General features: G+C 64.6%; 47 protein-coding genes. 28 read left to right on the forward strand and 19 right to left on the reverse strand.

Features of this window, described 5'->3' with window-relative positions; all coding sequences use genetic code 11:
* Positions 1-729 precede the first annotated feature (729 nt).
* From ACIPK7_RS28950 to gatC, 5 genes are read right to left on the reverse strand one after another with little or no spacing between them, the layout of a single operon-like run.
* Positions 730-1,119, reverse strand: coding sequence for a carboxymuconolactone decarboxylase family protein (locus ACIPK7_RS28950; RefSeq protein WP_401091780.1), 390 nt, complete (start codon positions 1,117-1,119; stop codon positions 730-732).
* 10 nt (positions 1,120-1,129) lie between these two features.
* A complete protein-coding gene (locus tag ACIPK7_RS28955; protein WP_081517440.1) occupies positions 1,130-1,513 on the reverse strand; it encodes a septal ring lytic transglycosylase RlpA family protein in 384 nt (127 codons plus the stop codon).
* Between the two features lie 54 nt (positions 1,514-1,567).
* Complete coding sequence (gatB, locus tag ACIPK7_RS28960) at positions 1,568-3,013, reverse strand: Asp-tRNA(Asn)/Glu-tRNA(Gln) amidotransferase subunit GatB (protein WP_401091782.1); 1,446 nt, start codon at positions 3,011-3,013, stop codon at positions 1,568-1,570.
* Between the two features lie 11 nt (positions 3,014-3,024).
* Positions 3,025-4,479: an Asp-tRNA(Asn)/Glu-tRNA(Gln) amidotransferase subunit GatA gene (gene gatA, locus ACIPK7_RS28965; protein ID WP_401091784.1), complete on the reverse strand. Its 1,455-nt coding sequence runs from the start codon at positions 4,477-4,479 to the stop codon at positions 3,025-3,027.
* A gap of 19 nt (positions 4,480-4,498) precedes the next feature.
* Positions 4,499-4,786, reverse strand: a complete 288-nt coding sequence (gene gatC / locus ACIPK7_RS28970; RefSeq protein ID WP_401091786.1) for an Asp-tRNA(Asn)/Glu-tRNA(Gln) amidotransferase subunit GatC — start codon at positions 4,784-4,786, stop codon at positions 4,499-4,501.
* Positions 4,787-5,024: 238 nt separating this feature from the next.
* On the opposite strand from gatC, the gene mreB reads away from it, so the two are divergent.
* The 8 genes from mreB (at position 5,025) to tldD (ending at position 16,166) form a co-directional block, all read left to right on the forward strand.
* Complete coding sequence (gene mreB / locus ACIPK7_RS28975; protein ID WP_017518164.1) at positions 5,025-6,062, forward strand: rod shape-determining protein MreB; 1,038 nt, start codon at positions 5,025-5,027, stop codon at positions 6,060-6,062.
* A gap of 86 nt (positions 6,063-6,148) precedes the next feature.
* The gene (mreC, locus tag ACIPK7_RS28980; protein WP_401091817.1) at positions 6,149-7,189 is read left to right on the forward strand and encodes a rod shape-determining protein MreC; all 1,041 of its coding nucleotides are present in this window, start codon (positions 6,149-6,151) and stop codon (positions 7,187-7,189) included.
* The gene (gene mreD, locus ACIPK7_RS28985; RefSeq protein ID WP_138521224.1) at positions 7,189-7,677 is read left to right on the forward strand and encodes a rod shape-determining protein MreD; all 489 of its coding nucleotides are present in this window, start codon (positions 7,189-7,191) and stop codon (positions 7,675-7,677) included. The genes mreC and mreD overlap by 1 nt, the downstream gene beginning before the upstream one ends.
* A gap of 61 nt (positions 7,678-7,738) precedes the next feature.
* The gene (locus ACIPK7_RS28990) at positions 7,739-8,323 is read left to right on the forward strand and encodes a nucleoside triphosphate pyrophosphatase (protein WP_192431580.1); all 585 of its coding nucleotides are present in this window, start codon (positions 7,739-7,741) and stop codon (positions 8,321-8,323) included.
* Positions 8,324-8,370: 47 nt separating this feature from the next.
* Positions 8,371-9,828, forward strand: a complete 1,458-nt coding sequence (gene rng, locus ACIPK7_RS28995; RefSeq protein WP_088421210.1) for a ribonuclease G — start codon at positions 8,371-8,373, stop codon at positions 9,826-9,828.
* A gap of 158 nt (positions 9,829-9,986) precedes the next feature.
* Positions 9,987-13,805 carry a YhdP family protein gene (locus ACIPK7_RS29000; protein ID WP_401091789.1) on the forward strand — a complete coding sequence of 1,273 codons (3,819 nt, stop codon included), beginning with the start codon at positions 9,987-9,989 and terminating at the stop codon, positions 13,803-13,805.
* A gap of 67 nt (positions 13,806-13,872) precedes the next feature.
* Positions 13,873-14,721, forward strand: coding sequence for a carbon-nitrogen hydrolase family protein (locus ACIPK7_RS29005; RefSeq protein ID WP_401091791.1), 849 nt, complete (start codon positions 13,873-13,875; stop codon positions 14,719-14,721).
* A gap of 2 nt (positions 14,722-14,723) precedes the next feature.
* On the forward strand, positions 14,724-16,166 hold the full coding sequence (gene tldD / locus ACIPK7_RS29010; RefSeq protein ID WP_192431577.1) for a metalloprotease TldD: 1,443 nt from the start codon (positions 14,724-14,726) through the stop codon (positions 16,164-16,166).
* A 40-nt stretch (positions 16,167-16,206) separates the two neighbouring features.
* Here the strand turns inward: tldD and yjgA are convergent, their stop codons facing one another.
* The gene (yjgA, locus tag ACIPK7_RS29015) at positions 16,207-16,731 is read right to left on the reverse strand and encodes a ribosome biogenesis factor YjgA (RefSeq protein ID WP_239746551.1); all 525 of its coding nucleotides are present in this window, start codon (positions 16,729-16,731) and stop codon (positions 16,207-16,209) included.
* 117 nt (positions 16,732-16,848) lie between these two features.
* On the opposite strand from yjgA, the gene pmbA reads away from it, so the two are divergent.
* Positions 16,849-18,198, forward strand: coding sequence for a metalloprotease PmbA (gene pmbA, locus ACIPK7_RS29020; protein ID WP_401091793.1), 1,350 nt, complete (start codon positions 16,849-16,851; stop codon positions 18,196-18,198).
* 221 nt (positions 18,199-18,419) lie between these two features.
* Here pmbA and ACIPK7_RS29025 read toward each other — a convergent pair whose 3' ends face one another.
* The 10 genes from ACIPK7_RS29025 to ACIPK7_RS29070 all read right to left on the reverse strand — a co-directional run bounded on the left by ACIPK7_RS29025 (position 18,420) and on the right by ACIPK7_RS29070 (position 25,534).
* Positions 18,420-18,692: an HPr family phosphocarrier protein gene (locus ACIPK7_RS29025; RefSeq protein WP_081517453.1), complete on the reverse strand. Its 273-nt coding sequence runs from the start codon at positions 18,690-18,692 to the stop codon at positions 18,420-18,422.
* A gap of 34 nt (positions 18,693-18,726) precedes the next feature.
* Entirely contained in the window at positions 18,727-19,584 is an 858-nt protein-coding gene (rapZ, locus tag ACIPK7_RS29030) for an RNase adapter RapZ (protein WP_045209584.1), read from the reverse strand.
* Between the two features lie 2 nt (positions 19,585-19,586).
* Entirely contained in the window at positions 19,587-20,054 is a 468-nt protein-coding gene (gene ptsN / locus ACIPK7_RS29035; RefSeq protein ID WP_037009823.1) for a PTS IIA-like nitrogen regulatory protein PtsN, read from the reverse strand.
* Between the two features lie 9 nt (positions 20,055-20,063).
* Entirely contained in the window at positions 20,064-20,372 is a 309-nt protein-coding gene (hpf, locus tag ACIPK7_RS29040; protein ID WP_017518151.1) for a ribosome hibernation-promoting factor, HPF/YfiA family, read from the reverse strand.
* A 77-nt stretch (positions 20,373-20,449) separates the two neighbouring features.
* Complete coding sequence (locus ACIPK7_RS29045; RefSeq protein ID WP_082085788.1) at positions 20,450-21,952, reverse strand: RNA polymerase factor sigma-54; 1,503 nt, start codon at positions 21,950-21,952, stop codon at positions 20,450-20,452.
* A gap of 253 nt (positions 21,953-22,205) precedes the next feature.
* Positions 22,206-22,931 (reverse strand): LPS export ABC transporter ATP-binding protein, encoded by a 726-nt coding sequence (lptB, locus tag ACIPK7_RS29050; protein WP_081517456.1) that lies wholly within the window; start codon positions 22,929-22,931, stop codon positions 22,206-22,208.
* The gene (gene lptA / locus ACIPK7_RS29055) at positions 22,931-23,467 is read right to left on the reverse strand and encodes a lipopolysaccharide transport periplasmic protein LptA (protein WP_017518148.1); all 537 of its coding nucleotides are present in this window, start codon (positions 23,465-23,467) and stop codon (positions 22,931-22,933) included. The genes lptB and lptA overlap by 1 nt, the downstream gene beginning before the upstream one ends.
* A complete protein-coding gene (gene lptC / locus ACIPK7_RS29060; RefSeq protein WP_401091797.1) occupies positions 23,454-24,026 on the reverse strand; it encodes an LPS export ABC transporter periplasmic protein LptC in 573 nt (190 codons plus the stop codon). Before lptC ends, lptA begins: the two co-directional genes overlap by 14 nt.
* A gap of 8 nt (positions 24,027-24,034) precedes the next feature.
* Entirely contained in the window at positions 24,035-24,559 is a 525-nt protein-coding gene (locus ACIPK7_RS29065) for a KdsC family phosphatase (protein ID WP_401091799.1), read from the reverse strand.
* Positions 24,560-25,534 carry a KpsF/GutQ family sugar-phosphate isomerase gene (locus ACIPK7_RS29070; RefSeq protein ID WP_401091801.1) on the reverse strand — a complete coding sequence of 325 codons (975 nt, stop codon included), beginning with the start codon at positions 25,532-25,534 and terminating at the stop codon, positions 24,560-24,562.
* Positions 25,535-25,772: 238 nt separating this feature from the next.
* On the opposite strand from ACIPK7_RS29070, the gene ACIPK7_RS29075 reads away from it, so the two are divergent.
* The 10 genes from ACIPK7_RS29075 to hisC all read left to right on the forward strand — a co-directional run bounded on the left by ACIPK7_RS29075 (position 25,773) and on the right by hisC (position 33,608).
* Entirely contained in the window at positions 25,773-26,582 is an 810-nt protein-coding gene (locus tag ACIPK7_RS29075) for an ATP-binding cassette domain-containing protein (protein WP_192431569.1), read from the forward strand.
* Complete coding sequence (mlaE, locus tag ACIPK7_RS29080; protein WP_045209589.1) at positions 26,582-27,379, forward strand: lipid asymmetry maintenance ABC transporter permease subunit MlaE; 798 nt, start codon at positions 26,582-26,584, stop codon at positions 27,377-27,379. Before ACIPK7_RS29075 ends, mlaE begins: the two co-directional genes overlap by 1 nt.
* Positions 27,379-27,852, forward strand: a complete 474-nt coding sequence (gene mlaD, locus ACIPK7_RS29085; RefSeq protein WP_045209590.1) for an outer membrane lipid asymmetry maintenance protein MlaD — start codon at positions 27,379-27,381, stop codon at positions 27,850-27,852. The genes mlaE and mlaD overlap by 1 nt, the downstream gene beginning before the upstream one ends.
* A gap of 11 nt (positions 27,853-27,863) precedes the next feature.
* Positions 27,864-28,511, forward strand: coding sequence for an ABC transporter substrate-binding protein (locus ACIPK7_RS29090; RefSeq protein WP_401091804.1), 648 nt, complete (start codon positions 27,864-27,866; stop codon positions 28,509-28,511).
* Entirely contained in the window at positions 28,508-28,816 is a 309-nt protein-coding gene (locus tag ACIPK7_RS29095) for a lipid asymmetry maintenance protein MlaB (protein WP_192431567.1), read from the forward strand. The genes ACIPK7_RS29090 and ACIPK7_RS29095 overlap by 4 nt, the downstream gene beginning before the upstream one ends.
* Before the next feature lie 110 nt (positions 28,817-28,926).
* Entirely contained in the window at positions 28,927-29,166 is a 240-nt protein-coding gene (locus tag ACIPK7_RS29100) for a BolA family protein (protein ID WP_017518139.1), read from the forward strand.
* A gap of 19 nt (positions 29,167-29,185) precedes the next feature.
* Entirely contained in the window at positions 29,186-30,454 is a 1,269-nt protein-coding gene (murA, locus tag ACIPK7_RS29105; protein ID WP_138212288.1) for a UDP-N-acetylglucosamine 1-carboxyvinyltransferase, read from the forward strand.
* Between the two features lie 14 nt (positions 30,455-30,468).
* Positions 30,469-31,104: an ATP phosphoribosyltransferase gene (gene hisG / locus ACIPK7_RS29110; protein ID WP_017518137.1), complete on the forward strand. Its 636-nt coding sequence runs from the start codon at positions 30,469-30,471 to the stop codon at positions 31,102-31,104.
* Between the two features lie 122 nt (positions 31,105-31,226).
* A complete protein-coding gene (hisD, locus tag ACIPK7_RS29115; protein ID WP_401091807.1) occupies positions 31,227-32,549 on the forward strand; it encodes a histidinol dehydrogenase in 1,323 nt (440 codons plus the stop codon).
* Between the two features lie 3 nt (positions 32,550-32,552).
* Positions 32,553-33,608, forward strand: coding sequence for a histidinol-phosphate transaminase (gene hisC / locus ACIPK7_RS29120; protein ID WP_192431565.1), 1,056 nt, complete (start codon positions 32,553-32,555; stop codon positions 33,606-33,608).
* Positions 33,609-33,677: 69 nt separating this feature from the next.
* On the opposite strand, the gene algW is transcribed toward hisC, so the two are convergent.
* Complete coding sequence (algW, locus tag ACIPK7_RS29125; protein WP_192431564.1) at positions 33,678-34,826, reverse strand: Do family serine endopeptidase AlgW; 1,149 nt, start codon at positions 34,824-34,826, stop codon at positions 33,678-33,680.
* A gap of 113 nt (positions 34,827-34,939) precedes the next feature.
* On the opposite strand from algW, the gene ACIPK7_RS29130 reads away from it, so the two are divergent.
* Complete coding sequence (locus ACIPK7_RS29130) at positions 34,940-35,698, forward strand: Nif3-like dinuclear metal center hexameric protein (protein WP_081517466.1); 759 nt, start codon at positions 34,940-34,942, stop codon at positions 35,696-35,698.
* 55 nt (positions 35,699-35,753) lie between these two features.
* Here the strand turns inward: ACIPK7_RS29130 and mltB are convergent, their stop codons facing one another.
* Positions 35,754-36,851 carry a lytic murein transglycosylase B gene (gene mltB, locus ACIPK7_RS29135; protein WP_081517467.1) on the reverse strand — a complete coding sequence of 366 codons (1,098 nt, stop codon included), beginning with the start codon at positions 36,849-36,851 and terminating at the stop codon, positions 35,754-35,756.
* Between the two features lie 336 nt (positions 36,852-37,187).
* Between mltB and cysD the strand changes: the two genes are divergently transcribed.
* The 5 genes from cysD to ACIPK7_RS29160 all read left to right on the forward strand — a co-directional run bounded on the left by cysD (position 37,188) and on the right by ACIPK7_RS29160 (position 44,343).
* Positions 37,188-38,105: a sulfate adenylyltransferase subunit CysD gene (cysD, locus tag ACIPK7_RS29140; RefSeq protein WP_045209600.1), complete on the forward strand. Its 918-nt coding sequence runs from the start codon at positions 37,188-37,190 to the stop codon at positions 38,103-38,105.
* Positions 38,106-38,117: 12 nt separating this feature from the next.
* Positions 38,118-40,019, forward strand: coding sequence for a sulfate adenylyltransferase subunit CysN (gene cysN / locus ACIPK7_RS29145; protein WP_081517468.1), 1,902 nt, complete (start codon positions 38,118-38,120; stop codon positions 40,017-40,019).
* 251 nt (positions 40,020-40,270) lie between these two features.
* Complete coding sequence (locus tag ACIPK7_RS29150) at positions 40,271-40,807, forward strand: sigma-70 family RNA polymerase sigma factor (RefSeq protein WP_401091810.1); 537 nt, start codon at positions 40,271-40,273, stop codon at positions 40,805-40,807.
* Positions 40,804-41,784, forward strand: coding sequence for a FecR domain-containing protein (locus ACIPK7_RS29155; RefSeq protein WP_401091812.1), 981 nt, complete (start codon positions 40,804-40,806; stop codon positions 41,782-41,784). Before ACIPK7_RS29150 ends, ACIPK7_RS29155 begins: the two co-directional genes overlap by 4 nt.
* A 102-nt stretch (positions 41,785-41,886) precedes the next feature.
* Positions 41,887-44,343, forward strand: coding sequence for a TonB-dependent siderophore receptor (locus ACIPK7_RS29160; protein WP_401091814.1), 2,457 nt, complete (start codon positions 41,887-41,889; stop codon positions 44,341-44,343).
* Between the two features lie 60 nt (positions 44,344-44,403).
* Here ACIPK7_RS29160 and ACIPK7_RS29165 read toward each other — a convergent pair whose 3' ends face one another.
* Complete coding sequence (locus tag ACIPK7_RS29165; protein WP_045209602.1) at positions 44,404-44,844, reverse strand: YhcB family protein; 441 nt, start codon at positions 44,842-44,844, stop codon at positions 44,404-44,406.
* A 139-nt stretch (positions 44,845-44,983) separates the two neighbouring features.
* Here ACIPK7_RS29165 and ACIPK7_RS29170 point away from each other — a divergent pair, with 139 nt between their 5' ends.
* The 3 genes from ACIPK7_RS29170 (at position 44,984) to zapE (ending at position 48,200) form a co-directional block, all read left to right on the forward strand.
* Positions 44,984-45,610, forward strand: coding sequence for an alpha/beta hydrolase (locus ACIPK7_RS29170; RefSeq protein WP_151189480.1), 627 nt, complete (start codon positions 44,984-44,986; stop codon positions 45,608-45,610).
* 60 nt (positions 45,611-45,670) lie between these two features.
* On the forward strand, positions 45,671-47,011 hold the full coding sequence (locus ACIPK7_RS29175; protein ID WP_151189481.1) for a tryptophan--tRNA ligase: 1,341 nt from the start codon (positions 45,671-45,673) through the stop codon (positions 47,009-47,011).
* 94 nt (positions 47,012-47,105) lie between these two features.
* Positions 47,106-48,200 (forward strand): cell division protein ZapE, encoded by a 1,095-nt coding sequence (gene zapE, locus ACIPK7_RS29180; protein WP_081517474.1) that lies wholly within the window; start codon positions 47,106-47,108, stop codon positions 48,198-48,200.
* Positions 48,201-48,378 lie beyond the last annotated feature (178 nt).

Below are 48,378 nucleotides of genomic sequence, written 5' to 3' on the forward strand. Positions count from 1 at the left end.
CTGTGGTCATGAGCCAATCCTCGTAAACTGTTCGACGAGAGCACTCTGACTGCCCACGCTTGTGGTTCGAGGTTCACTCGTTCAACTGTTCGGGCCAGGTCAGAGGACGGCGGGAGGCAGCTTGGGCTCCTACTCGTGCGACCAACACCGCGGACCTGCAGCCTTGCCTCCCGTCGCTCTCACCTTCGAGCTTATCGAGCTTTGCAGACACAAGCGGACCCTGTCCGCGATGGCCTCCGGCGCGAGGCGAACCTTTCGCGGACAAGGTCCGCTCCTACAGGATCACGCCACGCTCGGTTTGTAGGGCGCATAACGCGCCAGCGTTATCCGCCGCCATGGAATCGGCGGATAACCCGTTCCGGGTTATGCGCCCTACGCACAAGCGCCCGCTCTGGCTCTTGAGGGGTTCCAGAGAAACATCCGCACGCTCCGGAGTGCCCCTTTCAGGAGGCCGAAGGTGATCGGAGTTTCAGGGGTTGAGCGACATGGATGTCGCGAGAGCCACGATGGGCCAGGGATGGCCCTTCGTGGCGGGCCCCTGAAACTCCGAAGAACCAAGGGTACTTTTCGCGGAGCGAAAAGCCGGATGTCAGGGGCGAGACCTTTGCCTACTTTGGGGCGTTTGCCAAAGTAGGTCGCCCGAGGGGGCGAAACACAATGTCCGCGCACACTCCGAAGCGGCGCAGACACTCCATCCTTCAAGCAACAATAAGTTTCGTGCCAGAAGGATCAGGCCTTCTGATCCGCCTGCCACGCGTCGATCACTTCCTGCGCCGCACGGAAGGCATCGATAGCCGCCGGAACACCGGCATAGACCGCGCAATGCAGCAGCGCCTCGCGAATCTCTTCCAACGTGCAGCCGTTGTTCAGCGCGCCGCGCACATGGCCTTTCAGCTCCTGCGGGCACTTGAGCGCGGTCAGCGCGGCCAGGGTGATGAGGCTGCGGGTCTTGAGCGGCAGGCCGTCGCGGTTCCACACGCCGCCCCAGGCGTGCTCGTTGACGAAGTCCTGCAGTGGCTGGGTGAACTCGGTGGCGTTGCCCAGGGCGCGGTCGACGAAGGCGTCGCCCATCACTTCGCGGCGGACCTGCTCGCCGGCCTTGCGGTTGTCGTTGCTCATTCTGGCTCCTTCAGAGACCTTCCAGGCGCACCGGCGCGGTGCCGGAGCGCAGCATGTTGAGTTGTTCGGCAGCGGCCTTGGAGACATCGATGATCCGCCCACGGCCAAATGGTCCGCGGTCGTTGATGCGCACCACGACGCTGCGCCCGTTATCGAGGTTGGTCACTCGCACCCGCGTGCCGAAGGGCAGGGTGCGATGCGCGGCGGTCAGGGCGTTCTGGTTGAAGCGCTCGCCGCTGGCGGTGCGCTTGCCGTGGTGCGCCTTGCCGTAATAGGACGCGGTGCCTTCGGCGCGGTAGCCGCGTCCTGAGACTTCCGAGTCGCTGTCATATGACGTGGTACTACAGCCGGCCAGCAGGGCCAGGCAACCGATGAGGGCCATGGGTCGCAGCATCGAACCTCCGGACGAAAAAACGCCGGGCAAGCCCGGCGTCGTTGAAGTGTGGGCTCAGCCTTCGAGCTTCTTCTTCAGCAGTTCGTTCACTTGTGCCGGGTTGGCCTTGCCTTTGGCGGCCTTCATGGCCTGGCCGACGAAGAAGCCGAACATCTTGCCGCGCTTGGCTTCGTCGCTGGCGCGGTACTGTTCGACCTGCTCGGCGTTGGCTGCCAGCACGTCGTCCAGTAGCTTCTCGACGGCGCCCGAGTCGGTGTTCTGCACCAGGTCCTTGGCCTTGATGATCTCGTCGGGCGAGCCTTCACCTTCGGCCATGGCGGCGAACACGGTCTTGGCCGCCTTGCCGTTGATGGTGCCGTCCTTCAGGCGCAGGATCATGCCGCCCAGGTGCTCGGCGGAAACCGGCGACTGCTCGATGTCCAGGCCGTCCTTGTTGAGCAGGCTGGACAGCTCGCCCATCACCCAGTTGGCCGCCAGCTTGGCGTCGGCGCAGATGACCTGGACCTGTTCGAAGTAGTCGGCCATCTCACGGCTGGCGGACAGCACGCTGGCGTCGTAGGCGGACAGGCCGTACTGGCTCTCGAAGCGCTCGCGCTTCTGGTCCGGCAGCTCCGGCAGCTGGCCGCGCAGTTCTTCCAGGAAGGCGCGTTCGATCACCACCGGCAGCAGGTCCGGGCAGGGGAAGTAACGGTAGTCGTTGGCTTCTTCCTTGCTGCGCATGGAGCGCGTTTCGTCCTTGTTCGGGTCATACAGGCGGGTTTCCTGCACGACCTTACCGCCATCCTCGATCAGCTCGATCTGGCGCTGCACTTCGTGGTTGATCGCCTTCTCGATGAAGCGGAAGGAGTTCACGTTCTTGATCTCGGCACGGGTGCCGAACTCGGCCTGGCCCTTGGGGCGTACCGAGACGTTGCAGTCGCAACGCAGAGAGCCTTCGGCCATGTTGCCGTCGCAGATGCCCAGGTAGCGCACCAGCGCATGGATCGCCTTGACGTAGGCGACGGCTTCCTTGGCGCTGCGGATATCCGGCTCGGAGACGATCTCCAGCAGCGGAGTGCCGGCGCGGTTCAGGTCGATGCCGCTCATGCCGTGGAAGTCTTCGTGCAGGCTCTTGCCGGCGTCCTCTTCCAGGTGCGCGCGGGTGATCCCGACACGTTTGACGGTGCCGTCTTCCAGGGTGATGTCCAGATGGCCCTTGCCAACGATGGGGTGATCCATCTGGCTGGTCTGGTAGCCCTTGGGCAGGTCCGGGTAGAAGTAGTTCTTCCGGGCGAAGACGTTGCGCTCTGCGATTTCGGCGTTGATCGCCAGGCCGAACTGACAGGCCATGCGCACGGCTTCCTGGTTCAGCACCGGCAGGGTGCCGGGCATGGCCAGGTCGACCAGGCTGGCCTGGGTGTTCGGGGCGGCGCCGAAGGTGGTGGCGCTACCGGAGAAGATCTTCGATTGGGTGGAGAGCTGTGCGTGGATTTCCAGCCCGATCACGGTTTCCCATTGCATGTGTGTCGTCCTCAGAATCCAGCCGGTGCTTGTTTGTGCCAGTCAGTGACCAGTTGGTACTGGTGCGCGACGTTGAGCAGGCGGCCTTCCTGGAAGTACGGCGCGAGCAGCTGGACACCCACCGGCAGGCCGTCGACGAAGCCCGCCGGCATGGACAGGCCCGGAATGCCGGCGAGGTTGGCGGTGATGGTGTAGATGTCTTCCAGGTACTGGGCGACCGGGTCGTTGTTCTTCTCGCCGAGTTTCCAGGCCGGGTTCGGCGTGGTCGGGCCGAGGATTACGTCGACTTCGGCGAAGGCGCTGGTGAAATCGTTCTTGATCAGACGGCGAATTTTCTGAGCCTTCAGGTAATACGCGTCGTAGTAACCGGCGGAAAGCGCGTAGGTGCCGACCATGATGCGGTTCTTCACTTCAGCGCCGAAACCTTCGGCACGGGAGCGCTTGTACAGGTCCTGGAGGTCTTTCGGGTTCTCGCAGCGGTAGCCGTAGCGAACGCCGTCGAAGCGCGAGAGGTTGGAGCTCGCTTCTGCGGGCGCGATCACATAATAGGCAGGGATCGCGTGCTGCATGTTCGGCAGGGAGATCTCCTTGACCACCGTGCCGAGCTGCTTGAGCTGCTCGACCACCTTCATCACCGCGTCGGCGATGCGGCTGTCCAGGCCGGCGCCGAAGTATTCCTTCGGCAGGCCGATGCGCAGGCCGGTCAGCGGCTTGGCCAGGGCGGCCAGGTAGTTGTCCACCGGCTGGTCGACGCAGGTGGAGTCCTTCGGATCGAAGCCGGCCATGGCGCCGAGCATCAGCGCGCAGTCCTCGGCGGTGCGGGCCAGCGGGCCACCCTGATCGAGGCTGGAGGCATAGGCGATCATGCCCCAGCGCGATACGCGGCCGTAGGTTGGCTTGATGCCGGTGAGGTTGGTCAGTGCCGCCGGCTGGCGGATCGAGCCGCCGGTGTCGGTGCCGGTGGCGGCCGGGATCAGGCGCGCGGCCACGGCGGCGGCGGAGCCACCGGAGGAACCGCCCGGTACGCGGGAGGTGTCCCAGGGGTTCTTCACCGGGCCGTAGTGGCTGGATTCGTTGGCTGAGCCCATGGCGAATTCGTCCATGTTCAGCTTGCCCAGGCTCACTGTGCCGGCGTCCGCCAGGCGCTCGACGACGGTGGCGTCGTAGGGCGAGACGAAGGCGTCGAGAATCTTCGAGCCGCAGCTGGTGCGCACGCCCTGGGTGCAGAACAGGTCCTTGTGGGCGATCGGCGCGCCCAGCAGGGCACCGGTCTCGCCTTTGGCGCGCCGCTCGTCGGCCGCCTTGGCTTGGGCCAGGGCGATCTCTTCGGTGACGGTGATGAAGCTGTTCAGCTGCGGGTCGAGCTTCTGGATGCGCGCGAGCAGGGCAGTGGCCAGTTCCTGGGCGGAGAATTGCTTATCGGCGAGTCCGCGGGCGACTTCGGCGAGGGTCAATTGATGCAGCATATGTCCGTGTCCTTAGCGCTTACTCGATGACTTTCGGGACGAGGTAAAGACCGTCTTCCACGGCCGGCGCGATGGCCTGGTAGGCTTCACGGCGGTTCTCCTCGGTAACTGCGTCGGCGCGCAGGCGCTGCGTGGCTTCCAGCGGGTGGGCCAGGGGCGCCACGCCGTCGGTGTCGACCGCCTGCATGGCGTCGATCAGGCCGAGGATGTTGTTCAGGGTGTCCGTGGTGCGCGAAATGTCGGCTTCCTCCAGGCCCAGGCGGGCGAGGTGGGCGATCTTTTCCACGTCGGAGCGTTCAAGCGCCATCGAGGTCTCCAGCTAGAGCGGCCCGGTTCGAACTGGACCTGGCCGGAAGGAATTGGGGGGCAGGGAACAGAACCCGCGGCAGACGGTCGAAGGCCGCTGGGACGGGCCCGCGAGCCCGAAAAACGAGGAATCTAGCATAAATTGCCGCCTTGCCCAAAACCCCCGTCATTGTTAGAGTTTGCCGCACTTTTTTACCCGCGCATTTTTCACCCACGCTCCACCTACGGGTTTCTTTCCAATGTTCAAAAAACTGCGTGGCATGTTCTCCAGTGATCTGTCGATCGACCTGGGCACTGCCAATACCCTTATTTATGTGCGCGAGCGCGGCATCGTCCTGAACGAACCGTCCGTGGTCGCCATTCGTAGCCACGGCAGCCAGAAGAGCGTGGTAGCGGTCGGTACCGAAGCCAAGCGCATGCTCGGCCGCACCCCGGGCAACATTGCCGCCATTCGTCCGATGAAGGACGGCGTGATCGCCGACTTCAGCGTCTGCGAGAAGATGCTGCAGTACTTCATCAACAAGGTTCACGAGAACAGCTTCCTGCAGCCCAGCCCGCGCGTGCTGATCTGCGTGCCGTGCAAGTCCACCCAGGTGGAGCGCCGCGCCATCCGTGAATCGGCTCTGGGCGCCGGTGCCCGTGAGGTCTACCTCATCGAGGAACCGATGGCCGCAGCCATCGGCGCCGGCCTGCCGGTGGAAGAGGCCCGTGGTTCCATGGTCGTCGATATCGGCGGCGGCACCACCGAGATCGCGCTGATCTCCCTCAACGGTGTGGTCTACGCCGAATCCGTCCGCGTCGGCGGCGACCGCTTCGACGAAGCCATCGTCACCTACGTGCGCCGCAACTACGGCAGCCTGATCGGCGAATCCACCGCGGAGCGCATCAAGCAGGAAATCGGTACCGCCTTCCCGGGTGGCGAAGTCCGCGAAGTCGACGTCCGTGGCCGCAACCTGGCCGAAGGCGTACCGCGCAGCTTCACCCTGAATTCCAACGAAGTGCTCGAAGCGCTGCAGGAATCCCTGGCGACCATCGTCCAGGCGGTCAAGAGCGCCCTGGAGCAGTCCCCGCCGGAACTGGCTTCGGACATCGCCGAGCGTGGCCTGGTGCTGACCGGTGGCGGCGCGCTGCTGCGCGACCTGGACAAGCTGCTGGCCCAGGAAACCGGCCTGCCGGTGATCGTCGCCGAAGACCCGCTGACCTGCGTCGCCCGTGGCGGCGGCAAGGCGCTGGAAATGATGGACCGTCATTCGATGGACCTGCTGTCCACCGAGTAAGTTGGACGTGGAGGTTGGTTGACGTTTCGCCCACGCTGGTGAAACTTCAACCGACCTTGCACAGCTAGGAGCCGGTCATCAAACCGATATTCTCCAAAGGGCCCTCGCTGGGCGCGCGCCTTCTGGTGCTCGCTGTCCTGTCGGTCGCCTTGATGGTGGTCGATGCCCGCTTCGATTATCTGAAACCGGTACGCAGCCAGATGGGCCTCGTGCTGAGTCCTTTCTATGGCATCGCCGATTTTCCCGTTCGTGCTTGGGAAGGCGTGCGCGACCAGTTCACCAGCCGCAGCGAGCTGCTGGCCGAGAACGAGCGCCTTAAGGCCGAGCAGTTGCTGATGCAGCGCCGCCTGCAGAAGCTGGCCACCCTCACCGAACAGAACGTACGCCTGCGCGAGCTGCTCAATTCCTCCGCCCTGGTCGACGACAAGGTGCTGGTGGGTGAGCTGATCGGCGTCGACCCGAACCCCTTCACCCAGCGCATCCTGATCGACAAGGGCGAGAAGGACGGTGTGTTCCAGGGCCAGCCGGTGCTCGACGCCAGCGGGCTGATGGGCCAGGTGGTCGAGGTCATGCCCTATACCGCGCGCGTGCTGCTGCTGACCGATACCACGCACAGCATTCCGGTGCAGGTGAACCGCAATGGTCTGCGCGCCATCGCCGTGGGCACCGGCAACCCGGAACGCCTGGAACTGCGCTACGTCGCCGATACCGCCGACATCAAGGAAGGCGACCTGCTGGTCAGCTCCGGCCTTGGCCAGCGTTTTCCGGCCGGCTATCCGGTGGCGGTGGTGAAGGAAGTGCTGCACGACACGGGCGGGCCTTTCGCCACTATCCGTGCCGTGCCGACCGCCAAGATGAACCGCAGCCGCTACGTGCTGCTGGTGTTCAGCGACAGTCGTACCCCCGAGCAGCGCGCTACCGATGCAGCCGAAGCCCAGGCCGAGGCCGACCGCAAGGCCGCCGAGTCCGGCTCGCCGGCACAGGCTGCACCGGGCGCCCCGGCAGCTCCGTCGCATGACGGCGTGCAGCCTGCCGCTCCCGCCACGCAGCCTGCCCATCCGGCCGGCGCCAATGGCGCAGCCCCGGCTGCACCGGCCTCGCACCCGGATGCAAGGACCCGTCACTGATGGCGGCCCAGGGTTCGAACAACGGCTGGGCCATCTGGCTCACCCTGCTGGCGGCGCTGCTGCTGTCGGTGGCGCCGATGCCCAGCTTCATGGAGATCGGCCGCCCGCTTTGGCTGGCGATGTTCCTCACCTACTGGGTGCTGTACCTGCCGCACAAGGTCGGCATGCTGACCGCCTGGGTGCTGGGCGTCGCCGAAGATGTGCTCTACGGTAGCCTGCTGGGGCAGAACGCGCTGATCCTCAGCCTGATCATTTGCCTGGTGCTGTCGCTGCATCAGCGCCTGCGTATGTTCCCCATCTGGCAGCAGTGCCTGGTGTTGCTGGTGGTCTTCGGTCTCGCACAATTGGTCCAGCTGTGGATCAGCGCCCTGACCGGCAACCGCCCACCGACCCTGGTGTTCCTCCTGCCGGCACTGGTCAGCGCTTTGCTCTGGCCCTGGGTCTACACACTGCTGCGGGCCCTGCGGCTGCGCCTGAACATCAACTGATCGCCCCCCTTGCGGGGGAATCGCCGGGCCCGCGTTGCGCGGGCCCGCTTCGGAGTCCCTGATGGCCCAGCTGTACCTCGCCTCCAGTTCGCCGCGTCGCCGCGAGCTGCTCACCCAGATTGGCCTGCCGTTCCACATAGTGCCCGCGTCCATCGATGAAACGCCCGAATCCGGCGAGCCGGCGCGTGCCTATGTCGAGCGCTTGGCGCGCGGCAAGGCGCTGGCCGGGCTGAACTTCCTCGCCCAGCGCGCCGACGTCTGCGTGCTCGGCGCCGATACCGCCGTGGTGCTGGACGGCCGTATCCTCGGCAAACCGGTGGATCGCGACGACGCCCTGGCCATGCTGCAGGCCTTGTCCGGCCGCGAGCACGAGGTGCTGACCGCTGTGGCGGTAGCTGATCGGGATCGCTGCGAGGCGCGCGTGGTCAGCAGCCGTGTGGTTTTCCGCGAGGTCTCCGCCGAGGAAGCCGAGCGCTATTGGGAAACCGGCGAGCCGCAGGATAAAGCCGGTGGCTATGCTATCCAGGGGCTTGCGGCGGTCTTCGTCAGCCGCGTCGAGGGCAGCTACAGCGCCGTGGTTGGCCTGCCTCTTTGCGAAACCTCGGCATTGCTGGCTGACTTCTCCATCTCCAGCTGGCAGTCTTGATCGGAAAGTAGCGCTGGCACGACTCCGGGCGCGATAAGGAAGGGCGCATGAGCGAAGAGATCCTGATCAATATCACGCCGATGGAATCGCGCGTGGCGGTGGTGGAGAACGGCGTCCTGCAGGAGGTCCATGTCGAGCGCACGCTGCGCCGCGGGATCGTCGGCAACATCTACAAGGGCAAGGTCGTGCGTGTGCTTCCCGGCATGCAGGCGGCCTTCGTCGACGTTGGCCTGGAGCGCGCGGCCTTCATCCACGCCGCGGAGATATCCACCCGCGAGGGCAGCGCCGTGGAGAGCATCGGCGCGCTGGTCCACGAAGGGCAGAGCCTGGTGGTGCAGGTCACCAAGGACCCCATCGGTACCAAGGGCGCGCGCCTCACCACGCACCTGTCGATCCCCTCGCGCTATCTGGTCTACATGCCGCGCACCAGTCATGTCGGCATTTCCCTGAAGATCGAGGACGAACACGAGCGCGAGCGACTCAAACAGGTGGTCGCCAAGTGCGTCGAGGCCGAAGGCATCGTCGAGCGCGGCGGGTTCATCCTGCGTACAGCCGCCGAGGGCGCTGGCGAGGACGAGATCCTCGCCGATATCCGCTACCTGCGTCGCCTGTGGGACCAGATCGACGCGCAGATCCAGACCGTCGGCGCGCCGACGATGATCTACGAAGACCTTTCCCTGGCCTTGCGCACCCTGCGCGACCTGGTGAATCCGCGCATCGAGAAAATCCGTGTCGACTCCCGGGAGAACTTCCAGAAGATCACGCAGTTCGTCGAAGAACTGATGCCGGAAATCGCCGACCGCCTGGAGCACTACCCAGGCGAGCGGCCGATCTTCGATCTCTACGGCGTCGAGGACGAGGTGCAGAAGGCGCTGGAGCGCAAGGTGCTGCTCAAGTCCGGCGGCTACCTGATCATCGACCCGACCGAGGCGATGACCACCATCGACGTGAACACCGGCGCCTTCGTCGGCCATCGCAACCTCGAAGAGACCATCTTCAAGACCAACCTCGAGGCGGCCACCGCCATCGCCCGCCAGCTGCGCCTGCGCAACCTGGGCGGGATCATCATCATCGACTTCATCGACATGGAAGACGAGGAGCACCGTCGCCAGGTCCTGCGGACCCTGGAGAAGCAGCTCGAACGCGACCATGCCAAGACCAACATCATCGGCATCACCGAACTGGGTCTGGTGCAGATGACCCGCAAGCGCACCCGCGAAAGCCTGGTGCAGGTTCTCTGCGAGCCCTGTCCGAGCTGCCAGGGGCGCGGCATGCTGAAAACGCCCGAGACCATCTGCTACGAGATTTTCCGCGAAATCCTCCGTGAGGCGCGCGCCTACCAGGCCGATTCCTACCTGGTGCTGGCGAACCAGAAGGTCGTGGACCGTCTGCTCGATGAGGAGTCGGGTAATGTCGCGGATCTGGAGCTGTTCATCGGTCGCCCTATCAAGTTCCAGGTCGAGGCCATGTATTCCCAGGAGCAGTACGACGTGGTCCTGCTTTGAGCGGCGGATCGCACAACGTGGGGTTCCGGCAGGAGGCCATCGTGCAATGGGAGTTTTTGGAGCTTTGCCTGACGCACACTGTCAGACCTGGTTCGACATTGCCTGGCTGGGAGGCCGCTCGATGACCCTACGCTCCACTTCACAGGCAGCCGACTGACATGGAACGCGCCGGTCGCCTGTTCGCCAGTTCCCTGCGCATCATCCTCGGCCTCCTGGCGCTGGGGCTGGTGCTGCTCGCGCTGTACGTCAGCCTCGGCCGGCAACTGGTGCCGCTGGTGGCGGAGTACCGCGACGACCTGGCGCAGAAGGCCAGCGAACAGCTGGGCCTGCCGGTCGCCGTCGGCGCGCTGGAGGGGCACTGGCATGCCTTCAGCCCGATCATCGTGGTGCGCGATATCCAGCTGGGCGAGGGTAACGACTCCCTGCGCCTGGAGCGCGTGCGCCTGATCCCGGACATCCTCGGCAGCGTGATGGCGCGCCAGCCGCGAATCGACAGCCTGGAGCTGGAAGGCCTGCACTTGACCCTGCGCGAAGACGAGTATGGCAAGTGGCATGCCGACGGTCTGCCCAGCCGCGGCGGTGATACCGATCCGCGCAAACTCATCGACCTGCTGCTGACCCCGCGTCGTCTGTCGCTGATGGACAGCCAACTGACCGTGCTGCCGCAACAGGCCAACCCGTTGTCGCTGACCTACGTCGGCATGACCTTGCGCAGCGGCAGCCGCCAGCGTCTCGAAGCACGCCTCAGCCTGCCCGGCGGCGAGCCGGTGGCGGCGCGTCTGGAAACCCGCCTGAACCGTGATGACTGGGCGAAGAGTTCAGCCGAGCTTTACCTCAGCCTGCCCCAGGCCGACTGGGCGAAGTGGCTGCCCGAACGCCTCACCGGCGCCTGGAAGCTGTCCCAGGCCAAGGCCGGCGGCGAGCTATGGGCGACCATCGACAAAGGCGTGCCGGTATCCGCGGCGGCGCGCCTGAACGCGCCGAAGATCGACGCGGCGCTGGGCGATCGCAAGCCAGTGAGCCTGAGTGACTTGGGCGTCAGCCTGTTCTTTGAGCGCAATGGCGACGATCTGAACCTGCGCGTCGCCGATCTGGCGGCGAACCTCGGCGATACCCGCTGGGGCGAAGTCGAGCTGGATCTGACTCGCCGGATGAAGGATGAGGAACACTGGCAACTGCGCGCCGACCGTCTCGACCTGGCCCCGCTGGGGCCAGCCATTACCGCCCTGGCACCGCTGCCGGACAAAGCCATCGAGTGGCTAGACGGCCTAAAGCCGCAGGGCGTACTGCACAACGTCAACTTCGATTACTGGCCGCAGCGTGAGGGTGCTGAGCGCGTTGCCTATGCCACTAACCTGGAGAAGGTCGGCGTCCGAGCCTTCCATGATGTGCCTGCGGTGGCCAATGTTGATGGCACCCTGCGCGGCAACCTGGAGGGAGGCACGCTGGATGCCAACGCCCAGGACTTCATGCTTCACCTGGCTACTCTCTTCCCGGAGCCTTGGCATTATCGCACTGCGCACACGCGCATGTTCTTCAAGCTCAACGACGAAGCTTTCACCCTCGGCAGCCACCTGATGCAGGTGGAAGGCGAGGAGGGCACGATCGCCGGTGACATGCTGATCCGCCTGATGCGCGACCCGGCGCTGGAGGACTACATGGACCTACGTGTCGGCATGAGCAATGGCGATGCGCGCTACACCGGCAAGTACCTGCCGACCGTCATTCCGCAGATGAGCAAGGACCTTGCCGCCTGGCTGAAGGGTTCGATCAAGAGCGGTCGCATCGAGCAGGGCTATTTCCTCTGGCAGGGCTCGCTGCAGAAGGGCTCGGCGCCCGAAGCCCATGCCATGACCCTGTATTTCAAGGTCCACGACGGCGTGCTCGACTATCAACCCGGCTGGCCCGGCCTGAGCAAGGCCGAGGGCGAGGTGCGGGTCGAGGACACCGGCGTCAGCATCAACGCCAGCAGCGGGCAGATACTCAACAGCCAGGTGCGCGATGTGTCGGTGGAGATTCCCCATTCGGACCCGGGCGAAGTCGCCCACCTGCATGTGAATGGCGACATCGACAGCAACCTCGTCGATGGCCTGAAGATTCTCCAGGATTCGCCGATCGGTGCGACCCATACCTTCGCCGGCTGGGAAGGCTCCGGTGACCTGAACGGCCACCTCAACCTCGACATTCCCCTGGCCAAGGGCGAGGCGAGCAAGGCGCGGGTGATAGTCGACTTCGACACCGACAAGGCGAAGTTGAAGATCGCCAAGCCTGAGCTGAACCTCGAACAGGTCAAGGGGAAGTTCCGCTACGACACCGACAGCGGCCTGAGCGGGCAGAACATCGCGGCGCAGGTGCTGGGCGCCCGCGTCACCGGCAGTATTCGCGCCGAAGGCCGCAACGGCGTACCGCGCACGCGGGTACTGGTGGGCGGCCAGGTGCCGGTCAAGTCCCTGCTCGACTGGGGCAAGGTGCAGAAGCAGTTGCCGGTTGACGGGAGGATTCCCTTCCAGCTCAACCTCCTGCTCGACGGCAAGGACAGCCAGTTGCAGGTCGCTTCGAATCTGCAGGGCGTCACCATTGACCTTCCAGCGCCGCTGGGCAAGTCTGCGCAGGAAACTCGCGAGAGCGAGTGGCGCATGACCCTGGATGGCGCCGAGCGGCGCTACTGGGCCACCTACGGTGACCGCGCCAGCCTGGCTTATGCCGCGCCGGCGGAGCAGCCGCTGGCCGGCCGTGGCGTGCTGCGCCTGGGCGGCGACCCCGCCGTGCTGCCGAACTGGAGCGGTGTGCAGGTGCGCGGCAAGATCGACGAAGTCGACGCCGATGCCTGGATGGCCGTCGCCAAGAAATACTCCAATACTGGGGTTGAAGGTGCGGCTGGCCTGTTGCGCGGTGCAGACCTGCAGATCGGCCGTTTCAAGGGCTTCGGCCAGACCCTGGAGAACCTCACACTGGATGTGGCGCGCAGCGACAGCAGCTGGCAGGTCGGGCTGGTCAGCTCGCTGGTTTCGGGCAAGGTCACATTGCCCGACAGCAAGGTGAAGCCGATCCAGATTGCCCTGGACCGCATCGACCTGCCCAAGGGCGAGGCGATCGACTCCGAGAAGGCGGTGGTAGCGCCGGACCCGCTGGCGAAGATCGACCCGCGGACCCTGCCGCCGATGGACGTGAGCATTCGTCAGGTGCTGAAGGCGGGCAAACCGGTTGGTGCCTGGAGCTTCAACGTGCGCCCGACACCTACCGGCGTTGGCTTCAACGACGTAAATCTGGACCTGCGCGGCCTCTCGGTGAAGGGCAACCTGCGCTGGGACGGCATGGAGGCCAGCGCGCGCAGTACCTTCCAGGGCCAGCTCGAAGGCAAGAACCTGGGCGACGTGCTCAAAGCCTGGGACTTCGCCCCCAGCGTTACCAGCGAGCGTTTCCGCGTGGACATCAACGGCAACTGGCCAGGCTCCCCGGCGGCGCTGAACCTGCGGCGTTTCGGCGGCACCCTCGACGCAAGTCTGCGCAAAGGCCAGTTCGTCGAAGTGGAGGGCGGCGCCAATGCCCTGCGCGTATTCGGCCTGCTCAACTTCAACGCCATCAACCGCCGCCTGCGCCTGGACTTCTCCGACCTGCTCGGCAAGGGCCTGAGCTACGACCGCGTGAAGGGCGTGCTCACCGCCACCGACGGCGTCTACTTCACCCGCGAACCGCTGCGCCTGGACGGGCCGTCGAGCAACCTGGAACTCAACGGTACCTTGGACCTCGCCCATGACGAGATCGACGCCAAGCTGCTGGTGACCCTGCCGGTGACCAACAACCTGCCGCTGGCGGCGCTGATCGTTGGTGCGCCGGCCATTGGTGGTGCGCTGTTCGTGGTGGACAAGCTGCTGGGCGACAAAGTCGCGCGCTTCGCCAGCGTGCAGTACAGCGTGAAGGGCCCATGGCAGAGCCCCACCATCGCTTTCGAGAAACCTTTCGAAAAGCCTCATTGAGCCCCTCAATCGAGCAGAAAGGCCGGGCTTCAGTTAGCATGAAACCCAGACACCGACGGAGCTCAGCATGTCCCTTGCCGTCATCCAGATGGTCAGCCAGGACGATATCCTGGCCAATCTCGCCGCCGCCCGTCGCCTGCTCGAGCAGGCCGCCGAGGGTGGCGCACGCCTCGCCGTATTGCCGGAGAACTTCGCTGCCATGGGCTGCCGCGACCTCGCGGAGATCGGTCGCGCCGAAGCTCTGGGGCAAGGCCCGATCCTGCCCTGGTTGAAAAGTACTGCCCGCGACCTCAGGTTGTGGATAGTCGCCGGCACCCTGCCGCTGCCACCCGAAGGCCAGCCGGACGCCAAGGCCAATGCCTGTTCGCTACTGGTGGACGAGCGCGGTGAAGTGGCGGCGCGCTACGACAAGTTGCACCTGTTCGACGTGGATGTCGCCGACGCCCGTGGCCGCTATCGCGAGTCGGACGACTACGCCTTCGGCCGACGTGTGGTAGTGGAGGATACTCCGGTCGGGCGCCTGGGCATGACGGTCTGCTACGACCTGCGTTTCCCTGAGCTCTACACCGCGCTGCGCGAGGCGGGCGCGGAGCTGATCAGCGCCCCCGCGGCCTTCACAGCAGTGACCGGCGCCGCGCACTGGGAAATCCTCGTCCGCGCCCGCGCCATCGAGACCCAGTGCTACCTGCTGGCGGCCGGGCAGGGCGGCACCCACCCCAAGGGAAGGGAAACCTGGGGCCAGTCGGCCATCGTCGACCCCTGGGGGCGTATCCTCGCCGAACAGGCCAAGGGTGAGGCCGTGCTGCTGGCCGAGCGCGACAGCGAGGAACAGTCGGCGGTCCGGCACCGCATGCCGATTGCCCGGCACAGAAGATTTTTCCCGCCGGTCGAACCACGACCGGCGCGTACGGAGTGAATATGAGCGAACTGTTGTCATCCGTCAGTCAGCACCTGCTGGCCCCCGGTGGTCTGGATATCGACCAGCTCTCGCCGATCCTGCACGAGCTGAGCGGTCCCGGCATCGACGCCGCCGATCTGTACTTCCAGAGCCAGGTTTCCGAGTCCTGGATGCTCGAAGACGGGATCGTCAAGGAAGGCAGCTTCCACATGGACCAGGGCGTCGGTGTGCGTGCGCAGTCCGGCGAGAAGACCGGCTTCGCCTACAGCAACGCGATCAACCATGAAGCGCTGATCCAGGCCGCCCGCGCTGCCCGCTCGATCTCCCGTGCCGGGCAGAACGGCAAGGTGCAGGCGTTCCAGGCCGTGCTACCGACCCGCCTGTACGCCGGCGAGAATCCGCTGGATGTGATGAGCCGTGCCGAGAAGGTCGAGCTGCTGCAGAAGATCGACGCCGCCACCCGTGCCCTCGATCCGCGTATCCAGCAGGTTACCGTCAGCCTCGCCGGCGTCTGGGACCAGGTACTGATCGCCGCGGCGGACGGCTCGCTGGCCGCGGATATCCGCCCGCTGGTGCGCTTCAATGTCAGCGTCATCGTCGAGCAGAACGGCCGCCGCGAGCGTGGCGGCCATGGCGGCGGCGGGCGTACCGATTACAAGTACTTCCTGCAGGAAGACCGCGCCATGAGCTACGCCCGCGAGGCACTGCGCCAGGCCCTGGTCAACCTCGAAGCGGTGCCCGCGCCGGCCGGCAGCCTGCCGGTGGTGATGGGCGCAGGCTGGTCCGGCGTGCTGCTGCACGAAGCCGTGGGCCACGGCCTGGAAGGCGACTTCAACCGCAAGGGCAGCTCGAACTACAGCGGGCGCATCGGCGAGAAGGTCGCTTCCAGCCTGTGCACCATCGTCGATGATGGCACCATTGCCGGTCGTCGTGGTTCGCTGTCGGTGGACGACGAAGGCACGCCGACGAACTGCAACGTGCTGATCGAGAACGGCATCCTCAAGGGCTATATGCAGGACAAGCTCAACGCCCGCCTGATGGGAGTGGCGCGCACCGGCAACGGTCGCCGCGAGTCCTACGCGCACCTGCCGATGCCGCGCATGACCAACACCTACATGCTGGCCGGGCAGAGCGATCCGCAGGAAATCATCGCCAGCGTCGAACGCGGTATCTACTGCGCGAACCTGGGCGGCGGCCAGGTAGATATCACCAGCGGCAAGTTCGTCTTCGCAACCAGTGAGGCCTACCTGATCGAGAACGGCAAGATCACCCGCCCGGTGAAGGGCGCGACCCTGATCGGCAACGGTCCGGAAGTGATGAGCCGGGTGTCCATGGTCGGCAACGACCTGGCGCTGGACAGCGGCGTGGGCACGTGCGGCAAGGACGGCCAGTCCGTGCCGGTCGGTGTCGGCCAGCCGACCCTGAAGATCGACGCGATCACCGTTGGCGGCACGGGCGCCTGAGGCCGTTGCCGGTGGGGCTGGAAGGGAAGGGCGCGGCTGCTCAGCGCAGGCCGCGTTTCATTTCGTCCAGCTCGCGGATGTACTTGAAGATCTTCCGTGCTGCGGCAGGAGGCTTGTTGTGAGCGGCCTCGTGCTGGGCATGGCGGATCAGCTGGAGCAGATGCTGACGGTCGCTTTCCGGGTATTCGCCGAAGAAGGCCGACAGCGCCGCGTCACCGCCGGTGATCAGGTGGTCGCGCCAGCGCTCCAGAGCGTGGAAGCGCTCGTTGTACTGACGGGTCGAGGTATCTACCTGCTCCAGCAGGGCGAGGATGGCCTCGACGTCCTGGTCGCGCATCAGCTTGCCGATGAACTGCCGGTGGCGTTTCTTGGCGGCGTTGGCCTTGTGCTTGGGAGCTTCTTCCAGTGCGCGGCGCAGCGGATCGGTGAGCGGCATGCGGTCGAGCATGTCGGCCTTGAGCGTGGTCAGGCGCTCGCCGAGTTCCTGCAGCGCGTGCATTTCGCGTTTTACTTGCGACTTGCTCTTCTCATCGAAGGACGAGTCGTCATCGTGAATTTCAGCCATGGCGGGGGTCTCGTTGAAAACGCCGCCATGATAACGAGTCAGGGGCCGCTTGTCCGGCCCGCGCCGGTCGCCGCCGCTTGATGGCGAGGGCCGGATCATGAACAGGAGAGGCATTCAATGAGCGAACACAACCCGGCAGTGAGCCCGGAGGTCCTTCCCGAACTGCGTGAGCAGGTCGAGCGGATCATCGCCGAGGCCACCCGGCAGGGCGCCAGCGCCTGCGAGGTGGCGGTGTCGGTGGAGCAGGGGCTGTCGACCTCGGTGCGCCAGGGCGAAGTCGAGACCGTCGAGTTCAACCGCGACCAGGGCTTTGGCATCACCCTCTACGTCGGCCAGCGCAAGGGCTCCGCGAGCACATCGGCCACCGGCGCGGATGCTATTCGCGAGACCGTGGCGGCGGCGCTGGCGATTGCCAAGCACGCTTCCGAAGACGATTGTGCCGGCCTGGCGGACCCGGCGCTGATGGCGCGCGACCTGCCGGACCTGGACCTGTACCACGGCTGGTCGATCACCCCCGACCAGGCCATCGAGCGCGCGCTGGCCTGCGAGGCCGCTGCGTTCGCTACCGACAAGCGCGTCACCAAGGCCGACGGCACCACGCTGAATACCCACCAGGGCTGCCGCGTCTACGGCAACAGCCACGGCTTCGTCGGCGGCTACGCCAGCACCCGCCACAGCCTGAGCTGCGTGATGATCGCCGAGCTGGAAGGGCAGATGCAGCGCGACTACTGGTACGACGTGAACCGCCGCGGTGAGTTGCTGGCCACTCCCGAATCCATCGGCCGTCGCGCCGCCGAACGCGCCGCCAGCCGTCTCGGCGCGCGCCCGGTGCCGACCGCCGAAGTGCCGGTGCTGTTCTCCCCGGAAGTCGCGGTCGGCCTGTTCGGCCATTTCCTCGGTGCCATCTCCGGCGGCAGCCTGTACCGCAAGTCGTCGTTCCTCGAGGGCGCACTGGGCCAGCGGCTGTTCCCGGAATGGCTGACCCTGGACGAACGCCCGCTGCTGCACGGCGCGCTGGGCAGTGCCTCGTTCGACAACGATGGTCTGGCGACTTACGCCAAGCCCTTCGTCGAGGGTGGCGAACTGGTGTCATACGTGCTCGGCACCTACTCTGGGCGCAAGCTGGGCATGCCCAGCACGGCCAACTCGGGGGGCGTGCACAATCTGTTCGTCAGCCATGGCGACGAGGACCAGGCCGCCCTGATCCGCCGTATGGGGCGTGGCCTTCTGGTTACCGAGCTGATGGGGCAGGGTGTCAACCTGGTGACCGGCGACTATTCCCGTGGTGCTGGCGGGTACTGGGTAGAGAACGGCGAAATCCAGTTCCCGGTGCAGGAAGTCACCATCGCCGCAAACCTGCGCGACCTGTTCCGCAGCATCGTCGCCATTGGCAACGATGTGGAGTACCGCGGCAACCTGCACACCGGCTCCGTGCTCATCGAAAAGATGATGGTCGCCGGCAACTGAGCCTGCACGCCGCGGCTAGTCTGGCCGCGGCTTCCAGATTTTCTCGCTTCACGTCTTCGAGCTGGCGCGCTGGCCAGAGCTATCGCCAAGGGCTATATGGACGGGAGTCTTCCGAGAAGTGGCGGCGCGAGCACGCGGCTCAGGCCGTGCAGGGCTGAACCGCGGAGCTGCTGGATAAGAGGGGAGGGCTCGATGTGTAGCGGGGCTGATAGCCCGGCGCGTCACTCGCCTTCATCGAAGTAGTTGTTGATCAGGTCGACCAACGCTTTGATCGCTTCGTCTTCCTGCTCACCCTCGGCGGCAAGGTGCAGATTGGTGCCCTTGCCGGCGGCCAGCATCATCACGGCCATGATGCTTTTGCCGTCCACTGTACTCTCCGGATTGCGACCCACGCGAACCTGGCAAGGGAATCGCCCTGCGACGCCGACGAATTTGGCCGCCGCGCGGGCGTGCAGGCCAAGCTTGTTGATGATGGTGACTTCGAGGGCGGGCATCGCGAGGGGCTGTCCTTTTGTTGTCTGTCGCTGCTTAGCTCAGGTCGCGGTGGCGAATCTGTACGTTGGTGAGGGTTTCCTTGAGGGCCTGACCAATACGCTCGGCAATGTAAGTCGAGCGGTGCTGGCCACCGGTGCAGCCGATGGCGATGGTCACGTAGGCCCGGTTGCTCGCGGCGAAGCGCGGCAGCCATTTGTTCAGGTAGGCGAGGATGTCTTGGTACATCTCTTCGACGTCCGGTTGCGCCGCCAGGTACTCCTGGACTTCCGTTTCCAGCCCGGTGTGCTCGCGCAGTTCGGGCTTCCAGTACGGATTGGGCAGGCAGCGCACGTCGAATACCAAGTCGGCGTCCACCGGCATGCCACGCTTGAAGCCGAAGGATTCGACCAGGAAGGCGGTACCCAGTTCGGGCTTGTTCAGCAGGCGCAGCTTGAGCACATCGCGCAGCTGGTAGAGGTTCAGGTTGGTGGTGTTGAGCTTGAGATCGGCCAGGTCGGCGATCGGCGCCAGCAGGTTCGACTCGTCGCTGATGGCCTCGGCCAGGGAGCGGGTGTCGGTGGTCAGCGGGTGGCGTCGGCGAGTCTCGGAGAAGCGCTTGAGCAGCGTCTCATCATCGGCATCGAGGTACAGCACGTCGCACTGGATGTGCTTGTCGCGGGCTTCCTGCAGCAGCTCGGGGAAGCGCTGCAGTTGGCTGGGCAGGTTGCGCGCGTCGATAGACACGGCGACCTGCGGGTGCAGCAGCTCGGTGTGCAGCAGTGCGCGCTGGGCCAGGTCCGGGAGGAGACTGGCCGGCAGGTTGTCGATGCAGTAGAAACCGTTGTCCTCGAGCACGTTGAGCGCGGTGCTCTTGCCCGAGCCGGATCTCCCACTGATGATGATCAGGCGCATGATCAGTGCCCGTTGTTCTGAAAGTCCACGACGATCCGGTACAGGTCCTCGCCGTTGGCGGCGTGACGCAGGCGGTCGCGGACGTCGGAGCGGTCGAGCATGGAGGCGATCTGCCGCAGCAGTTCCAGGTGCTCCTCGGTGGCTGCTTCCGGCACCAGCAGCACGAACACCAGGTCGACCGGCGCGCCGTCGAGGGCGTCGAAGTCTACCGGGTGATCCAGGTGCAGGATGGCGCTGATGGGCGACTGGCAGCCGGGGAGGCGGCAATGCGGAATGGCGATGCCATTGCCGAAGCCGGTGGAGCCCAGGCGTTCCCGGGCCACCAGGCTGTCGAAGATGTCTTGGGAATCAAAACCCGGCAGCTCGCGAGCCACCAGGTTGGCGATTTGTTCGAGGACACGTTTCTTGCTGCCGCCCGGCACGTTCACGAGGGAACGGCCGGGGGTCAGGATTTGCTCAAGTCGGATCATAGGGAGGGGTTAACGGACACCAACACCTTGCTGGCGTTCGAGGTATTTTTCCTTGTGCTTGATCAGTTGGCGGTCGAGCTTGTCGGTGAGCAGGTCGATGGCCGCGTACATGTCTTCATGTTCGGCGCAGGCCACCACTTCGCCACCGGCGATGTGGAGGGTGGCTTCAATTTTCTGCTTCAGCTTCTCGACCTCCATGATGACCTGAACATTGGTGATCTTGTCGAAGTGGCGCTCCAGTCGGCCAAGTTTCTCGCCGACATAGTCGCGCAGGGCGTCGGTCACATCCAGTTGATGTCCACTGATGTTGACTTGCATACCGCTTTCTCCTTGTTGCCGTGTGTAAGAGGCAGGTTAGGGTGCCTGCCGCCGGAACACTTTGGCGTGGATCAACGTCACACCAGTCGCTTGCGTTCGCTCGAGGGAGAGATTCCTAGGGACTCCCGGTACTTGGCGACGGTACGACGTGCCACTTGAATGCCCTGTGCCTCCAGTAAACCAGCGATCTTGCTGTCACTCAATGGCTTTTTCGGACTTTCCGCCGCGACCAGTTTCTTGATGATGGCGCGAATCGCGGTGGACGAGCACTCGCCGCCTTCGGAGGTGCTGACGTGGCTGGAGAAGAAGTACTTCAGCTCGAAGATGCCACGGGGCGTGTGCATGAATTTCTGCGTGGTGACACGGGAGATGGTCGATTCGTGCATTCCCACCGCCTCGGCGATATCGTGCAGGACCAGTGGCTTCATCGCTTCCTCGCCGTATTCGAGGAAGCCGCGCTGGTGCTCGACGATCTGGGTCGCCACCTTCATCAGCGTCTCGTTGCGGCTCTGCAGGCTCTTGATGAACCAGCGCGCTTCCTGCAGTTGGTTACGCATGAAGGTGTTGTCGGCGCTGGAGTCGGCACGGCGCACGAGGCCCGCATACTGCGAGTTCACGCGCAGGCGCGGCACCGCTTCCTGGTTCAGCTCCACCAGCCAGCGGTCGTTGTTCTTCCGAACGATGACATCCGGGACGACGTATTCGGCTTCGCCGGATTCGATCTGGGAACCTGGGCGCGGGTGGAGCGACTGGATCAGTTCGATGGTCTCGCGCAGCTCGTCTTCCTTGAGCTTCATACGCCGCATCAGCTGGCTGTAGTCACGGCTGCCGAGCAGATCCAGGTGGTCGCTGACCAGGCGGATGGCTTCGGCCAGCAGGTAGGTCTTGGTCGGCATCTGGCGCAGCTGCAGGAGCAGGCATTCGCGCAGGTTGCGCGCGCCGACGCCGGCGGGTTCGAGCTGCTGCACCCGGCGCAGGACGACTTCCACTTCATCCATCTCCACGCCCAGTTCCGGGTCGATGGAGGCGAGGATGTCGTCGAGGGACTCGTCGAGGTAACCGTCATCCGTGATGCCGTCGATGATGCTCAGGGCGATCAGGCGGTCGGTATCGGACATCGGCAGGAGGTTGAGCTGCCACAGCAGATGGCTCTGCAGGCTTTCGCCGGCGGAAGTGCGGGAGGTGAAGTCCCACTCGTCGTCATCGTTGCTGGGCAGGCTGCTGGCGCTGGTCTGGTAGATGTCTTCCCAGGCGGTATCGACCGGCAGCTCGTTGGGGATGCGCTCGGCCCACTGGTCCTCGTCGAGGCTGTCGACGCTGGGTGTGGTGCTTTCCTGGAAGTTGTCCTGGGAGCTGCTGCTGGTGCCGTTGGCGCCGGATTCGGCACCGTCCGCCATGGGATCGCTGTTATCGAAATCCTCGCCTTCTTCCTGGCGCTCCAGCATCGGGTTGGACTCCAGGGCTTCCTGGATTTCCTGTTGGAGGTCCAGCGTGGAAAGCTGGAGCAGTCGGATGGCCTGTTGCAGCTGCGGAGTCATCGTCAGCTGCTGGCCCATCTTGAGGACTAGCGATGGTTTCATGGCTGGAACTAGGCACCTTGTTCGCTGGCGCGAAGCGCGCCATATCCACGACTACGGACACCGGGGTGCCGCGAGGAAGCAAATTATATGCCTGAGTTTGGACGCTTTGCCTAGGGGCTGTCGACCTTTCGTTACAACCCGGTTGCGCCAGGGTAGACCAGGCAGCCGGGTGCGTCGCGGAGCGGCCGACGAGCCGCGCCACGCTTGGAGGGGAGATGGATCTGCCGCGCCCAGGCAGGGCGCGGCGCAGGGGTCAGAGACGGAACTCGTGGCCCAGGTAGACTTCCTTCACCAGGTCGTTGGCGAGGATGCTCTCGGCACTGCCTTCGGCGATCAGCTGACCGTCGTTGACGATGTACGCCGTTTCGCAGATATCCAGGGTCTCGCGGACGTTGTGGTCGGTGATCAGTACGCCGATGCCCTTGGCCTTGAGGTGGTGGATGATCTGCTTGATGTCGCCCACGGAGATGGGGTCGACGCCGGCGAAGGGCTCGTCGAGCAGGATGAACTTTGGCGAACTGGCCAGCGCGCGGGCGATTTCCACGCGGCGACGCTCACCACCGGACAGGCTCATGCCGAGGTTGTCGCGGATGTGGTGGATGTGGAACTCCTCGAGCAGGCCTTCCAGGGCCTCTTGGCGGCCGGCGCGATCGAGGTCCGTGCGGGTCTCGAGGATCGCACCGATGTTGTCCGCCACCGACAGCTTGCGGAAGATCGAGGCTTCCTGCGGCAGGTAGCCGATGCCGGCGCGGGCGCGGCCGTGCATGGGCAGGTGGGTGACATCCTGCTCGTCGATGCGCACGACGCCCTGATCGGCGCGAACCAGGCCGACGATCATGTAGAAGCAGGTGGTCTTGCCCGCTCCGTTGGGGCCGAGCAGGCCGACGATCTGCCCGCTCTCGATGCTCATGCTGACGTCGCGGACGACTTGCCGGCTCTTGTAGCTCTTGGCGAGGTGCTGGGCGGTTAGCGTAGCCATTACTGCGCTTGATCCTGCTTTTTCTTGGGCTGGATGACCATGTCGATACGCGGGCGCGGCGTGGTCACCTGGGAGCCGGTGGCGCGGCCTGCGTTGACGATCTGGCGCTGGGTGTCATAGACGATCTTCTCGCCTTCGAAGGTGTTGCCTTCCTGGATCACCTTGGCCTGGTCGATCAGCACGACGCGGTTCTGCGAGACGAAGTACTGGATGGTCAGGCCGTAGGCCTGGGTGATCTGCTTGTCCGGCGCCGGCTTCTGTTCGAAGTAGGCGGGCTTGCCGACCGAGGTGACGACCTCGATCTCGCCGTCCTTGTTCTGTTTGAGCGTAACGGTGTTGCCAGTCAGCTTCATGCTGCCCTGGGTTACCACCACGTCGCCGCGATACACGGCCACGCCCTGCTTGTCATCCAGTTCGGCGCTGTCGGCCTGGACGCGGATCGGCTGTTCCCGGTCGGTAGGAAGAGCCCAGGCGGCAGAGCTGCCGATAGCGGCGGCGAGGCTGAAAAGAAGGGGGAGGGTGTTAACGAGCCTCATGCTGACCTCTTACGTTGGACAGCAGGAGCATCCGGCTGTCTTTCAGATACGCTTTCATGCCAACTGCCGTAGTCACACCGTTGGGTTCGGTGATCTTCACGGGCTGGTCAGTCTGCGCATAGTCCTTGTCTGGGAACACCGTCATGCGCGAGGTGTTGAGCAGGAGCGTGCGCTGCTGCGCGTCGGTGCGCGCAACGCGCACGTCGTCGATCAGCTCGACCTGCTTGCCTTCGGGGGCTACTTCGGCGCGAACGCTCTGGACGTGCCACGGCTGAGGCTCATTCTCCCGGTGGAAGTAGAGGTCGGGCGTGGTAACCAGGGTTACGTCGCTTGCTTTCAGGTGTTCGAGTTTGTCGGCGGTCATCTCGTAGGCGAGGGAGCCGTCGACGCGGTACTGAATGCTCTTGGCATTCACCACGTAGAAATCGATGGCATCGCTGGTCTGCGACTTGAGTTGCCGCTCATTGAAGTCCAGGCGCACGTTCCAGTAATAGCCGAGGGCGATCAACCCGATGGCGATCAAGGCGAACAACAGCTTCTGTTGGAATGTCTTGGGCATGTTCGGCTCTAGAGATACGCGTTCTGGGCAGCTTCGAGGTTGCCCTGGGCGCGCAGGATCAGTTCGCAGAACTCGCGGGCGGCGCCTTCGCCGCCTCGGGCCTGGGTCACGCCATCGGCATGCTGGCGGACGAAGGCGTCGCCGCTGGCGACTGCCATGCCGAGGCCTGCACGGCGAATGGCTGGCAGATCGGGCAGATCGTCGCCCAGATAGGCCACGTCTTCATAGCCTAGACCCAGTTCGGCGAGCAACTCGTCGAGGGCGACCAGCTTGTCCTCGCGACCCTGGAACAGGTGGTTGATGCCCAGGTTCTTCGCCCGCCGCTCGACCACCGGGCTCGAGCGGCCGGTGATGATGGCGGTACGCACGCCGGAGTTCATCAGCATCTTGATGCCCTGGCCGTCCAGGGTGTTGAAGGTCTTGAACTCGCCGCCATCGGGCAGGAAGTAAAGCTTGCCGTCGGTGAGCACGCCGTCGACGTCGAACACCGCCAGGCGGACGGCTTTCGCGCGTTGCAGCAGGTCTGCGGTCATTCAGATGACTCCTGCGCGGGTCAGGTCGTGGACGTGCAGGACGCCGACCGGGTGGTCCTTGTCGTCGACCACCACCAGTACGTTGATCTTGTGGTCGTCCATGATTTTCAGGGCTTCGGCAGCGAGCATGTCCGGGCGGGCGGTCTTGCCGTGCACGGTCATCACCTGGTCGATGGTCGCCTGGCGGAAGTCCAGCCCCTTGTCCAGGGTGCGGCGCAGGTCGCCGTCGGTGAAGACCCCGGCCAAGCGGCCGTCTTCGCCGAGCACGATGGTCATGCCCAGGCCCTTGCGGGTCATTTCCAGCAGGGCGCCGCTGAGCGAAGTGCCGGGGGAAACCTGCGGCAATGCTTCACCCACGTGCATGATGTTTTCCACTTTCAGCAACAATCGACGGCCCAGTGCGCCACCCGGATGCGAGAACGCGAAGTCTTCGGCGGTGAAGCCGCGTGCCTCCAGCAGGGCGATGGCAAGCGCGTCGCCGATCACCAGGGAAACCGTGGTGGAGGAGGTCGGCGCCAGGTTCAGCGAGCAGGCTTCATGCTCGACGCTGGCGTCCAGGTTGACCTCGGCGGCCTTGGCCAGCGGCGATTCGGGGTTGCCGGTCATGCTGATCAGGGTGATGCCCAGGCGCTTGATCAGCGGCAGCAGGGTGATGATTTCGGCGGTGGAGCCGGAGTTGGACAGGGCCAGGACGACGTCGTCCTTGGTGATCATGCCCATGTCGCCGTGGCTGGCCTCGGCCGGGTGCACGAAGAAGGACGGGGTGCCGGTGCTGGCCAGGGTGGCGGCAATCTTGCGGGCGATGTGCCCGGATTTGCCCATGCCGACCACGACCACGCGGCCCTTGCAGGCCAGCAGCAGTTCGCAGGCCTGGGAAAAATCGGCGCCGATGCGCGGCAGCAGAGCGTCCACCGAGTCACGCTCTAGGCGAATTGTGCGTTGTGCCGACTGGATGAAATCGTGTTTCTGGCTCATGTTCGAAAGGCGCGGGGCAAAATGAAGTGCGAGATTATAACGGGAAAGCGGCAAAGGCTTCATCACTGGTATCTCAATGTTGAACGCATTTTGCTGAACTGTGCCTTAACAGTGGCTTAGCAGCCCTTGGGGCGTGGCTTCGCGGGGTGTTATAGTTCGCGGCCGTTCGGCCTGCCGCGCCGTGTTTCTGTCGTGTGACAGACGGGGCAACGGACAGCGCCGTGATGAAAGGAGTTCTATGAGCACCAATGACCAATACGCGGTCGAGCTGAAGGGCCTGAGCTTCAAGCGTGGCACGCGTAAGATTTTCGATAACGTGGACATCCGCATTCCACGCGGCAAGGTCACCGGGATCATGGGACCGTCGGGTTGTGGCAAGACCACCCTGTTGCGACTGATCGCCGCCCAGCTGCGTCCGGCGAGCGGTGAAGTGTGGGTCAATGGTCAGAACCTCCCCACGCTGGGACGCAGTGATCTGTTCGACATGCGCAAGCAGTTCGGCGTGTTGTTCCAGAGCGGCGCGCTGTTCACCGACCTCGATGTCTTCGAGAACGTGGCCTTCCCGCTGCGCGTGCACACCGAGCTGCCCGAGGACATGATCCGCGACATCGTGCTGATGAAGTTGCAGGCCGTGGGCTTGCGCGGGGCGGTCGATCTGATGCCCGATGAGCTGTCCGGCGGCATGAAGCGCCGCGTGGCGCTGGCCCGCGCCATCGCGCTGGACCCTCAGATCCTGATGTACGACGAACCGTTCGTGGGCCAGGACCCGATCGCCATGGGCGTGCTGGTGCGCCTGATCCGCCTGCTCAATGATGCCCTGGGAATCACCAGCATCGTGGTGTCCCACGACCTTGCGGAAACCGCGAGTATCGCCGACTACATCTACATCGTCGGCGACGGCCGCGTGCTCGGTCACGGAACGCCGGCCGACCTGCAGGGTCTCGATGATCCGCGGGTTCGTCAGTTCATGAAGGGCATCCCGGATGGTCCGGTGCCATTCCACTATCCTGCTCGCGATTACCGCGCCGACCTGCTGGGAGAACGTTGATGCGCAAGACTTCACCGCTCGAGCGAGTTCGCCTGCTCGGGCGCGCGGGCCTCGATGTCCTCGAATCGCTGGGGCGTTCGACCCTGTTCCTGGTGCACGCCATCTTCGGTCGTCGCGTGCACAGCGGCGCCTTCCAGCTGCTGATCAAGCAGCTGTATTCGGTTGGCGTGCTGTCGCTGGCGATCATTGTCGTCTCCGGCCTGTTCATCGGCATGGTGCTGGCCCTGCAGGGCTACAACATATTGGCCAGCTATGGCTCCGAGCAGGCGGTCGGCCAGATGGTCGCGCTGACGCTGCTGCGTGAACTGGGGCCTGTGGTGACCGGTCTGTTGTTCGCCGGGCGCGCGGGTTCTGCGCTGACCGCGGAGATCGGCAATATGAAATCCACTGAGCAGCTGTCTAGCCTGGAAATGATCGGCGTCGATCCGCTCAAGTACATTATCGCTCCGCGTCTGTGGGCGGGCTTCATCTCGATGCCGCTGCTGGCAGCTATCTTCAGTGTCGTCGGCATCTGGGGCGGAGCCTTGGTCGCCGTGGACTGGCTGGGTGTGTATGACGGTTCGTACTGGTCGAACATGCAGAACAGCGTGCAGTTCACCAAGGACATTCTCAATGGCGTGATCAAGAGCGTGGTGTTCGCCTTCGTCGTGACCTGGATCGCCGTGTTCCAGGGGTATGACTGCGAACCGACCTCCGAAGGGATCAGCCGCGCCACCACCCGTACCGTTGTGTATGCCTCCCTGGCCGTGCTGGGGCTGGACTTCATCCTGACCGCCTTGATGTTTGGAGACTTCTGATGCAAACCCGCACCCTGGAAATCGGTGTAGGCCTGTTCATTCTGGCCGGCCTGCTGGCCCTGCTGCTGCTGGCCCTGCGTGTCAGTGGACTGACCATCGGCAATTCGGGCGATACCTACAAGTTGTATGCCTATTTCGACAACATCGCCGGCGTCACCGTGCGTGGCAAAGTCACCATGGCAGGCGTCACCATCGGCAAGGTCACTGCGGTGGATCTGGACCATGACAGCTATCGTGGTCGTGTGACCATGGAGATCAATCGCCAGGTCAACAACCTGCCGGATGACTCCACCGCTTCCATCCTGACCGCCGGCCTGCTGGGCGAGAAGTACATCGGCATCAGCGTCGGTGGCGATGAAGAGCTGCTGAAGGAAGGCGATACCATCAAGGACACCCAGTCGGCACTCGTGCTGGAAGACCTGATCGGCAAGTTCCTGCTGAATTCGGTCAACAAAGACGACTCGAAGAAATGAGGATTCACTCCATGTTGAAAACCTTGCGCCGTGGCTTCCTGGTTCTGCTCGCGATCCTGCCGCTGTTCGCCCAGGCCGAGCAGACCGCCCAGCAGGTCGTGCAGCAGACCGTCGACAGTCTGCTGTCGGACCTGAGGACCAACAAGGCCAGCTACAAGGCCAATCCCCAGGCGTTCTACGACACCCTGAACCGCATTCTCGGCCCGGTCGTGGATTCCGAGGGCATCGCCAAGGGCGTGATGACCGTCAAGTACTCCCGTCAGGCGACTCCGGAGCAGGTCAAGCGCTTCGAGGAAACCTTCAAGAACAGCCTGTTCCAGTTCTATGGCAACGCGCTGCTGGAGTACGACAACCAGGACATCCGCGTGCTGAACAGCGGCAAACAGGATCAGGACCGCGCTTCGGTGAACATGGAAGTGGTCGGTGGCAACGGTGCCGTCTATCCGGTCCAGTACACCATGGTCAACCAGGGCGGCACCTGGCGCCTGCGTAACGTGATCATCAATGGCATCAACATCGGCAAGCTGTTCCGCGACCAGTTCGCCGATTCCATGCAGAAGAACCGCAACGACCTGGAAGCCACCATCGCCGGCTGGGGCCAGGTGGTCGCCAAAGCCAAGGACGCTGCCAAGGGCCATCCGGAAGGCGGCGCAGAATGAGTCAGGGCAGTATCACGGAGCGTAGCGAGGGCGAACTGTCCCTTGCTGGCGTGCTGGACTACAGCACCGGCCCGGCGCTGCGTCAGCAGGGCGCCCGGTTGATCGCTTCCAGCAAGGCCGGCGCGCTGCGTCTGGACTGCTCGGCGGTGGAGCACTCCAGCAGCGTCGGATTGTCGCTGCTGCTGTCCTATACCCGTGATGCGCGCAAGGCCGGCAAGACGCTGCAGATATCCGGCCTGCCCAAGGACATGCAGGAAATCGCCAAAGTTGGCGAGCTCCTGGAGATCCTGCCGTTACAGCATTGAGACACTAAAAGGGCCCTCCGTCCGCGACTTCCCCTGCCGGGGTTCGCAGGCGGGGGGCTTTTTTGTATCATGGCCGACCCGCGCGCGTAGGGCGCCGAACGAGGTTGAGCATGCAGGCCGTAGAAGTCAAAAACTTCCTGGAATCGAAACTCCCAGGTACCCAGATCGAAGTGGAAGGCGAAGGCTGCAATTTCCAGCTGAACCTGATCAGCGACGAGCTCGCCGGCCTGAGCCCGGTCAAGCGCCAGCAACAGATCTATGCCCACCTGAACGAGTGGATCGCCTCCGGCGCCATCCATGCCGTCACCATGAAATTCTTCAGCCGCGCCGCCTGGGCCGAGCGTTCCTGAGCCCACGGGGAAAATAGCAATGGATAAACTGATCATTACCGGCGGCACTCGTCTCGATGGCGAGATCCGCATCTCCGGCGCGAAGAACTCGGCGCTGCCGATCCTTGCCGCGACCCTGCTGGCGGACACCCCGGTGACCGTCTGCAACCTGCCGCACCTGCACGACATCACCACCATGATCGAGCTGTTCGGTCGCATGGGCGTGCAGCCGATCATCGACGAGAAGCTCAACGTCGAAGTCGATGCCAGCACCATCAAGACCCTGGTGGCGCCGTACGAACTGGTCAAGACCATGCGTGCGTCGATCCTCGTACTCGGCCCGATGGTCGCCCGCTTCGGTGAAGCCGAAGTCGCGCTGCCCGGCGGCTGCGCCATCGGCTCGCGTCCGGTGGACCTGCACATCCGCGGCCTGGAAGCCATGGGCGCGCAGATCGATGTCGAAGGCGGCTACATCAAGGCGAAGGCTCCGGCCGGCGGCCTGAAGGGTGCGCACTTCTTCTTCGACACCGTGTCCGTGACCGGTACAGAGAACATCATGATGGCCGCGGCCCTGGCCAATGGCCGCTCCGTGCTGGAAAACGCCGCGCGCGAGCCCGAGGTCGTCGACCTGGCGAACTTCATCAACGCCATGGGCGGTGACGTGCAAGGCGCCGGTACCGACACCATCGTGATCAACGGTGTGAAAAGCCTGGGCGGCGGCGCCAAGTACAGCGTCATGCCCGACCGCATCGAGACCGGTACCTACCTGGTCGCCGCGGCGGCCACCGGTGGCCGCGTCAAGCTCAAGGACACCGATCCGACCATCCTCGAGGCCGTGCTGGCCAAGCTGGTCGAAGCCGGAGCGCACATCACCACCGGCAGCAACTGGATCGAGCTGGACATGAAGGGCAACCGGCCGAAGGCAGTGAACCTTCGTACCGCGCCGTACCCGGCATTCCCGACTGACATGCAGGCCCAGTTCATCTCCCTGAACGCCATCGCCGAAGGCACCGGCGCGGTCATCGAGACCGTGTTCGAGAACCGCTTCATGCACGTCTACGAGATGAACCGCATGGGCGCGCAGATCCTGGTCGAGGGCAACACCGCCATCGTCACCGGCGTTCCGCAGCTCAAGGGCGCACCGGTCATGGCGACCGACCTGCGCGCTTCCGCCAGCCTGGTGATCGCAGCCCTGGTGGCTGACGGCGATACCATGATCGACCGCATCTACCACATCGATCGTGGTTACGAGTGCATCGAAGAGAAACTGCAACTGCTCGGGGCGAAGATTCGCCGCGTGCCGGGCTAGGGCTGAGCCAGACAATGCTGACGATTGCCCTGTCCAAGGGCCGTATCCTCGACGACACCCTGCCGCTGCTCGCAGCGGCGGGCATCGTGCCGACCGAGAATCCGGACAAGAGCCGCAAGCTGATCATCCCCACCACCCTCGATGACGTGCGCCTGCTGATCGTGCGCGCCACCGACGTGCCGACCTATGTCGAGCACGGCGCTGCCGACCTCGGCGTCGCGGGCAAGGACGTGCTCATGGAGTACGGTGGCCAGGGCCTCTACGAGCCGCTGGACCTGAAGATCGCCAACTGCAAGCTGATGACCGCTGGTGCGGTCGGCGCGCCGGAGCCCAAGGGCCGCCTGCGCGTGGCCACCAAGTTCGTCAATGTCGCCAAGCGCTACTACGCCGAACAGGGCCGTCAGGTCGACGTGATCAAGCTTTACGGCTCCATGGAGCTGGCACCGCTGGTCGGCCTCGCCGACAAGATCATCGACGTGGTCGACACCGGCAACACACTGCGTGCGAACGGCCTGGAACCCCAGGAACTGATCGCGCACATCAGCTCGCGCCTGGTCGTGAACAAGGCCTCGATGAAGATGCAGCACGCGCGCATCCAGGCCCTGATCGACACCCTGCGCGAAGCAGTGGAGTCTCGACACCGGGCGTAATTCATACCGCGGCTTCGGTCGCGGCCGCCTATCCGTGTCATAGCCAAATTTTCTCGGGTGCCCGCACGGAAGGCTTGATAGTCTTGCGGCGCCCGAGATCATGCCAATTAAAGAGGCCAGCTATGACCGCACCCTTCGCTATCCGTCGACTCAACGCCGCCGATCCGGACTTCGCGCGTCATCTGGACCATCTGCTCTCCTGGGAAAGCGTGTCCGACGAGTCGGTGAACCAGCGCGTCCTGGACATCATTGCCGACGTGCGCAAGCGCGGTGATGCCGCCGTGGTCGAGTTCACCCAGCGCTTCGACGGTGTCGATGCCAAGACCATGGCCGACCTGATCCTGCCGCGCGAGCGTCTGGAACTGGCCCTGACCCGCATCACCCCAGCCCAGCGCGAAGCTCTGGAAACGGCTGCCGAACGTGTGCGCAGCTACCACGAGAAGCAGAAACAAGACTCCTGGCGCTACACCGAAGCCGACGGCACCGTGCTCGGCCAGCAGGTTACCCCGCTGGACCGCGCCGGCCTGTACGTGCCGGGCGGCAAGGCGTCCTATCCGTCTTCCGTGCTGATGAACGCCATTCCAGCCAAGGTCGCCGGCGTTAACGAAGTGGTGATGGTCGTTCCGACCCCGCGTGGCGAGATCAACGAGATTGTCCTGGCCGCCGCTTGCATCGCCGGGGTCGACCGCGTCTTCACCATCGGTGGCGCCCAGGCCGTGGCCGCGCTGGCCTACGGCACCGAGAGCGTGCCGCAGGTGGACAAGATCGTCGGTCCGGGCAACATCTATGTCGCCACCGCCAAGCGCCATGTATTCGGCCAGGTTGGCATCGACATGATCGCTGGCCCCTCCGAAATCCTCGTGGTCTGCGATGGCGGCACCGATCCGGACTGGATCGCCATGGACCTGTTCTCCCAGGCCGAGCACGACGAAGACGCCCAGTCGATCCTGGTCAGCCCGGACGAGGCCTTCCTCGACAAGGTTGCCGCCAGCATCGAGAAGCTGCTGCCGACCATGGAGCGCGCCGAGATCATCCGCACTTCGCTGACCAACCGCGGCGCGCTGATCCTCGTCGCGGACCAGGAGCAGGCCTGCCAGGTCGCCAATCGCATCGCCCCGGAGCACCTGGAGCTGTCGGTGGAAGACCCGGAAGGCTGGCTGCCCAAGATTCGTCACGCCGGCGCCATTTTCATGGGCCGTTACACCGCCGAGGCGCTGGGCGACTACTGCGCCGGGCCGAACCACGTGCTGCCGACTTCCGGCACCGCGCGCTTCTCCTCGCCGCTGGGCGTGTATGACTTCCAGAAGCGTTCCTCGATCATCTTCTGCTCCGCGCCGGGCGCTTCCGAACTGGGCAAGACCGCTTCGATCCTGGCCCGTGGCGAGTCGCTGACCGCACATGCGCGCAGCGCTGAGTTCCGTATCCTTGACGGCAAGAGTGAGTAATCGATGAGCAAATTCTGGAGTCCCTTCGTCAAGGAACTGGTGCCCTACGTTCCGGGCGAGCAGCCGAAGCTGGCCAAGCTGGTTAAGCTGAACACCAACGAGAACCCCTACGGCCCGTCGCCGAAGGTGGTCGCCGCGATCCAGGTCGAGCTGAACGATACGCTGCGCCTGTACCCGGACCCGAACGCCGACCGCCTGAAGCAGACCATCGCCGAGTACCACGGTGTGAAGACCTCCCAGGTCTTCGTCGGCAACGGTTCGGACGAAGTCCTGGCCCACGCCTTCCACGCGCTGTTCCAGCACGGCAAGCCGCTGCTGTTCCCCGACGTGACCTACAGCTTCTACCCGGTCTACTGCGGCCTCTACGGCATTGACTTCGAAGCGCTGCCGCTGGATGAGCAGTTCCAGATCCGCGTCGAGGATTACGCGCGCCCGAACGGCGGCATCATCTTCCCCAACCCCAACGCGCCCACTGGTTGCCTGCTGCCGCTCGAGGCCATCGAACGCCTGCTGCAAGCGAGCCCGGACAGCGTGGTGCTGGTGGACGAGGCCTACGTCGACTTCGGTGGCGAGACCGCGATTTCCCTGGTCAACCGCTACCCGAACCTGCTGGTGGCGCAGACCCTGTCCAAGTCGCGCTCGCTGGCGGGCCTGCGGGTCGGGTTCGCGGTGGGCCACGAGGACCTGATCGAAGCGCTCGAGCGGGTGAAGAACAGCTTCAACTCCTACCCGCTGGACCGCCTGGCGCTGGCTGGCGCGGCGGCGTCCTTCGAGGACCAGGCCTACTTCGAGCAGACCTGCAACGCAGTTATCCACAGCCGCGAGAAGCTGGTGGCCGAGCTGAACACCCTGGGCTTCGACGTGCTGCCGTCAGCGGCGAACTTCATCTTCGCCCGTCACCCGCAGCGCGACGGCGCCGAGCTGGCCGCGGCCCTGCGCGAGGAGGGCGTGATCGTGCGTCACTTCAAGCAGCAGCGGATCAACCAGTTCCTGCGCATCAGCATCGGCACCGAAGAGCAGAACCAGGCTCTGATCGATGTTCTGCGGCTTAAGCTGTGACGCTGTCGCTGCAAATGAAAACGGCGCCCTCGGGCGCCGTTTTTTATGGCTCTCGAAAAGCGAGCCGCATCAGTTGGCGTTAGGTGCGGGCGGCGGGCGCAGGCCGACTTCTGCGTTGAGCGTCACTGGTTTGCCGTTGCGCAGCACTTCGATGGTGATCTTCTCGCCCGGCTTGGTGCGCGCGACCTGGTTCATCGAGCGACGGCCATCGCTGGCGGCCTCGCCATCGATGTTCAGGATGATGTCGCCCGGCAGCAGTCCGCCCTTGGCGGCGGGGCCGTCGCGGTAGACGCCGGCGACGACGATGCCGGCCTTGTCCTTGAGGTCGAAGGACTCGGCCAGTTCCGGGGTCAGCGGCTGCACTTCGACGCCGAGCCAGCCGCGGATCACCTGGCCGTGCTCGATGATCGACTGCATGACTTCCAGGGCCAGCTTGGTCGGGATGGCGAAGCCGATGCCCTGGGAGCCGCCGGACTTTGAGAAGATCGCGGTGTTGATGCCGATCAGGTTGCCATTGGCGTCCACCAGCGCACCGCCGGAGTTGCCCGGGTTGATCGCCGCGTCGGTCTGGATGAAGTCTTCGTAGGTGTTCAGGCCCAGCTGGTTGCGGCCGGTGGCGCTGATGATGCCCATGGTGACGGTCTGGCCGACGCCGAAGGGGTTGCCGATGGCCAGGCAGACGTCGCCGGTGCGGATGCCGTCGGAACGCCCGAGCATGATCGAGGGCAGGTCCTTGAGGTCGATCTTCAGTACCGCGAGGTCGGTCTCGGGGTCGCTGCCGACCAGGCGGGCGATGGTCTCGCGGCCGTCGCGCAGGGCCACGACGATCTGGTCGGCGCCGGAGGTCACGTGGTTGTTGGTCAGCAGGTAGCCTTCGGGGCTCATGATCACCGCCGAACCCAGGCTCGACTCCATGCGCTTCTGCTGCGGCAGGTTATCGCCGAAGAAGCGCCGGAACAGCGGGTCGTCGAGCATCGAGTTGTTCGGCTTGCTGACCATCTTGGTGGTGTAGAGGTTGGCCACGGCCGGCGAGGAGCGTGTCACGGCGTCGGCGTAGCTGACCGGACCCTGCTGCAGGCGGCTGAGCAGCGGGGCCTGCTGCAGGTGCACTTCCTGCTGCGGAAGGCCGACCCATTGCGGGTTATGCTGGATGATCAGCAGCGCCAACAGGACGCCAACCAGCACGGGCCAGCCGAGGAAACGCAGGGCCTTCAGCATCGAAGAAAATCCTTGGGGTTGCTTGGCCGGGGGATGGCCGATAGGGTGGCGGCCATTATACGGGCGGCGAGCCAAGAAAATAGACGCTCGCAGCCGATGTTGGAGGAATTTCGATGGCAATCGCACTGAGCACGCTGGTCGAGGAAGCGGACCGTTTTCTCGACGCGGCGAAGATCCAGGATTACTGCCCCAACGGCCTGCAGGTCGAGGGCCGTCCGCAGGTGCGCCGTATCGTTTCCGGTGTCACCGCCAGCCAGGCGCTGCTGGATGCTGCCGTGGAAGCAGGCGCCGATGTGGTGCTGGTCCACCACGGCTATTTCTGGAAGGGCGAGGATGCCCGCGTGGTGGGCATGAAGCAGCGTCGCCTGAAGACCCTGCTGAACAACGACATCAGCCTGCTGGCCTATCACCTGCCACTGGATCTGCACGGCGAAGTGGGCAATAACGTGCAACTGGGTCGCCAGCTCGGCTTCGAGATCGAAGGGCCGCTGGAGCCAGGTAATCCGCGCTCCATCGTGCTGGTCGGCTCGCTCGCCGAACCCATGCTGCCGAGCGATCTGGCCCTGCATGTGCGCGACGTGCTGGGCCGCGAGCCGCTGTTGGTGGATGGCGGCCAGCCGATCCGCCGCATCGCCTGGTGTACCGGTGGCGCCCAGGGCTACATCGATCAGGCGATTGCCGCTGGCGTCGATGCCTACCTGACCGGCGAAGTCTCCGAGCAGACCGTGCACAGCGCGCGGGAGAACGGCATCAGCTTCATCGCCGCCGGCCACCACGCCACTGAGCGCTACGGCGTGCAGGCGCTGGGGGATTACCTGGCCAGGCGTTTCGCCATCGAGCACCTGTTCATCGATTGCCCGAACCCTGCCTGATGCTTCGGCGCCATGAAAAAAGCCGGCTCATCAAGCCGGCTTTTTTGTGCGCGCCTCAGCGATAGCCGTGGCGCTGGCGGTCGACCGCCTTGCCCAGCTCCCACACCGCCATGGCGTAGTGCGTGCTGTGGTTGTAGCGGGTGATCACGTAGAAGTTCGGCAGGCCGTACCAGTACTGGTAGGTGTTGCCCATGTCCAGGCGCAGCAGGCTGGCGCTCTGATGGTTACCCAGCGAGCCCTGCGGACGCAGCCCGGCGTTGGCCAGTACGCTGATGGGATACTGGGTCTTGAAGCCGTCTTCCAGCGAGCGCGCCTGGCCGATCGCCGGGATTGCCACCGCGTCCCCAGTCACCCAGCCGTGCTGCTTGAAGTAGTTGGCCACGCTGCCGATGGCATCCCGTGGGTTCCACAGGTCGCGGTGACCGTCGCCGTCGAAGTCCACCGCGTATTTTGTGAACGAGGAGGGCATGAACTGCCCGTAGCCCATGGCGCCGGCGTAGGAGCCGCGCATCTCCAGCGGATTGTCGCCTTCCTTGCGTGCCTGCAGGAGGAACTGCTCCAGCTCGCCGCTGAAGAACTCGGCGCGGCGCGGGTAGGAGAAGGAGAGGGTGGCCAGCGCGTCGATGATCCGCGTCTTGCCCATCACGCGGCCCCAGCGGGTTTCCACGCCGATGATGCCGACGATGATTTCCGGCGGCACGCCATAGGTGCGCGAGGCGCGCTGCAGGTCGGCTTCGTACTGGTCCCAGAACTGCACGCCCTTCTGCACGTTGTCCGGGGTGATGAACTTCTTCCGGTAGCGTAGCCACGCGCCATTCGGGCCGCTGGGCGGAGTGTAGGTCGGCGCCTGGCGGTCCATCAGGCGGATCACCCAGTCCAGCTCGCGGGTCTGGGCGAACAGGTCCTGAAGGTCCTGGCGGTTGAAGTTGTGCTGGCTCACCATGCGGTCGATGAAGCGCTGGGCACTGGCGTTGCCGGCGAAGTCGCCGCGCAGCGGGGTAATCGGCTGCACCGAGCCGAACGCCGGATGGGCGCTGGGCGTGATCAGGGTCGGCGTCTTCGGCTTCTGGGCCGGCTGCGGGGCGGGAGTCGGTTTGCTGCTGCACGCGGAGATGAGGACAAGCAGGGGCAGGGCGAAAGCGATGCGGCGCATGGGAAATCTTCTGGGACAGGAAAACGTGCCGCTATGCTAGCGCAGTGCCGGCCGGGCACAAGCCGGGAGAGCATCGTAGAAGTCGCTGACTCTGTTGCAGGAAAAGTCCCGAGGTTGTTTCCGAGATGGCATTTGGGCCTTTGCTGCGCCTCGTTCGAGCGCCTCGGGAGCGGACCTTCAGACACCGGTTGAAAGCGGTGTTCGCACTGAGCGCGTATGGCTATATCAGTATATTTTTTCGGTATAACCGGCCCGCCGGTTAGAGCCTTGCGCTGTGATAGAGTGCGCGCTCGTCTACGGCCCGCCGGCCGTCCATAAGCAATTCCGTGAGTAGCCATGGTCGACAAACTGACGCATCTGAAACAGCTGGAGGCCGAGAGCATCCACATCATCCGCGAGGTCGCCGCCGAGTTCGACAACCCGGTGATGCTGTACTCGATCGGCAAGGACAGCGCGGTGATGCTTCACCTCGCGCGCAAGGCCTTCTTCCCCGGCAAGCTGCCTTTCCCGGTGATGCATGTCGACACCCGCTGGAAATTCCAGGAGATGTACAGCTTCCGCACCAAGATGGTCGAGGAACTGGGCCTGGACCTGATCACCCACATCAACCCCGATGGCGTGGCTCAGGACATCAACCCGTTCACCCACGGCAGCGCCAAGCACACCGACATCATGAAGACCGAAGGCCTCAAGCAGGCCCTCGACAAGCACGGCTTCGATGCCGCCTTCGGTGGTGCCCGCCGCGACGAGGAGAAGTCTCGCGCCAAGGAGCGCGTCTACTCCTTCCGTGACAGCAAGCACCGCTGGGACCCGAAGAACCAGCGCCCGGAGCTGTGGAACGTCTACAACGGCAAGGTGAAGAAGGGCGAGTCGATCCGCGTCTTCCCGCTGTCGAACTGGACCGAGCTGGACATCTGGCAGTACATCTACCTGGAGCAGATCCCGATCGTGCCGCTGTACTTCGCCGCCGAGCGCGAAGTCATCGAGATGAACGGCTCGCTGATCATGATCGACGACGAGCGCATCCTCGAGCACCTCACGCCCGAGCAGAAGGCCAGCATCCAGAAGAAGATGGTGCGTTTCCGTACCCTGGGCTGCTACCCGCTGACCGGCGCGGTGGAGTCCACCGCTACTTCGCTGCCGGAAATCATCCAGGAAATGCTGCTGACGCGAACTTCCGAACGCCAGGGCCGGGTCATTGACCACGATGCCGCCGGTTCGATGGAAGAAAAGAAACGTCAGGGCTACTTCTAAGGTTCTCGCACCATGTCGCATCAATCCGATCTGATCAGCGAGGACATCCTCGCCTACCTGGCCCAGCACGAGCGCAAGGAACTCCTGCGCTTCCTCACCTGCGGCAACGTCGACGATGGCAAGAGCACCCTGATCGGGCGCCTGCTGCACGACTCCAAGATGATCTACGAGGACCACCTCGAGGCCATCACCCGCGACTCGAAGAAAGTCGGCACCACCGGCGATGACGTCGACCTGGCGCTGCTGGTCGACGGCCTGCAGGCCGAGCGCGAGCAGGGCATCACCATCGACGTGGCGTACCGCTACTTCAGCACTGCCAAGCGCAAGTTCATCATCGCCGACACCCCCGGCCATGAGCAGTACACCCGCAACATGGCCACCGGCGCGTCCACCTGCGACCTGGCCATCATCCTGATCGACGCCCGCTACGGCGTGCAGACCCAGACTCGCCGGCACAGCTTCATCGCCTCGCTGCTGGGCATCAAGCACATCGTCGTCGCCATCAACAAGATGGACCTCAAGGGCTTCGACCAGGGCGTCTTCGAGCAGATCAAGGCCGACTACCTGCAGTTCGCCGACAAGATCAACCTCAAGACCAACTCCCTGCACTTCGTGCCGATGTCGGCGCTGAAGGGCGACAACGTGGTCAACAAGTCCGAGCGCTCGCCGTGGTACACCGGCCAGTCGCTGATGGAAATCCTCGAGACCGTGGAAGTCGCGGGCGACCGCAACCTTGACGACATGCGCTTCCCGGTGCAGTACGTCAACCGTCCGAACCTGAACTTCCGCGGCTTCGCCGGCACCCTGGCGAGCGGCATCGTGCGCAAGGGCGACGAAGTCATCGCCCTGCCGTCGGGCAAGGGCAGCAAGGTCAAGTCCATCGTCACCTTTGAAGGTGAGCTGGAGCAGGCCGGACCGGGTCAGGCGATCACCCTGACCCTGGAAGACGAGATCGACGTCTCCCGCGGCGACATGCTGGTTCACGCCGACAACCGTCCGCAGGTAACCGACGGCTTCGACGCCATGCTGGTGTGGATGGCCGAAGAGCCGATGCTGCCGGGCAAGAAGTACGACATCAAGCGCGCCACCAGCTACGTGCCGGGCTCGATTCCGAGCATCAGCCACAAGGTGGATGTGAACACCCTGGAAGAGACCGCCGCCAGCGAACTCAAGCTCAACGAGATCGCCCGTGTGAAGGTCAGCCTGGATGCACCGATCGCGCTGGACGGCTACGACCAGAACCGCACCACCGGCGCCTTCATCGTCATCGACCGCCTGACCAACGGCACTGTCGGCGCCGGCATGATCATCGCTGCACCGCAGTCGAGCCACGGCACCGTCGCTCACCATGGTGCGAACGCCCACGTAGCTCGTGAGGAGCGCGCTGCACGCTTCGGCCAGCAGCCGGCTACCGTGCTGTTCAGCGGCCTCTCCGGCGCAGGCAAGAGCACCCTGGCCTACGCCCTGGAGCGCAAGCTGTTCGACATGGGCCGCGCGGTCTATGTGCTGGACGGCCAGAACCTGCGTCATGACCTGAACAAGGGCTTGCCGCAGGATCGCGCCGGTCGTACCGAGAACTGGCTGCGCACCGCTCATGTGGCCCGTCAGTTCAACGAAGCCGGACTGATCAGCCTGTGTGCCTTCGTAGCCCCGAGCTCCGAGGGTCGCGAGCGCGCCAAGTCGCTGATCGGTGCCGAGCGCCTGATCACCGTCTACGTCCAGGCTTCCCCGCAAGTCTGCCGTGAGCGTGATCCGCAGGGCCTGTACGCTGCCGGCCAGGACAACATCCCGGGCGAGTCCTTCCCGTTCGACGTGCCGCTGGATGCCGATCTGGTGATCGACACTCAGAGCCAGTCGGTGGAAGAGGGCGTCAAGGCAGTCCTCGACCTGCTCCGTCAGCGCGGCGCGATCTGATCGCCTCCGTGTTGTGAAAAAGCCCCGCTTCTGCGGGGCTTTTCTTTTGTTCTCTGTAGGAGCGAGCTTGCTCGCGAACCTCCTGAAACCATGCTGTCCAGGCAATGTTCGCGAGCAAGCTCGCTCCTGCACAAAGCCCCGAGACGACTCGCGAACGTTCACTGGCAGATGGCTATTGCCGCCGACCTGCATGCTGCTTAATAATGAGACTGATTATTATTTGCTAGATAGCAGGTGTGGCGGTGTCGCTATTGGGTCGTACACAACTCGCGGATCACGACATCCACCGCCTCTATGCTGATCACCATGGCTGGCTGCAGGGCTGGATTCGGCGCAAGACCGGCTGCTCGCAGCGCGCCGCCGACCTCGCCCAGGACACCTTCCTGCGTGTGCTCATGACGCGCGCCAAGGGCGTTGCGGTGTACCTCGACCAGCCGCGAACTTACCTCGCGACCATTGCCCGCGGCCTGGTGATCGACCAGTGGCGCCGCCAGCAGCTCGAGCTGGCGTGGCTGGAATCCCTGGCCGCGCAGCCCGAAGCGGTGCATTCGTCGCCCGAGCAACTGGCGCTGATCCTGGAAACCCTGCACCAGGTGGACGCGATGCTGCTGCGTCTGCCCGCCAGGGTGCGCCGGGCCTTTCTGCTGGCGCAGATCGATGGCTGGCCGTACCGCGAAATCGCCGGGGAGCTGGGGGTGTCCGAGCGCATGGTGAAGAAGTATCTCGCCCAGGCCTTCCTGCATTGTGCGTTACTGGAAGCCGAGCTGGACGGAGTGCTGGTGGAGTGAAAGGCCACGACGACAAACTCAGCCACGCGAGCCTGCAGCAGGCGGCGAACTGGTACGTGCTGCTGCAGGATGAAAATCCCAGCGCGCAACTCCACGCACAATGGCGCCAGTGGTTCGACCTGCACGCCGAGCACCAGGCCGCCTGGCATTACGTCGAGCGCATAGGCCAACGCTTCGCTCCTTTGCAGGGCGAGAGGCAACTGGCAGGGCGGGTGCTCAAGACCAGCGGCGAGCGTCAGCTTTCACGCCGCCAGGGGCTCAAGAGCCTGCTGGTGCTCAGTGGCGGCCTGTTGCTCGGCTGGGGCACCTGGCGCGGCACCGCCTTGCCAAGGCTGGTGCAGGGCTGGAGCGCGGACTACAGCACCACTACCGCCGAGACCCGCGAGGCGATCCTCGCCGATGGCACACACCTCTGGCTGGCGGCGATCAGCGCGGTAGACGCCGACTATGGCCCGGACCAGCGCCTGCTGCGCCTGCGCTTCGGCGAAGTCCTGGTGGACACCGCCAGGGACGCCGCGCAGCGGCCTTTCCTCGTCGACACCGAGCAGGGGCGCCTGCGCGCGCTGGGCACGCGCTTCGCGGTCAGGCAACTGGGCGACGCCACGCGCCTCAATGTCTACAGCGGCGCGGTGGAGATTCGTACGGCGGACAGCGGCGAGCGGCAGGTGCTGGAGGCCGGCCAGCGCGTCGACTTCACGCGCCTCGCCATCGGCGAGGTGTCGCCAGCACAGACGGCAGGGGAGTCCTGGGTACGCCATGTGCTCACCGCCGAGAACATGTCGCTGGGGCAACTGGTCGAGGAACTGGGGCGTTATCGCCACGGTTATCTGGGCTGTGATCCGGCAGTCGCGCAGTTGCCGGTGATGGGCGCCTTTCCGCTGGACGACAGTGACCAGGCGTTGCGCCTGTTGGCGGCGGCGTTGCCGGTGCAGGTCCGGCGTCTGACGCCCTGGTGGGTCAGCATCGAGTCAGCCTGAGGTATCGCGAAAAAACTTTCCGCAGCGGTTCCCTTTTCAGTTTCCCGTTCGGTCACTCCATGGAAACGCACTTTTACCCACTGCACCGAACCAGGGAATTCCATGTACTCGCCCACTTCCACCTCGCGCCGCTTCGCCCGGCGGCCGCTGGCGCTGGCCATCTCGTTGTCGTTCTGCAGCGTCGCTGCGCTGCCCCTGAGCTCGCCCGCCCAGGCGGCCTCTGGCACGGAGCAGGCCGCTCTGCGCGAATACCACGTCGCGCCGGGCGCCCTGGCGACCTCGCTCAACCAGTTCAGCAGCCAGGCTGGAATCTACCTGGTCGGCCACAACGATCTGACTGCCGGCAAGTCCTGCAAGGGCCTTGATGGTCGCTACAGCGTCGAGCGTGCCTTGGCGTTGCTGCTCGATGGCACGGGCCTGCAGGCGGTGCCGCAGGAGTCCGGTGGCTACGTGCTGCAACCGGACCCGAACGGCACCGTGCTGCAGATGGATTCGACCTCGATCATCGGCAGCGGTACGAGCGGTGAGCCAGCGGACGACAACGGCTACAACGCCAAGGTCAGCTCCACCGCGGGCAAGACCAGCACTCCTCTGGCGGAGACGCCGCGCTCGATCTCGGTGGTGACCCGCCAGCGCATGGAGGACCAGCAGTCGCAGACCCTTACCGATGTGCTGGGCTACGTACCGGGCATTTTTGCCCCGCCGTTCGCCGCCGGTGATGGTCTGGCCGGCGACCTGTTCTTCATTCGCGGCTTCAATGCCACCGACTGGGGCTACGGCCTGCTGCGCGACGGCCTGCGCGTGCAAGGCAACCGCTACGACACCACCAGCGAGCCCTATGGCCTGGAGCGTGTCGAGGTGTTTCGCGGCCCGACCTCGATCCTCTACGGCGAGAATGCACCCGGTGGCATCGTCAACCTGGTCAGCAAGCGCCCGACCGTCGATCCGCGCGGCGAGGTCCAGCTGACCTACGGCTCCCATGACCGCAAGCAGCTGGGCGTCGACGTCTCCGGCCCGCTGACCGACGAGGGCAATATCCTCGGTCGCGTGGTGATGCTCGGCCGCGACTCCGACACCCAGGTCGATCACCAGCCCGATGACCGTATCTACATTGCCCCGTCGATGACCTTCAACTTCGACGATGCGACCTCGCTGACGCTGCTCTCGACCTACCAGCGCGACCGCACGCTGATGGAGCTGGGCTACCCGGCAGCCGGCACCCTGCTGCACAACCCCAACGGCAAGATCGACAAGGACACCCTGTCCGGCAACCCGGACTGGGACAAGTTCGAACGCGAGGCCTGGACGCTGGGCTATGAGTTCAGCCATCAGTTCAACGACACCTGGCAGTTCCGCCAGAACTCGCGCTACATGCAGTCGCGCATCGACCGCCGCGAGATGTGGCCGGGCAACCTGAACAACGGCGGCTTCGGCACCAACGTCAACAACACCGCCTACGACCGCTACAACAAGTCGATGACCTACTCGCTGGACAACCAGTTCGAGGGGCATTTCCAGTCCGGCGAACTGGCCAATACCGTGCTGGTGGGGGCGAGCTTCGACCGTACCTCGTTCAACCAGGACTGGGACGCGGGCGCCGGCGGCTCGGTCAACGTGTTCGATCCGGTGTGGACGACCAAGCCGACGACGCCGATCCATGTGCAGGACGCGCTGCTGGAGCAGAAGATGTACGGCCTCTATGGCCAGCTGCAGACGCGCTATGACAACTGGATTGTCCTGCTCGGCGGGCGCCTCGACGAGGTCAACAGCCAATACCGCAACCGCGCCGGTACCACCAACGGCCTGGCCGACCTCGACTACTGGGACCATGACTTCACCTGGCAGGCTGGCCTGATGTACCAGTTCGACAATGGCCTGTCGCCCTATGTCAGCTACTCCACGGCCTTTGCACCGACCCAGCAGACGTCGAGCAAGTCCGGCACCCTCGACCCGACCACCAGCGAGCAGTACGAAGTCGGCGTGAAGTACGAGCCCAAGGGCTGGAACACCTCGATGACCGCCTCGGTCTATGACCTGCGCAAGACCGACGACGTGATCTACGACAGCACGGTCGGCGACTACCGGCAGGTGGGTGAAAGCCGTTCCAAGGGGCTGGAGCTGGAGGTCAACAGCGACATCACCGAGAACTTCAGCCTGACCGCTTCCTATACCTACACCGACTCGCGGATCACCAAGGATTCCCCCGGCTCGCTGCTGGAAGACCACCAGATGACCGGCGTGCCGCGCAACCAGGCCTCGGCCTGGGGCACCTACCGCTTCCTCGATGGCTATCTCAAAGGTCTGCGCGTGGGCGGCGGCGTACGGCACTTCGACAGCACATTCGCCTACACCCCGGCGTCGCTGTACGGCAAGCTGGATACCGGCGACGTGACCCTGGTGGACGCGCTCGTCGGCTACCAGCTCGACGAGCACTGGTCCGCCGAGGTGAACGCGAAGAACCTGCTGGACAAGGAATACGTCGCTGGCTGCAACAACGCCGGGCGCTGCTACTGGGGCGAGGAGCGCACCTTGCTGGGTAGCGTCACCTTCCGCTGGTAATCCTGGCCGCATGAATGAAAAAGCCCCGCATCGGCGGGGCTTTTTCTTTGGCGCGAGGTATCAGTACTTGCTCTTCAGCCCGTACGTCTCGTCCAGGGTGCCCGGGCCGTCGCCGGTCTTGGGCGCATAGTCGCGCGGCGCTTCGTTGTTTGCCGGCGGGGTCAGCCGCTCGCGGCGCTCGGGGTACTCGTCGGCGTGCAGGGCGGCCAGCAGGCGTTGCTTGGTCTGTTCGTCCAGGGCCAGGCGCTCGGCGCCTTCGGACAGGTGTTCCTGCACATCCTGATAGCTCTGGGTGAGCTTCTTCATCAGGCTGGCGGAGGTGCTGAAGTGGGTCACCACTTCGCGCTGGTAGCTATCGAAACGATCCTGCATGTCGTCTACCTGACGCTGCAGCTTGTTGGGCGCGGCGTTGGGCAGAAGGCGGGCGATCAGAAAGCCGATGCCGACCCCGACGATCAGGGCGAGTAGCGGCAGCAACCAGGTGGTGAGGGACTGTTCCACGCGAATCCTTCCTCTATAGACGGCTTTGCTTTACGTTAGCGGCTTGCACCTGTGCTTGTATACCGTGGCGAATGCTTCGCCGCCTGCGCAGGTATTGAGCTAGACGAGACGACCCGCCACGGGGTCACGGAGCTGTTGTTTGACCACCCGCGAAATCCCCCTGTTCCTCGACGGCCCCGACGGCCAGCTGGAAGCCCTGCACCTCGCCACGCCCGACGCCAGGGGCGTCGCGCTGATCTGTCATCCGCATCCGCTGTTCGCCGGCACCATGCAGAACAAGGTGGTCGCCACCCTGCAGCGCGCCGCACGGGATGCAGGATACGCCACCCTGCGTTTCAATTTTCGTGGCGTGGGTCAGAGCGCCGGCAGTTATGCCGAAGGCCGCGGCGAGATCGACGATGCGCTGGCCGCTGCGCGCTGGCTCGCCGAGCAGCATCCGGGGCTGCCGCTGACGCTGATGGGCTTCTCCTTCGGCTCCTGCGTGGCCGGCAACGCCGCCGAGCGCCTGGAAGAAGAGGGCGCTGACCTTGCGCAACTGTTCATGCTGGCGCCGCCGGTCGAGCGTTTCGACGTCGACCTGCCCGAGCGCTGCCCGCTCACGGTGATCCAGCCGGAGGCCGACGAAGTGGTCACTCCCGAGCGCGTGTATGCCTGGAGCGCCGAGCTGAGCAAACCCCACGAACTGATCCGCATCCCCGAGTGCAGCCATTTCTTCCACGGCAAGCTGATCGAGCTCAAGGACCTGATACAGGCCCGGCTCGCCTAGGTTGGCCAGCCGCGTTACCATCCGGCCCGCCCTTTCATTTGTGTTGATTCCTGGATTCCCATGACGACCCGTATCCTGACCGGCATCACCACCACCGGTACTCCGCACCTGGGCAACTACGCCGGCGCCATCCGCCCGGCCATCGTTGCCAGCCGCGATCCGCAGGCAGACTCCTTCTACTTCCTGGCCGACTACCACGCGCTGATCAAGTGCGATGATCCGGCGCGCATCCAGCGTTCGCGCCTGGAGATCGCCGCCACCTGGCTGGCCTGCGGCCTGGATGCTGACAAGGCGACCTTCTATCGCCAGTCCGATATTCCCGAAATCCCCGAACTGACCTGGCTGCTCACCTGCGTCAGCGCCAAGGGCCTGCTCAATCGCGCCCACGCCTACAAGGCCTCGGTGGACAAGAACGTCGAGGCCGGTGAAGACCCGGACGCCGGCGTCACCATGGGCCTGTACAGCTACCCGGTGCTGATGGCTGCGGACATCCTGATGTTCAACGCCCACAAGGTGCCGGTCGGCCGCGACCAGATCCAGCACGTGGAAATGGCCCGCGACATCGGCCAGCGCTTCAACCACCTGTTCGGCAACGGCAAGGAACTGTTCACCCTGCCCGAGGTGGTGATCGAGGAAGACGTGGCGACCCTGCCGGGCCTGGACGGTCGCAAGATGTCCAAGAGTTACGACAACACCATTCCGCTGTTCGGCAGCGCCAAGCAGCTCAAGGACGCCGTAGCGCGCATCGTCACCGACTCCCGCGCGCCGGGTGAGCCGAAGGACCCGGACAACTCGCACCTGTTCACCCTGTACCAGGCGTTCTCCACCCATGAGCAACAGGCTGCGTTCCGCGCCGAGCTGCTCGGTGGCCTGGCCTGGGGCGAGGCCAAGCAGCGCCTGTTCGAACTGCTCGACAACGAGCTGGGCGAGGCCCGCGAGCGCTACCACGCACTGATCACCCGCCCGGCCGACCTGGAGGACATCCTCCTGGCCGGTGCCGCCAAGGCCCGTCGCATCGCTACTCCGTTCCTCGGCGAGCTGCGCGAATCCGTCGGCCTGCGCTCGTTCCGCGAGCAGGTGCAGGTGGCCAGCGAAGGCAAGAAGAAGGTCGCCAAGGCCGCGCGTTTCGTCAGCTTCCGCGAGGACGACGGCTTCCGCTTCCGCCTGCTGGATGCCGCTGGCGAGCAACTGCTGCTGTCCATCGCCTTCGCCGACGGCAAGGCCGCGGGCCAGGTGACCAAGCGCCTGCAAGCCGAGGAGCTGGACCTGCACGCCGAGCTGAATGCCTTCAGCGTGCGCCTGGATGGCGAAGCCGTGGCGTACAGCCCGGAGTTCTCCACCGACGCGGAGCGCGACGCTGCCATGCAGCGCCTGCGTGAGGCTCTCGCTCCGCAGGAGTGAGGGTTGGCAGGCCGGTCCGACTACCGGCCAATTGCCAAGCAACGGGGGCGCCGCTAAAGTGTGCGCCCCCGTTTTCGTTGCCTTGCTACCGATCATGACGCCTCTTCAGCGCTACCAGGAAGACCTGAAACGCCCCGATTTCTTCCACGACGCCGCGCAAGCGAACGCCGTGAAGCACCTGCAACGCCTCTACGACGACCTGGTCGCCGCCGATAAGGGCAAGACCGGCCTGTTCGGCAAGCTGCTGGGCAAGAAGTCCCAGGAGCCGGTGAAGGGCCTGTACTTCTGGGGCGGCGTCGGCCGTGGCAAGACCTACCTGGTGGATACCTTCTTCGAGGCGCTGCCCTTCAAGCAGAAGATGCGCACGCACTTCCACCGCTTCATGAAGCGCGTCCACGAGGAAATGAAGACCCTCAAGGGCGAGAAGAACCCGCTGACCATCATCGGCAAGCGTTTCGCCGACGAGGCCCGGGTCATCTGCTTCGACGAATTCTTCGTCTCCGACATCACCGACGCGATGATCCTCGCGACCCTGCTGGAAGAGCTGTTCAAGAACGGCGTTAGCCTGGTGGCCACCTCCAACATCGTGCCGGACGGCCTGTACAAGGACGGCCTGCAGCGTGCCCGCTTCCTGCCGGCCATCGCGCTGGTCAAGCAGCACACCGAAGTGGTCAACGTCGACAGCGGCGTGGACTACCGCCTGCGCGCCCTGGAACAGGCCGAGCTGTACCACTGGCCGCTGTCCGAGCAGGCCGAGCAGGCCATGACCCGCGACTTCAAGGCGCTGACCCCGGAATGTGCCGCGGCGACCCGCGATGACGCTCTGATGATCGAGAACCGCGAAATCCGCGCGCGCATCACCTGCGATGACGTGGCCTGGTTCGAGTTCCGCGAGCTGTGCGATGGCCCGCGCAGCCAGAACGACTACATCGAGCTGGCGAAGATCTTCCACGCGATCCTGATTTCCAACGTCGAGCAGATGGGTGTGGCCAAGGACGACATGGCCCGCCGCTTCATCAACCTGGTGGACGAGTTCTACGACCGCAACGTCAAGCTGATCCTCTCCGCCGAGGTCGAGCTCAAGGACCTGTACACCGGTGGCCGCCTGGAGTTCGAATTCCAGCGCACCCTGAGCCGCCTGCTGGAAATGCAGTCCCACGAATACCTGAGCCGCCCGCACCGTCCCTGATGGTCGGATGAACGAAAAAGGCTGCCCAAGGGCAGCCTTTTCGTTTTCTAGGTGCGGGGATTGTCCCGACCGTGCCGGGCCCCTTGTAGGAGCAACTGTCTTCACACGGCACCTGTCCTCCAACCGGTGCCGTCTCTCACCATCGCGTTGATCCGCACGATCAGTACGCGCATGCATG

Origin of the sequence: Pseudomonas sp. NPDC086581, assembly GCF_044746165.1 — a bacterium.
In the GTDB taxonomy this organism is placed as follows: domain Bacteria; phylum Pseudomonadota; class Gammaproteobacteria; order Pseudomonadales; family Pseudomonadaceae; genus Pseudomonas.

Excerpts from the sequence above, each read along its gene's own strand:
- algW (WP_192431564.1), bottom strand. The coding sequence starts at position 34,826 with ATGCTGAAGGCCCTGCGTTTCCTCGGCTGGCCCGTGCTGGTTGGCGTC.
- pmbA (WP_401091793.1), top strand. The coding sequence starts at position 16,849 with ATGAGCGAACACAACCCGGCAGTGAGCCCGGAGGTCCTTCCCGAACTG.
- mltB (WP_081517467.1), bottom strand. The coding sequence starts at position 36,851 with ATGCGCCGCATCGCTTTCGCCCTGCCCCTGCTTGTCCTCATCTCCGCG.
- ACIPK7_RS29095 (WP_192431567.1), top strand. The coding sequence starts at position 28,508 with ATGAGTCAGGGCAGTATCACGGAGCGTAGCGAGGGCGAACTGTCCCTT.
- hpf (WP_017518151.1), bottom strand. The coding sequence starts at position 20,372 with ATGCAAGTCAACATCAGTGGACATCAACTGGATGTGACCGACGCCCTG.
- murA (WP_138212288.1), top strand. The coding sequence starts at position 29,186 with ATGGATAAACTGATCATTACCGGCGGCACTCGTCTCGATGGCGAGATC.
- rapZ (WP_045209584.1), bottom strand. The coding sequence starts at position 19,584 with ATGCGCCTGATCATCATCAGTGGGAGATCCGGCTCGGGCAAGAGCACC.
- rng (WP_088421210.1), top strand. The coding sequence starts at position 8,371 with ATGAGCGAAGAGATCCTGATCAATATCACGCCGATGGAATCGCGCGTG.
- ACIPK7_RS29025 (WP_081517453.1), bottom strand. The coding sequence starts at position 18,692 with ATGCCCGCCCTCGAAGTCACCATCATCAACAAGCTTGGCCTGCACGCC.
- lptA (WP_017518148.1), bottom strand. The coding sequence starts at position 23,467 with ATGAGGCTCGTTAACACCCTCCCCCTTCTTTTCAGCCTCGCCGCCGCT.
- ACIPK7_RS29045 (WP_082085788.1), bottom strand. The coding sequence starts at position 21,952 with ATGAAACCATCGCTAGTCCTCAAGATGGGCCAGCAGCTGACGATGACT.
- gatB (WP_401091782.1), bottom strand. The coding sequence starts at position 3,013 with ATGCAATGGGAAACCGTGATCGGGCTGGAAATCCACGCACAGCTCTCC.
- yjgA (WP_239746551.1), bottom strand. The coding sequence starts at position 16,731 with ATGGCTGAAATTCACGATGACGACTCGTCCTTCGATGAGAAGAGCAAG.
- ACIPK7_RS29090 (WP_401091804.1), top strand. The coding sequence starts at position 27,864 with ATGTTGAAAACCTTGCGCCGTGGCTTCCTGGTTCTGCTCGCGATCCTG.
- ACIPK7_RS29000 (WP_401091789.1), top strand. The coding sequence starts at position 9,987 with ATGGAACGCGCCGGTCGCCTGTTCGCCAGTTCCCTGCGCATCATCCTC.
- ACIPK7_RS28990 (WP_192431580.1), top strand. The coding sequence starts at position 7,739 with ATGGCCCAGCTGTACCTCGCCTCCAGTTCGCCGCGTCGCCGCGAGCTG.
- lptC (WP_401091797.1), bottom strand. The coding sequence starts at position 24,026 with ATGCCCAAGACATTCCAACAGAAGCTGTTGTTCGCCTTGATCGCCATC.
- ACIPK7_RS29005 (WP_401091791.1), top strand. The coding sequence starts at position 13,873 with ATGTCCCTTGCCGTCATCCAGATGGTCAGCCAGGACGATATCCTGGCC.
- hisD (WP_401091807.1), top strand. The coding sequence starts at position 31,227 with ATGACCGCACCCTTCGCTATCCGTCGACTCAACGCCGCCGATCCGGAC.
- mreD (WP_138521224.1), top strand. The coding sequence starts at position 7,189 with ATGGCGGCCCAGGGTTCGAACAACGGCTGGGCCATCTGGCTCACCCTG.
- ACIPK7_RS29100 (WP_017518139.1), top strand. The coding sequence starts at position 28,927 with ATGCAGGCCGTAGAAGTCAAAAACTTCCTGGAATCGAAACTCCCAGGT.
- cysN (WP_081517468.1), top strand. The coding sequence starts at position 38,118 with ATGTCGCATCAATCCGATCTGATCAGCGAGGACATCCTCGCCTACCTG.
- ptsN (WP_037009823.1), bottom strand. The coding sequence starts at position 20,054 with ATGATCCGACTTGAGCAAATCCTGACCCCCGGCCGTTCCCTCGTGAAC.
- mlaD (WP_045209590.1), top strand. The coding sequence starts at position 27,379 with ATGCAAACCCGCACCCTGGAAATCGGTGTAGGCCTGTTCATTCTGGCC.
- lptB (WP_081517456.1), bottom strand. The coding sequence starts at position 22,931 with ATGGCTACGCTAACCGCCCAGCACCTCGCCAAGAGCTACAAGAGCCGG.
- ACIPK7_RS29175 (WP_151189481.1), top strand. The coding sequence starts at position 45,671 with ATGACGACCCGTATCCTGACCGGCATCACCACCACCGGTACTCCGCAC.
- zapE (WP_081517474.1), top strand. The coding sequence starts at position 47,106 with ATGACGCCTCTTCAGCGCTACCAGGAAGACCTGAAACGCCCCGATTTC.
- ACIPK7_RS29130 (WP_081517466.1), top strand. The coding sequence starts at position 34,940 with ATGGCAATCGCACTGAGCACGCTGGTCGAGGAAGCGGACCGTTTTCTC.
- cysD (WP_045209600.1), top strand. The coding sequence starts at position 37,188 with ATGGTCGACAAACTGACGCATCTGAAACAGCTGGAGGCCGAGAGCATC.
- gatC (WP_401091786.1), bottom strand. The coding sequence starts at position 4,786 with ATGGCGCTTGAACGCTCCGACGTGGAAAAGATCGCCCACCTCGCCCGC.
- mreB (WP_017518164.1), top strand. The coding sequence starts at position 5,025 with ATGTTCAAAAAACTGCGTGGCATGTTCTCCAGTGATCTGTCGATCGAC.
- mlaE (WP_045209589.1), top strand. The coding sequence starts at position 26,582 with ATGCGCAAGACTTCACCGCTCGAGCGAGTTCGCCTGCTCGGGCGCGCG.
- ACIPK7_RS29070 (WP_401091801.1), bottom strand. The coding sequence starts at position 25,534 with ATGAGCCAGAAACACGATTTCATCCAGTCGGCACAACGCACAATTCGC.
- hisG (WP_017518137.1), top strand. The coding sequence starts at position 30,469 with ATGCTGACGATTGCCCTGTCCAAGGGCCGTATCCTCGACGACACCCTG.
- ACIPK7_RS28950 (WP_401091780.1), bottom strand. The coding sequence starts at position 1,119 with ATGAGCAACGACAACCGCAAGGCCGGCGAGCAGGTCCGCCGCGAAGTG.
- ACIPK7_RS29065 (WP_401091799.1), bottom strand. The coding sequence starts at position 24,559 with ATGACCGCAGACCTGCTGCAACGCGCGAAAGCCGTCCGCCTGGCGGTG.
- ACIPK7_RS28955 (WP_081517440.1), bottom strand. The coding sequence starts at position 1,513 with ATGCTGCGACCCATGGCCCTCATCGGTTGCCTGGCCCTGCTGGCCGGC.
- ACIPK7_RS29075 (WP_192431569.1), top strand. The coding sequence starts at position 25,773 with ATGAGCACCAATGACCAATACGCGGTCGAGCTGAAGGGCCTGAGCTTC.
- hisC (WP_192431565.1), top strand. The coding sequence starts at position 32,553 with ATGAGCAAATTCTGGAGTCCCTTCGTCAAGGAACTGGTGCCCTACGTT.
- tldD (WP_192431577.1), top strand. The coding sequence starts at position 14,724 with ATGAGCGAACTGTTGTCATCCGTCAGTCAGCACCTGCTGGCCCCCGGT.
- ACIPK7_RS29160 (WP_401091814.1), top strand. The coding sequence starts at position 41,887 with ATGTACTCGCCCACTTCCACCTCGCGCCGCTTCGCCCGGCGGCCGCTG.
- gatA (WP_401091784.1), bottom strand. The coding sequence starts at position 4,479 with ATGCTGCATCAATTGACCCTCGCCGAAGTCGCCCGCGGACTCGCCGAT.